At 45.3% G+C, this 40,571-nt stretch carries 35 protein-coding genes and 1 tRNA gene; 19 read left to right on the top strand and 17 right to left on the bottom strand.

Going from position 1 to position 40,571, the window contains the following annotated elements; genetic code table 11:
* Window positions 1-158: 158 nt before the first annotated feature.
* A complete protein-coding gene (alr, locus tag V4C51_RS07035; protein WP_330925437.1) occupies window positions 159-1,277 on the bottom strand; it encodes an alanine racemase in 1,119 nt (372 codons plus the stop codon).
* A gap of 306 nt (window positions 1,278-1,583) precedes the next feature.
* On the opposite strand from alr, the gene mutY reads away from it, so the two are divergent.
* From mutY to V4C51_RS07005, 6 genes are all read left to right on the top strand, one after another.
* Window positions 1,584-2,648 (top strand): A/G-specific adenine glycosylase, encoded by a 1,065-nt coding sequence (gene mutY, locus V4C51_RS07030; RefSeq protein WP_330925436.1) that lies wholly within the window; start codon window positions 1,584-1,586, stop codon window positions 2,646-2,648.
* Between the two features lie 137 nt (window positions 2,649-2,785).
* Entirely contained in the window at window positions 2,786-3,718 is a 933-nt protein-coding gene (locus tag V4C51_RS07025; protein WP_330925435.1) for an acyltransferase, read from the top strand.
* Window positions 3,719-4,231: 513 nt separating this feature from the next.
* Entirely contained in the window at window positions 4,232-5,491 is a 1,260-nt protein-coding gene (locus tag V4C51_RS07020) for a peptidoglycan DD-metalloendopeptidase family protein (protein WP_330925434.1), read from the top strand.
* A 101-nt stretch (window positions 5,492-5,592) separates the two neighbouring features.
* Window positions 5,593-7,050, top strand: coding sequence for a protein adenylyltransferase SelO (locus tag V4C51_RS07015; protein WP_330925433.1), 1,458 nt, complete (start codon window positions 5,593-5,595; stop codon window positions 7,048-7,050).
* 99 nt (window positions 7,051-7,149) lie between these two features.
* Window positions 7,150-7,422, top strand: a complete 273-nt coding sequence (locus tag V4C51_RS07010) for an oxidative damage protection protein (protein WP_330925432.1) — start codon at window positions 7,150-7,152, stop codon at window positions 7,420-7,422.
* 137 nt (window positions 7,423-7,559) lie between these two features.
* Window positions 7,560-7,635, top strand: a tRNA-Phe gene (locus V4C51_RS07005).
* Window positions 7,636-8,610: 975 nt separating this feature from the next.
* Here V4C51_RS07005 and V4C51_RS07000 read toward each other — a convergent pair.
* Both V4C51_RS07000 and V4C51_RS06995 read right to left on the bottom strand, forming a co-directional pair.
* A complete protein-coding gene (locus tag V4C51_RS07000; protein ID WP_330925431.1) occupies window positions 8,611-9,819 on the bottom strand; it encodes a helix-turn-helix domain-containing protein in 1,209 nt (402 codons plus the stop codon).
* Window positions 9,820-9,836: 17 nt separating this feature from the next.
* A complete protein-coding gene (locus tag V4C51_RS06995; protein ID WP_330925430.1) occupies window positions 9,837-10,466 on the bottom strand; it encodes a hypothetical protein in 630 nt (209 codons plus the stop codon).
* Window positions 10,467-11,256: 790 nt separating this feature from the next.
* On the opposite strand from V4C51_RS06995, the gene V4C51_RS06990 reads away from it, so the two are divergent.
* The 3 genes from V4C51_RS06990 (at window position 11,257) to uhpC (ending at window position 15,701) form a co-directional block, all read left to right on the top strand.
* A complete protein-coding gene (locus tag V4C51_RS06990) occupies window positions 11,257-12,108 on the top strand; it encodes a hypothetical protein (protein ID WP_330925429.1) in 852 nt (283 codons plus the stop codon).
* A gap of 706 nt (window positions 12,109-12,814) precedes the next feature.
* Entirely contained in the window at window positions 12,815-13,459 is a 645-nt protein-coding gene (locus tag V4C51_RS06985) for a hypothetical protein (RefSeq protein ID WP_330925428.1), read from the top strand.
* Between the two features lie 892 nt (window positions 13,460-14,351).
* On the top strand, window positions 14,352-15,701 hold the full coding sequence (uhpC, locus tag V4C51_RS06980) for an MFS transporter family glucose-6-phosphate receptor UhpC (RefSeq protein WP_330925427.1): 1,350 nt from the start codon (window positions 14,352-14,354) through the stop codon (window positions 15,699-15,701).
* 81 nt (window positions 15,702-15,782) lie between these two features.
* Here uhpC and V4C51_RS06975 read toward each other — a convergent pair whose 3' ends face one another.
* Window positions 15,783-15,950, bottom strand: a complete 168-nt coding sequence (locus V4C51_RS06975) for a rubredoxin (protein WP_330925426.1) — start codon at window positions 15,948-15,950, stop codon at window positions 15,783-15,785.
* A 152-nt stretch (window positions 15,951-16,102) separates the two neighbouring features.
* Here V4C51_RS06975 and V4C51_RS06970 point away from each other — a divergent pair, with 152 nt between their 5' ends.
* The 4 genes from V4C51_RS06970 to phoR all read left to right on the top strand — a co-directional run bounded on the left by V4C51_RS06970 (window position 16,103) and on the right by phoR (window position 20,006).
* Window positions 16,103-16,654, top strand: a complete 552-nt coding sequence (locus tag V4C51_RS06970) for a chorismate--pyruvate lyase family protein (protein WP_330925425.1) — start codon at window positions 16,103-16,105, stop codon at window positions 16,652-16,654.
* Between the two features lie 194 nt (window positions 16,655-16,848).
* On the top strand, window positions 16,849-17,700 hold the full coding sequence (gene ubiA / locus V4C51_RS06965; protein WP_420797638.1) for a 4-hydroxybenzoate octaprenyltransferase: 852 nt from the start codon (window positions 16,849-16,851) through the stop codon (window positions 17,698-17,700).
* A 284-nt stretch (window positions 17,701-17,984) separates the two neighbouring features.
* Window positions 17,985-18,674, top strand: a complete 690-nt coding sequence (gene phoB / locus V4C51_RS06960) for a phosphate regulon transcriptional regulator PhoB (RefSeq protein ID WP_330925423.1) — start codon at window positions 17,985-17,987, stop codon at window positions 18,672-18,674.
* A 12-nt stretch (window positions 18,675-18,686) separates the two neighbouring features.
* On the top strand, window positions 18,687-20,006 hold the full coding sequence (gene phoR / locus V4C51_RS06955) for a phosphate regulon sensor histidine kinase PhoR (protein WP_330925422.1): 1,320 nt from the start codon (window positions 18,687-18,689) through the stop codon (window positions 20,004-20,006).
* Between the two features lie 69 nt (window positions 20,007-20,075).
* Here the strand turns inward: phoR and V4C51_RS06950 are convergent, their stop codons facing one another.
* Both V4C51_RS06950 and V4C51_RS06945 read right to left on the bottom strand, forming a co-directional pair.
* Window positions 20,076-20,591: a GNAT family N-acetyltransferase gene (locus V4C51_RS06950; RefSeq protein WP_330925421.1), complete on the bottom strand. Its 516-nt coding sequence runs from the start codon at window positions 20,589-20,591 to the stop codon at window positions 20,076-20,078.
* A gap of 113 nt (window positions 20,592-20,704) precedes the next feature.
* A complete protein-coding gene (locus V4C51_RS06945) occupies window positions 20,705-22,228 on the bottom strand; it encodes a PhoPQ-activated protein PqaA family protein (protein ID WP_330925420.1) in 1,524 nt (507 codons plus the stop codon).
* Between the two features lie 699 nt (window positions 22,229-22,927).
* On the opposite strand from V4C51_RS06945, the gene V4C51_RS06940 reads away from it, so the two are divergent.
* The 3 genes from V4C51_RS06940 to V4C51_RS06930 all read left to right on the top strand — a co-directional run bounded on the left by V4C51_RS06940 (window position 22,928) and on the right by V4C51_RS06930 (window position 24,857).
* A complete protein-coding gene (locus V4C51_RS06940; protein WP_330925419.1) occupies window positions 22,928-23,545 on the top strand; it encodes a hypothetical protein in 618 nt (205 codons plus the stop codon).
* Window positions 23,546-23,684: 139 nt separating this feature from the next.
* The gene (locus V4C51_RS06935; RefSeq protein ID WP_330925418.1) at window positions 23,685-24,419 is read left to right on the top strand and encodes a hypothetical protein; all 735 of its coding nucleotides are present in this window, start codon (window positions 23,685-23,687) and stop codon (window positions 24,417-24,419) included.
* Between the two features lie 276 nt (window positions 24,420-24,695).
* Window positions 24,696-24,857, top strand: coding sequence for a hypothetical protein (locus V4C51_RS06930; protein WP_330925417.1), 162 nt, complete (start codon window positions 24,696-24,698; stop codon window positions 24,855-24,857).
* Between the two features lie 342 nt (window positions 24,858-25,199).
* On the opposite strand, the gene pntB is transcribed toward V4C51_RS06930, so the two are convergent.
* The 4 genes from pntB to V4C51_RS06910 all read right to left on the bottom strand — a co-directional run bounded on the left by pntB (window position 25,200) and on the right by V4C51_RS06910 (window position 31,650).
* Window positions 25,200-26,600, bottom strand: a complete 1,401-nt coding sequence (gene pntB / locus V4C51_RS06925) for a Re/Si-specific NAD(P)(+) transhydrogenase subunit beta (RefSeq protein ID WP_330925416.1) — start codon at window positions 26,598-26,600, stop codon at window positions 25,200-25,202.
* A gap of 12 nt (window positions 26,601-26,612) precedes the next feature.
* Window positions 26,613-28,148: a Re/Si-specific NAD(P)(+) transhydrogenase subunit alpha gene (locus V4C51_RS06920; protein WP_330925415.1), complete on the bottom strand. Its 1,536-nt coding sequence runs from the start codon at window positions 28,146-28,148 to the stop codon at window positions 26,613-26,615.
* A 593-nt stretch (window positions 28,149-28,741) separates the two neighbouring features.
* Window positions 28,742-30,016, bottom strand: coding sequence for a threonine/serine exporter family protein (locus V4C51_RS06915; RefSeq protein WP_330925414.1), 1,275 nt, complete (start codon window positions 30,014-30,016; stop codon window positions 28,742-28,744).
* Between the two features lie 467 nt (window positions 30,017-30,483).
* Window positions 30,484-31,650 (bottom strand): phosphoglycerate kinase, encoded by a 1,167-nt coding sequence (locus V4C51_RS06910; RefSeq protein WP_330925413.1) that lies wholly within the window; start codon window positions 31,648-31,650, stop codon window positions 30,484-30,486.
* 352 nt (window positions 31,651-32,002) lie between these two features.
* Here V4C51_RS06910 and ushA point away from each other — a divergent pair, with 352 nt between their 5' ends.
* A complete protein-coding gene (ushA, locus tag V4C51_RS06905; protein WP_330925412.1) occupies window positions 32,003-33,577 on the top strand; it encodes a bifunctional UDP-sugar hydrolase/5'-nucleotidase UshA in 1,575 nt (524 codons plus the stop codon).
* Window positions 33,578-33,776: 199 nt separating this feature from the next.
* Here ushA and V4C51_RS06900 read toward each other — a convergent pair whose 3' ends face one another.
* Window positions 33,777-33,998, bottom strand: a complete 222-nt coding sequence (locus V4C51_RS06900) for a hypothetical protein (RefSeq protein WP_330925411.1) — start codon at window positions 33,996-33,998, stop codon at window positions 33,777-33,779.
* Window positions 33,999-34,012: 14 nt separating this feature from the next.
* On the opposite strand from V4C51_RS06900, the gene V4C51_RS06895 reads away from it, so the two are divergent.
* A complete protein-coding gene (locus V4C51_RS06895) occupies window positions 34,013-34,441 on the top strand; it encodes a hypothetical protein (protein WP_330925410.1) in 429 nt (142 codons plus the stop codon).
* Window positions 34,442-34,631: 190 nt separating this feature from the next.
* Window positions 34,632-34,796, top strand: a complete 165-nt coding sequence (locus tag V4C51_RS06890; protein WP_330925409.1) for a hypothetical protein — start codon at window positions 34,632-34,634, stop codon at window positions 34,794-34,796.
* A 91-nt stretch (window positions 34,797-34,887) separates the two neighbouring features.
* On the opposite strand, the gene V4C51_RS06885 is transcribed toward V4C51_RS06890, so the two are convergent.
* The 6 genes from V4C51_RS06885 to V4C51_RS06860 form a co-directional block, all read right to left on the bottom strand.
* Window positions 34,888-35,340 carry a hypothetical protein gene (locus V4C51_RS06885; RefSeq protein WP_330925408.1) on the bottom strand — a complete coding sequence of 151 codons (453 nt, stop codon included), beginning with the start codon at window positions 35,338-35,340 and terminating at the stop codon, window positions 34,888-34,890.
* Between the two features lie 543 nt (window positions 35,341-35,883).
* On the bottom strand, window positions 35,884-36,348 hold the full coding sequence (locus V4C51_RS06880; protein ID WP_330925407.1) for a hypothetical protein: 465 nt from the start codon (window positions 36,346-36,348) through the stop codon (window positions 35,884-35,886).
* A gap of 223 nt (window positions 36,349-36,571) precedes the next feature.
* Window positions 36,572-37,033, bottom strand: a complete 462-nt coding sequence (locus tag V4C51_RS06875; protein WP_330925406.1) for a hypothetical protein — start codon at window positions 37,031-37,033, stop codon at window positions 36,572-36,574.
* Between the two features lie 609 nt (window positions 37,034-37,642).
* Window positions 37,643-38,107, bottom strand: a complete 465-nt coding sequence (locus V4C51_RS06870; RefSeq protein WP_330925405.1) for a hypothetical protein — start codon at window positions 38,105-38,107, stop codon at window positions 37,643-37,645.
* 652 nt (window positions 38,108-38,759) lie between these two features.
* Complete coding sequence (locus V4C51_RS06865; protein ID WP_330925404.1) at window positions 38,760-39,248, bottom strand: hypothetical protein; 489 nt, start codon at window positions 39,246-39,248, stop codon at window positions 38,760-38,762.
* 497 nt (window positions 39,249-39,745) lie between these two features.
* Window positions 39,746-40,201, bottom strand: a complete 456-nt coding sequence (locus tag V4C51_RS06860; protein ID WP_330925403.1) for a hypothetical protein — start codon at window positions 40,199-40,201, stop codon at window positions 39,746-39,748.
* Between the last annotated feature and the right edge of the window lie 370 nt (window positions 40,202-40,571).

The raw sequence follows: 40,571 nt of genomic DNA, 5'->3' as shown, positions 1-40,571 counted from the left end.
AGCGCCCGTAGCGAGGATGGCAGAAAATTGAGGATAAAAAGTCGGAAATTTTTAGTGAATAGTGGTTCTATTTGCTAAAAATTTCCGGCTTTTTAGACCAATTTGCTGCCACCGCAGTAGGGTAGTCTATTCTCGGACAGGCTCCTAGCCCCGGTTTATCAGGCTGACTCTGACACCGGGTCTTCTGTTCCCTGTATATGCGCCACACTGGAATACGCGACAGGTACACGGTTGAGGTTGCATAACAGTTGGTGGGGAATCGTATCGGCACAGCGTGCAATTTCTTCGATGGGTAATGGTTCTCCCCATAACACGACACCGTCTCCGACACAGGGGTTATCCAGGTCAGTCAGGTCGACAGTGATCATATCCATGGAAACGCGCCCGACAAGGGGAACCCGCTGACCATTGATCCACACTGGCGTATTGTTTTTCGCATGCCTTGGGTAGCCGTCGCCATAGCCAATAGCAACAATACCCAGGCGAGTAGCTCGACTGGCAACCCAGTTACTGCCGTACCCCACTGAACTGCCCACTGCAATATCTTTAATACTGATAATCCTGGAGCGTAATTCCATCACGGGTTTTAAACGCTGCTCAATGGCGTGGCTGTTCGGAAAAGGGGATACACCGTATAACATCAATCCGGGTCGATTCCACTGGCTATGAGCTCTTGGGAAAGCAACTATCCCTGCTGAATTGGCAATACTTCGTTCGCCGGGTAGCCCCAATGTTGCCTTTTCAAAGACTTCCAACTGCTCAACCGTGTGTCTGATACCCACTTCATCGGCGCAAGCCAAGTGAGTCATCAAGACAATGTCTTTTACTTTTTCGATGGCATTAAGCCGTTGCCACACCTGCCTGTATTCATGGGGCATAAACCCTACCCGTCCCATGCCCGAGTCCATTTTCAGCCAGGCGCGAATGGGGTGAGTGAGACGGCTACGCTCCAGTATAGCCAGCTGTTCATGGCAGTGAATAACACTATCGAGCTGATAGTATTGAATTTGATCAACTTCGGCGGGTTCGAAAAAACCTTCTAATATGACAATGGGGTGGTTAATCCCATTTTTACGTAGCTCCAGAGCCTCCTCAATACAGGCTACAGCAAACGCGTCTGCCTGTCTGGAAAGGGCTTGAGCGCATTGTATTGCTCCGTGGCTGTAAGCATCTGCTTTGACAACCGCCACAACCTGACCTTGGGTAAGGTCTTTAGCCAGCTGGTAGTTAGCTCTCAAGGCGTCCAGTTTTATAATTGCTTTTGCAGGCCGACTCATTAGTGTCAGGCTCCCCCTGTATCGAAGTTTACGATGTCCATGCTATCATTAAATACCCGAGCGCTCTTTATGTGATTATATTAATTACATTACTGAATATATGATACCGGGTATAAGTGAAAGTCCATATCTTGATAGTAATAACTGAATCATTTAGAAAAATATACGTTGACTGCCTTCCTTATGGAAGCTTGCGTCAGACCCCCACCAAAGAAAGCGGGAATAGACGCGAACGGCCCTAAGAAACATTGAGAATGCCCGCACCTCTGGTATGCTTCTTCTTTATTTATGCATAGCTAGTGATTTATGTCTCTGGAGACTTCATTTAGTACAACTGTGCTCAACTGGTTTGATCAACACGGTCGCAAACAGCTACCCTGGCAGGAAACGATTACGCCTTATCGTGTTTGGGTCAGTGAAATTATGTTGCAACAAACACAGGTTGCGACGGTCATTCCCTACTTCCAGCGTTTTATGCGGCGCTTCTGTGATGTGGCTACTCTGGCAAGCGCTGAAGAAGACGATGTGCTCCATTATTGGAGTGGTCTGGGGTATTACAGTCGTGCCCGTAATCTCCATAAGGCGGCTAAACAAATTGTCAGTGAATTTAATGGACAATTCCCCCCATCAGTGCAGGCACTGGTTACTCTTCCCGGTATTGGTTTATCCACAGCAGGTGCCATTGCGTCCATTTCAATGGGTATCCGGGCGCCGATTCTTGATGGCAACGTCAAGCGGGTGCTTTCTCGCGTTAAAGCTATTCCCGGCTGGCCGGGAAAATCGTCTGTCACCAAAAAATTATGGGCAATTGCTGATGAATTGACCCCTGATACGCGGACAGGCGATTATACACAAGCCATGATGGACCTTGGCGCCATGGTTTGTACCCGCACCAACCCCCTCTGTTCTGCCTGTCCTCTGGTGGAGGATTGTCTGGCTAACCAGGCTGGAAACCAAGCCCAATACCCCGGCCGTAAACCTAAAAAAACACTGCCTGAAAAATCTGTCAGCATGCTGATGATCATAAACGAACAGGGTGAAACATTGCTCCAAAAGCGCCCTTCCACAGGTGTTTGGGGTGGCTTATGGAGTTTTCCTGAAACCTCGGCCCCAGATAAAGGCGCAATGACTATAGATACTGCTGTAACGATAAAGCTGCCCTTGCGGCAACTGGAGCATTGGCGCCCCTTTCGCCACACTTTTAGTCACTATCATCTTGATATTACGCCTATCAAAGCCTTTTCCAGCAAAGCTCACGTGCGCCTGGATGATGCCCGGAAGTGGCGTTGGTACCAACTGGAGAACCCTTTGGAATTGGGGCTGGCAGCACCTGTAACTCGTCTGATGAAAAAGCTCAAAGCCAGTCTATAATGATAAATCTTCAGCAGGCAGTAGCCGACAAAAAACAAGTAAAGTTTCTTAATAGTAATGCTGTCTATAGAGTTAGCCAGGACAGCAAGGTAAACTTGGCTGCTGATTTATAGATATTCGTCAGGTACCCATAAAATATGCTGTCATTCCTGCCCTCTACCCTCAAAGGACTTATTGCTGCCAGTTTGCTCATCCTCAATACACTGCTGTTGAGTATCCCTTTGCTTGTCTGTGCATTACTCAAGCTGATTGTGCCTGTTCCCTCATTCCGGCTGGCCATGGGCAAAGCAGCAAATCAAATCGCGGAACTATGGATAACGATTAATTCAGGCTGGATGAAACTGACACAAGCCATGAACTTACGTGTGGAAGGTCTGGAAGTACTGAACCCAAAGGGCTGGTATCTGATCACTGCCAATCATCGGAGCTGGGCCGACATCACTATTATGCAACACGTGTTGAATAAGAAAGCGCCGTTTATGAAATTTTTCATTAAACAAGAGTTGATCTGGCTGCCCGTGGCTGGTTTGTGCTGGTGGGCTATGGACTTCCCATTTATGAAGCGTTACAGCAAAGCCTATCTGGCGAAGCACCCCGAAAAAAAGGGTAAGGATCTTGAAACCACCCGCCAGGCTTGCGCAAAGTTCAAAGATATTCCCATTTCCATTGTTAATTTTCTGGAGGGAACCCGCTTTACCGATGGCAAGCATCAAAAACAATGCTCCCCCTACCGCACCTTGTTAAAGCCAAAAGCCGGCGGCATAGGCCATGTTCTCAGTGCCATGGGGGATCAGCTCAACAGCATGCTTAACCTGACCCTGTACTACGACCACAATGCATTGAGTTTTTGGGACTTTCTGTGTGGTCGCATCTCTTCGGTTCATATCCACATTGAAAAGAAAAAAATACCTGCTGAGTTTATTGGCAAGGACTACCAGGGTGACGCTGACTTTCGGCAAGCATTTCAACAGTGGGTCAATCAACTGTGGGAAGAAAAAGACAAGCGGTTGCTGATGATGGAAAAACAAGCGCAGGCAGAAAAAGCAAGTAAGGTAGGGCTCTATCAATAAGCACTCACCTGGAGTCATTCAGGCTTGAAGTACGACGCGCCCAATGCCTCTGCCGGGCCCGTCAGCCATGCTAACCCACCGGCTCTAGCCAGTGTGGCTTACTCGCCTCTCAACATCGATTTTTATCCTGAATTCAGCCGTTGAATGCCGCTTCAGGGGAATTTGCCGAGCGTGACGTTCAATCAATGACGGTGATCCCTGGAGCCTGTCGGACTTAAGACAATTTCGGCCTGAAATCCAGAAAGTACGAGAAAGTGCGAGAAAGTGCGAGAAAGTGCGGCCAGAATTTCCGATCAATTTGCTTAACTTAAATTAGGTCAACTATTCGCGCAAATTGATCGAAAATTCTGACTCGCCCTACTGAATTTTATGCTCGAAAGCATAAGTCCGACAGGCTCCTTGGCAAAAGCCCCACTCTTTCTTGCTGATTTCTTACTGGAAAACTGGCAACTGGCATCTATAGTAAAGGATCATTCTTTTTTTAATTACCAGCATAACTGTTAAATACCCATTATGAAAAAGTGTATTCTATTACAGCTCCTGCTGGTGATACCTGTCTCTGTGAGCACCGCCTTTTTCCAGGTGAAAAAACCTGTATCGTCTACACATGTCATGTCCTCAGATATCGTCAAACATCGTGTTAACGGCAGTACACTGTCTTATAAGGCAAGCAGTGTACCTGCCAGGTCTCAGTGGAATACCTACACGATCAAATCAGGTGATAATTTCAGCGCGCTGGGTATAAAACAGTTAGGCATTACCCCAACAGAGATAATAACCATCACCAAACTGGTCAAAAAATATATTAACCTGAATCAACTGTCGCCGGGCGAAACCTTGCAATATTTGAAAGGCAACCATGGCCACCTGCAGTGGTTAGCAATCCCTTTAAACCGCAATCGCAAACTGTTAATTAAACGACAAAATGATTTTTTTTCCGCTAGGTCAATCACGCGTGTCTATCAGATCTATAAGGGCAAAGTAATCGGCAGCCTGATCAGAACCATAATGAGTGAGGGGGTTCCAGCCAATTTAGCGAACAAAGCCGGCCTATTACTGGGAAAATACCACAATCTCAGAAAAGAATTACGCCACGGTGATGAGGTCGATGTGCTGATTGCCTCGGATGAAGTTGACGGCAAACTCTACTCCCCCACAATTGAAGCGCTGAGAGTTAATGGTCAACGTATTAAAACCGCTTTATACCTGTATTCAGACGGTTACTATTATGATGCAAAAGGAAAAGGGGTTGAGCCTGGCTTTGTTCGCGAGCCTCTGAAAGGCCGTTTCCGAGTCAGCTCTCCCTTTAATCTTCATAGAGTCAATCCGGTAACTGGCCTGGTAAGCCCTCATTACGGCACCGACTTCGCTACACCTATTGATACGCCGGTCTTCGCTCCGGCCAACGGCATCGTCAAGGGTAAAGGCATCCAGAAATACGCGGGGCATTATCTGATCATTGAGCATTACAATGGCTATGTCACCCGTTACTACCACTTATCAAAAGTGCTGGTTAAACCGGGTGATGCCGTCAGGCTCGGTGAAAGAATTGCCCTGACCGGGAATTCAGGGCGAAGCACAGGTCCGCACCTGCACTATGAACTGCGCATCAATGGTCATCCTGTGAATGCCATGCTGGCAGCGATCCCTTTACATCGAAGTCTGACAGGTAAAACATTGGCCTTATTTCAAGCCACGATTTCTCAGAGGGTGGCAGCAATGGATAAGAACGATCATACACTACTAGCCATACAGGACATCCCGCACCGTTAAATGATCATCAGCAGCCACAGTAGCGTGTAAAAAGCCCGTAAAAAGTCCGTAAAAAGTCCGTTAGAATAGGTGCCTTTCTACTCACTCAAGGAGGTAGATTTGTGCTCGATGCCCATCACTTTGATAATACGTTTGCCCGGCTACCTGATGTTTTTTATACCCACCAATCACCACTGCCCCTGGTGAATCCTGAGCTGGTCAGCTATAGCCCTGAGGCTGCTGCCTTAATTGATATGCCTTCCCTGGAAGGCATAAAGTCCGAGTTAATCGCAGTTTGCTCAGGCAACGCCCTCTGCCCGGGCACTGAACCTTTGGCAATGGTCTATGCCGGCCACCAGTTTGGTGGCTACTCCCCTCAGCTTGGTGATGGCCGGGCACTCCTGCTGGGAGAGGTCAGAAATAAAGCGGGTGAGAAATGGGACTTGCACCTCAAAGGTGCCGGGCCAACCCCCTACTCTCGCTTTGGTGATGGGCGTGCGGTACTGCGATCGTGTATTCGGGAATATCTGTGCTCTGAAGCCATGTACCATCTGGGGATTCCTTCAACACGGGCATTGTGCGTCGTTACCAGTGATACGCCAGTGTACCGTGAGCGGCAAGAGCGTGGGTCAACCCTCCTCAGGCTCGCCAGGACGCATGTCCGATTTGGGCACTTTGAGTATTTCAATTACACTGGGCAGCACAAGGCCCTCAAAACACTGGCAGATTACATCATTGATCACCTGTTCCCCTATTTAAAGGGGCAGAAAAACGCCTATCAATTATGGTTTGCTGAAGTACTGAACAAAACCGCAAAGCTAATCGCGCAATGGCAGGCCGCCGGTTTCGCTCACGGCGTGATGAATACCGACAATATGAGCATTACTGGCGACACGCTTGACTACGGCCCCTTTGGTTTTCTGGACAGCTTCGACTGGCAGTTTGTTTGTAATCATTCCGATCATCAGGGCCGCTATGCCTTTGGTGAGCAGCCCGACGTCAGCTACTGGAACTGTGGCCGCCTTGGCTCTGCCCTGATGCCACTGTTTAACAATCAGCCTGATACGCTTCAGGAAGCACTTAACACGTACCCGGAACGCTATTCATACTATTACACGCTTTTTATGCGACAAAAGCTGGGACTGGTGTTACCCCAAAATAGCGATGACCAGCTGATAAAACAGCTACTGAGCGCCCTGCAACATAGCCAGTGTGACTATACGCGTTTTTTTCGGGCACTGTGTGATTTTGTACCAGGGGCTGTTAACCATGCGCTCACCTCTGTTGTGGACACCCGCCCTATGGCACAGTGGTTAAAGACTTATGCGCAGCGCTTGCAAAAAGAAACCGTGTCAGACACGGCGCGTGGCTATCAGATGAAACAGGTAAATCCAAAATACATTTTAAGGAATCATCTGGCACAGCAGGCCATTGAGCTGGCGGAAGGCGGTGATTTTTCAGAGGTTGAACGGCTGATGCTGATGTTAAAAAAACCGTTTGACGAACAGCCTGACAATGCACATTATGCCAATAGTCCACCAGCAGGGGTCTTGCAGGTGCAGGTATCCTGCTCATCCTGATGCCTGTGGAAAATGATCTTATTGTTGCAAATCGTTGCAAGTTGTTGCCAACAAAGAGTGTGGGCAGAACATACACCATTAATCGGATGAGAGAATACCATGGTTCGTACCGTTCATTGTGTCAAACTGAAAAAAGAAGCAGAAGGACTTCTCACGCCCCCGCTACCTGGTCCTAAAGGACAATGGGTCTATGAAAATATCTCTCAGGAAGCCTGGACAGCCTGGCAGGTACACCAAACCCGCCTGATCAACGAAAAACACCTGAACCTGCTGGATAGGGAAACCCGCGACTACTTAATGGCGCAAATGGACAAATACTTCGCGGATGAAGCTGTAGACCAGGCCGATGGCTATGTTCCCGAGCGCGAGTAATCCTTTATCAACAGGCGCAGTCATTCATCATGCTGCTGTAGAAAAGAAATTCTGTTTTTTTTCATAATGATGCTTGACTCAGGGCGAGGAAATCCGTTTAATACGCTTCGTTCTTAGCGAGAAGCCATCGCAGAGACGCCCGGATAGCTCAGTCGGTAGAGCAGAGGACTGAAAATCCTCGTGTCGGTGGTTCGATTCCGCCTCCGGGCACCATGTTTGCGTTATAAATAAGGCACCTACGGTAGTACCAAGGTGCTTTTTTTGTGCCTGAAATTTTGCATCTCCTGCTTCAGGGACACCTCTGGAACACCTTTGGCCTCTGTTTAGTTGTCTTCCAATACTTCCTCAAGCCCCCTCAATGCGCATATATGGTCATTACACTGTTGGTTTAGCCCTTCTAGGAGCCTGACCGAGAATAGCGCCCGTAGCGAGGATTACGAGAAATTGAGGATAAAAATTTCTGCTTCTGAGGATAATAGTGGGGCTATTTGATGAAGAAGCAGGAATTTTCAGACCAATTTATCGCAACCGCAGTAGGGTAGTCTATTCTCGGACAGGCTCCTAGTTGAGGCAACTCCTGCAAGGTTTCCAAAAATAGTAGAAATGTCGTATTTATTGACCACTTCATTCATTAATTGCAGCAGATCAGGATAGCAGGTACCCAAGCCTGGCTTGTGACTTTTTTTCAAATATGGGCACGGTCTTAATTATTGGCTTCACCCGGTCGGGAAAGATAACCGGGCAAGGCACAAAGGGTGCGGGGCTCGGGTTGAACCAGCTAACTTCAGCTTATGAGACTGAGGCGATACCGTTTCTCTACTCTGCTGTTATTCATTCTTTTGATATCCTCCCCCAGCCAGGACGCTGAAGGATTCCCATTACTGGGGCGTTACTTTCTTGCGAGTTTACGCAGGTTTCTGCTTCCACGTTACAGCCACGAGGGACTTACATTAACTCCACAGACTTTACTTCCCCTCTGCCCGAGGGCAGGTCTTCAACGACGCAGTGGATATTAGCAGAATGTTAGACGAAATTCACCGCCCGCCTGGCTCAGCGGGAGTACTCTTTCGGAAACGGATAAAGCTGATATTGCCTTTCGAAAAGCAATAAAAAACCCACATCTTTTTCCAGAGTGAGGTTTTAGGTAATAAACACCTGCGGCTTTAATCAGTGTTTTTTACAAGTCTTTTATTTGCTCTGTCTGTTGTTTCTTTCAAAAGCAATAACTTGAGATTGTCCCGAGGTAGGCTTGCGATACCTAGGCTTGAAATTGATTAGCTCAACATTACCTGTATCATTAATGTCCATAAAGTAGCCAGGAACCAATCCGCAAAGCCTTTCCAGATTGTGAGCATCAAAAGATAACTCGTTCAATAAGGCATCCTTGGTGTAAAGACCGTGAGTAACAATCATATGAACTGCACGACCAAGTAATTTTGGCTCCTCTGGCTGAATAACATTATCCAACGGTTCCTTTTTCCTCCATCCCCTGGCAGAAAGGCTTTTAAATAGGCGAACTTTATCATTTTCATCAATGAGATTCAGTTGATAGCAACGGGTGATCATTGCAGCTACAGAAACCTTCCATCTGGCTTTCAAAGCTAATAGATCGTCAAGTGTTACTCTTCTGACTTCACGAATGAATGATTTTTCAGGCATCAAAAATGCGGCAGCAAATCGATGAGCTTGTTCTTCAATAAGGGCATAATTTTTTTCGTAAGACTCTTTATCTATATGTCTGTGCATAAGTAAATGTCCTAGCTCATGTGCGGCGTCAAACCTATTACGAATGCCATTAGCCTTATCTGCAACAATAAACACATAGGGCCTACCTTCAAGTTCATGCCAGGTAGATACGCCATCCATTTTGAGGTGCCCAATAGAATCACGAGCACAGACCACTCCAGCGCTTTCCATCGCTTGAATGACATTACCTATTGGCCCTTGCCCCAACCCCCAATGCGCCCGACAAGACTCTGCCAGATCATCAATTTGTTCGTCTGAAATTTGAAATAAATCCGTTTCCTTTAACGGGTTCAACTTCAACTGAGGCCAATTCATCCACTTTTGAAAGGTCAAAGACAGCTCTTGCAACCATTGCAAACGAACTTCTGCGACCTTTCTGGCAGATATTGTCGTACTGGTATTACTTCTAAAAAAGTGAGTACCATCACGACAGCTTTGAACGGGTTGTGTAAACCAGTGCATAGGCAACTGAAAAATTTTCGACAACGATGCCAGTGCCAATGCTTCAGGGGATTGCTGCCCACTCTCCCATTTGGACACAGTGCTAACACTGCGTCCAATCTTGTCTGCTAGAACAGTTTTATTCATGCCCACCACCTGCCGAGCCTGTTTCAACCGCTCCGGCTGGAACCCTGCAATACCAGTACGCATATCAAAGCCTCATATAATCAGTCTTCCTGATCATCTTTTTCAGTTTCAAGTATTTCTTTACGAAAGGTAGGCCAAGGGTCAACAGGCTCAGCCACATCATCTTTATAGGATTCCAGCCAGTCTCTCAACCTTACCTGTAAATGGAATCCCTTGCGATTAGTATAGGGTACTACCAATAGTATATCCCTTGGATGCCTCGGGTCTCCTTCTCCGCACTTGGGATTGATAACCATCAAACACGTATGGAGCGAAGATCTCACTAGTTCTGAATCAGGGTCAAACAAGTCTGGAATTGCCGGCTCTAATACCCTGTTCATTTCTGCCAGTTCTTTCTTATAGTTGGCTGGCCGCTCTGGGCGCGTGGGATCAACACAGAAAGCAAGCATATTTACATCGTTGAATTGAAGTAATCCGTATTTTTCCCCCTTCGGATTAGTATGCCTGGCTTCCCCCAACTGAGCTAACACATCATTAACAAAGTCTCTTCGCATGTAACCACGCATTCTTTCATGACCCAGCGCTTTGATTTCTTCCTTTGACAGCACTTGAGCTCTGGCGTATGCAGCATAGATTTCATCAGATAATTTTTGTGCGACATCTTCTGAGATTTGCCGTCTGATAAAGGCTAGAAACTTATTCCTATTCATGATATCGACCTTATTCATGACATGTTAACACGAATTATGCCCTAATTTTTTTCGTTTTGAAATTATAAGGCAGCTTTTTTGTTGTTTTTTCTACCACTATGCTAACTAACTCTTCCCGATCAAGGTCATTACAAACCTCCATTGTCCATTTGACCCACTTCATGTAACTGTAATCAAAACTCGCCTAGCACCCCAGGTAGCTCACAGATCCCCTTACTACCCACCAGCGGCTTTGTCTGACCGGTGTTGATGCGGTAGCGGTAGTTGTACAAAGTAGTACGTCATACGTCGTTCATATGCAGGATGGTTTTCTTGGATATTTTCTCCGGGACACGGTCGGCGATTTGCTCATCCAGCCAGTTCCAAAGGGCAGCAAACAGATCCGGCTGGCTCTAAACCTGAATTGAGGCTTAAGGGTTATAGCCTCCGGTAGAGCCAGAGTGATTCGCTGTCATGTGCTATACATATCTTAAGATAATTCTTTGCTCATCGCTGACAAGGGCTTGAGAGGCTCTTGAGTGGCTGCAATGATGTTAAGATCGCTCTGATTGTCAAAGTCAATACTGCGGACAGTTTTTGATGCTTAAAGCCCACGGCTGCCAAAGGCCCGAAGGTGTATCGTTATTTTATGGTAACTCACGCCTACCGTTGAGTTACTATAAAATCATCCCCTTGAGTTGTAGACCTTGTAGCATCAGACACCAGACTGTCTAAAACTGTCCGCAGTATTGAAAGTTCAATCAGATTAAACATTATTTTCAGGGAAAGAATCTTGTTTAAGGGGTTTTTTATGCCGTCAACACCTTTACAACGCATAGAGATTTGGAATACTGGGAGGAGTATTCTTCAACAAGTAAGGAGTTTTTTTTATGATGGCTTCAAAACACCAGATAAAATGTATGGTCCATATCCTGAAGATAGTGAAGAATGGGGTGCTGATAATTTGGAGCACCGGCAACAGTTTTTGATCAAAAAGGAAAAGAGAAATACCAACGCCCATTTTGCTAGTGTAATAACAACAAAATCAGTTGAAAAATTTCATAATCATACGTCATTTTATGATTTAGGCTGTCAAATAATTAGTAAAAAAATAGCTTATTTAAGAGAAGACCTCGGTGGAGCTACTGCTACAGACAGTAGGATTTATTCTGCGCTGGCCGTTTATTTTTCGTATATACATGGAATGAGAAATATCTTTATTGGTATAGCTTCTAATAAACAAAATCCAAACAGCTCTGCCCTTGCTTCTGCTCATACATTTGTTCTATTAATCTCAGAGGTTGATTTAGACAATTACAGGGAAAAAAATATATTACATATTAGTGGTGATTTACGAGCCAAAGGCATCTTTGACGAACCTATAGTTATTGACCCCTGGTTCAATATTTGTGCACCTTTAGCCTTATATCATTTTAGAATGATTGAAAAATCCAATAAATGGACAAATAAAATAAAAGAAATCAAAAGGGAAAAACTGGACGCCAAGTCACCAAAAGATTTTTGTGAGGAAATAGCTTTACAATCCAAGATATTTTTTTTTAAACAAGCATTACCTGATTTTCAAGATTATTACAAAGGGCTTGAAGAGATTGATGACATTGATAAACCTTTCGTAAATGAAGGAGAGGATGATTTTTTATAAGAAATAGCCAGTGGAGCCGTGAAGTCCCCCTCCAACCATTAAACAGCTCAAATGGTAAGAAGCAGTCTTAAAAGTCTGCCCGTAGCGAGGACTGCGAGAAATGGAGGATAAAAAGTCGCTTTTGTGAGGAGAATAGCGGGACTATTTGACGAACAAAAGCGATTTTTCAGACGCATTTATCGTAGCCGCAGTAGGGGCATGACTTTTAAGACTGCTTCTAAGTTAAGGGTAGCTGCATTTCAGAAAATACTAGGCGCCTGTCGGACTTAAGACAATTTCGGCCTAAAATCCGGGAAGTGCGAGAAAGTGCGAGAAAGTGCGAGAGAAAGTGCGGCCAGAATTTCTGATCAATTTACTTAAATAGGTCAACTATTCGCGCAAAGGCTCTTAATGGATTCCAGGGAGCCGCTATTTTAGAAGCGCTTTTCTTGACTAATGGTGCTGGCAGCCCAGTAAAAACGGGAGAAGGAAGTGGTTAATTTTCTCAAGTTTTAGCGAACTCCCTGGAACCCATTAAAAGCCTTGCTGAATTCAGGTTCAACTGAGCATAGCCGAAAGCTTTCAGGTAAACCCATGTTATGGGTCATTCACTACTGTCTGTTTTTTCAGCCCCATTTCACTTTAACGCTGTACTTGTGTTCCTACCCACAATATGCTTCATTATGTCGCGGAGTAAGACAAGTCCATAATAATAAGGGGTATTCCGATGGATCTTAAGGCAATAAACGACTTGATTCGTCTTGCAAAACATCAGGAGTCCATAGACAATAAACTGTTTAAACTCACCCTGGCAAGGTTGGAAGATTTGCATCAAAGCATTGAGGTATCGGGTGAAAATCCAGAAGAAGCGCTATTCCAGTTTGCCATGGATTATATTGAACATATCCCCGAATTCCTCAATATTTTATTTCAGACACAAAAAACATGTGGCATAAAGGACTTCATTGCGCCTTTTTTGGTCATTGCAGAAGAAAACCTGCTGTCGTCTTCCACAGAAGCCCAGTTGGAAGCTCTGTTGGGTAAAGCTTACTTTATCTATCGGTTAATGGAAGAGGTCAACGATGCTTACCAGGTAAAGTCTGGCATAGCATTGATTCCCCTCAACATGACTTGGGACAATCTTATTGCTCATACCATCCTCGGTGAAGCTGAAGCCAATACCATTGATGACGTTGTGCAAAGTACCGTGAAAAGTATGCTGACCTCTGCGCATGTATACGACAAAAAACGTTTTAATGAAAATGTTTGTTATAAAGATCCACAACAGTTGTTAGCGCTATGGTCTCGCTGGCCTGACCTCTCCATCGACTCGAAAGCTGATGTGAAATTTAGCCTCCGTACGATCTGCTGATCAGGGGGTACAGTGTTCATGGGGCCGACACAGCGAAACCTTATTGGCTCTTAATGGGGTCCAGGGAGTTCGCTAAAACTTGAGAAAATTAACCACTTCCTTCTCCCGATTTTACTGGTCTGCGGAGCACCATTAGTCAAGAAAAGCGCTTCTAAGTCGCTCTGCCAGCGTTTCAGTAAATTCATCAGGAGCCTGATTCTATTCTTTTGATTTGAATCAGTTTTTATTCGTTATATACCATCATTCTAATGGCACTAATCCACAATTAAAAAGCACCACGCATAATCGGAACCAACATTTTTTAACAAAAGTGGCAATTGTTTTCTACACTGATTCACAATTGTGAACAAAGGTGTTCACTCTCAATGTGCAGGAATCATTATACCGATGGTCTTTTTCTGACCAGGAGCCTGTCGGACTTATGCTTTCGAGCATAAAATTCAGTAGGGCGAGTCAGAATTTTCGATCAATTTACGCGAATAGTTGACCTATTTAAGCAAATTGATCGGAAATTCTGGCCGCGCTTTCTGGATTTCAGGCCGAAATTGTCTTAAGTCCGACAGGCTCCTAGGAGCCTGACCGAGAATAGCGCCCGTAGCGAGGATTACGAGAAATTGAGGATAAAAATTTCTGCTTCTGAGGATAATAGTGGGGCTATTTGACGAAGAAGCAGGAATTTTTAGACCAATTTATCGCAACCGCAGTAGGGTAGTCTATTCTCGGACAGGCTCCTAGCACAATGATCAGGGCAGGCTGGGCAAAAGGACAAAGCAAAATGCCTCGTAATAGCATGGGCAATTCCGGGGAATTTTAACACACGATTTCTGTACAGTTTACCAGCGCAATAGCCTGGTTAGAACAGAACATTGGTATTATAAATAACGGTCATTTTATGTTTGGAATCTTTAAATCATTACCTGTACAACAAGAAATCATTGATTCTGATACGATAGACCAAAATTATAGATACTGGCGTGTGCACATCATGATAACAATGTTTGTGGGATATGCCGCTTTTTACTTTACCCGCAAAAGTTTCACCTTTGCCATGCCTGCCATGATTATTGATCTGGGCATGGATAAAACCAATATTGGTATTTTGGCGACACTCTTTTATGTGATTTACGGGTGTTCAAAATTTCTTTCCGGCATTATCAGTGATCACTCCAATCCACGGTATTTTATGGGTGTCGGCCTCATTGCCACCGGAGTCACCAACATCCTTTTTGGCTTTTCATCTTCTCTGGTCGCATTCAGTATTTTGTGGGGGTTAAATGCTTTTTTTCAGGGTTGGGGCTGGCCTGCTTGTTCAAAGCTGCTTAATTTCTGGTATTCACGTTCCGAACGTGGTTTCTGGTGGGCTATCTGGAATACCGCACATAACGTCGGCGGCGCCTTGATTCCCCTGCTTGTCGGCATATGCACTCTCTATTACGGCTGGCGCTATGGGCTGATCATCCCTGGTATTATTGCCATCATTCTCGGTCTTTTTGTTTGCTGGCGATTGCGCGACAAGCCGAGCACCCTCGGACTCCCTACCATTGGTCAGTGGAAAAATGATCTGCTAGAGATAAAGCATGCCAATAACAGCCGACCACTTCCTGTCAGGGAGATACTGAAAAGTCATATATTGCAAAGCAAACCATTATGGCTACTGGCTGCTGCCTCTGTCCTCGTTTATATCGTGCGTACCGCGATGAATGACTGGGGCAACCTGTACCTTATCGAAGTGGGTGGCTATGACCTCGTGACGGCTAATGCTGCGGTCACTGGCTTTGAGATTGGGGGGTTCCTGGGTTCCATTGTCGCGGGATGGGGTTCTGACAGGTTTTTCCAGGGAGAGCGTGTCCCCATGCTGATTATTTTCTCCATAGGCGTACTGGTGTCCTCCATTAGTTTATGCTTTAGCGCTCATGCCCCTTATAGTTTGCAGGCTGCTTCGTTTTTCTTTATAGGCTTTTTTATTTTTGGCCCTCAAATGCTGTTAGGCATGACGGCACTTGAAACCTCTCACAAAGAAGCAGCCGGTGCCGCAACAGGGTTTATTGGTTTATTTTCATACATTGGCGCAGCGCTGGCAGGTTATCCTGTGGCCAAAATCATTGAGCTTTTTCAATGGTCAGGATTTTTCACCCTTATTACTGTTGCCGCTACCATTACAGCTATTATTTTACTGCCATTTTGCAGGGTAAAACGCTTGGCATCTTATGAAAAAACAGTCATGACCCCTGCTGAAGACTGAAGGCGACAGGCAGAAAAAGATTCACGGGGTCTAATGACTCTGGAGAGCAGTTTGTATAGCGTAAGTTTCTGAAACGCGGCTTTACTGTACTTCGCGCATTTCGAAATCTTGTTTGCCAGCACCACAGTCAGGGCAGCACCAGTCGTCCGGGACATCCTCCCAGCGCGTGCCCGCGGGTATCCCCTCTTCAGGGCAACCCTTCGCTTCATCGTAAATAAAGCCACAAACGACGCATTGCCATAGCTTCATGGTACGCTCCCCAAAATCAGCTTGTTGTCAGAAAAACTGCGCATGCGGGTAGTACACAGATTTTCTGATAAAATCGCAGTGTACTGCAGTTAACTGGAATGGTGCCAACTTCCCTTTTAGCTGCACCACTTTTTTATGGAATGTCCGTCTGAATGCCTATCAATTATTATGAAAGTATGCCCTGGTTGCCTGCGCACAGTATAGCTGCTGATATCTCCAGCCCACTGAAAGAATGGTTACTGGATGAAGGATCACTCACAGAGCGCCTGAAGCAAGCGCACCGCAATGACTTTGCCGTACACGTATTGCATCAGGACAAGGGTGTGCCCACTAAAGATGAGCGTCATTTTTTAGGTGCGGCGGGTAACGATGCGAGTATCCGGGAAGTATTACTGGTGTGTGAAGGCAAGCCCCGTGTCTTTGCCCGCAGCATTCTGCCTATGACAACGGTGGAGAATGGCAACCAGCGGTTATTGACACTCGGGGAAAAGCCCTTGGGTGCTTTTCTCTTCGCTAATAAAGAACTCCGCCGGGGTGCCATTGAACTGTGCTGCATGCCTGCCAGTCAGTTTGCTGAGTTCATGGCAGAAGATAACCTCTCAGAGAGTGTGTGGGGGCGACGCTCTCTTTTCTTTCTCAATGGCGCGCCCCTGTGTGTGTGTGAGGTTTTTCTAACTGAGCCGGTAAAATCCTTCACCCCTTAACATAGGAGCCTGTCGGACTTCAGACAATTTCGGCCTGAAATCCAGAAAGCGCGGCCAGAATTTCCGATCAATTTGCTTAAATAGGTCAACTATTCGCGCAAATTGATCGAAAATTCTGACTCGCCCTACTGAATTTTATGCTCGAAAGCATAAGTCCGACAGGCTCCATAGTGCTTATAACCAGGATGAGTCGATTGAATACAACTGTTCTCAAGGATTTTATAGCCCTGACCCGCTTGGACAGGCCCATTGGCATTTACCTGCTATTGTGGCCTACCTTATGGTCTCTGTGGCTTTCTGCCGGGGGCGTGCCCCACCTTCACAACCTTGTGGTATTTGTTTCAGGCGTGATTTTAATGCGCTGTGCAGGATGTGTCATTAATGATTATGCTGACCGTCATGTGGATGGCTTTGTGAAACGAACCGCGGACAGGCCACTGGCAACCGGGCGTATTTCTGAAAAACAGGCACTGGCGTACTTTGCCGCTCTGGTGTTTCCGGCTTTTTTGCTGGTACTGACCACCAATCCGCTCACTATTGGCTTATCATTGATCGGCCTGTTGTTAGCGACTATCTACCCTTTTGCAAAGCGTTATACTCATTTACCGCAGGTGGTGCTTGGCGCGGCGTTTGGTTGGTCCGTTCCCATGGCCTACGCCGCTGAAAGTGGTTCTTTAGTTATGGAAACCTGGCTCCTGTTTGTGGCCAACCTGTTATGGACAGTGGCCTATGATACGCAGTACGCAATGGTCGATCGTGATGATGACGTCAGCATTGGCATTAAATCGACAGCGATTTTACTGGGCAAATGGGATACTCGTGTCATTGCTCTATTGCAGGGAATGTTTTTACTGGTACTGATTGTACTGGGGGTTAAACTGACGTTAGGGCTATTCTATTATCTGGCACTGGTTGCAGCCTCCGCCCTTTTTTTTTACCAACAAAGCATCACGGCCCGGCGCGAACGGGACGCCTGTTTCAAGGCGTTTTTAAATAATCATTGGATTGGGGCTATTATCTTTCTTGGAATAGTCCTGGGCGTATGATGTTAAATAGAATTATAGTTTAATCTTTTTGTAACATTTCAAGGCTGTAATAATATCGCAGGCTCTCGACGGACTCAGTAACTCAGAAGCAGTCTTAAAAGTCATGCTACTATTGCGGTCTGCATTAGATGGGTCTGAAAAGCGACCAGGCAAAAGACAAAACAGCTCATGAGGCCGCACCGTAACCTGAATAAAATAATGGGAGATGCGGTAGCAGAGGGCAAACAATAAGACCGCTTATGACACACCCTCTAACTTAAACCAATGGCTAACAGGCAAACGATATGTCAGCAAAAACCATCCTCGTTGTTGATGACGAATCAGCTATCCGTGAAATGGTGTGTCTCACCCTGAAGATGGCTGGCTTTGAGTGCATTGAAGCCGCTGATGCGAGTGAAGCCCATGCTAAAGTGGTTGACCAGAAACCTGATTTGATTTTACTGGATTGGATGATGCCTAATATCTCAGGTATCGAGTTTGCGCGACGCTTAAAGCGGGATGAAATGACGGCGGAAATTCCCATTGTCATGTTGACCGCCAAGGGAGAGGAGGATCATAAAATCAGGGGGCTTGAAACCGGGGCTGATGATTATATTACCAAACCCTTTTCACCCCGTGAGTTGGTTGCGCGCTTAAAAGCCGTACTGCGCAGGGCACTGAGTAATAGTGACCAGTCAGCAATTGTTATCCAGGGACTGGAACTTGACCCTGTCAGCCATCGTGTTTCTGTTAATGGCGCGCCTGCCGAGATAGGCCCTACTGAATACCGCCTGCTGCAATTTTTCCTGACTCACCAGGAAAGAGCCTATTCAAGAAGTCAGTTGCTTGACCAGGTATGGGGGGGCAACGTGTATGTTGAGGAACGCACTGTTGACGTTCATATCCGCCGTCTCAGAAAAGCCCTGGGAAAAGACTACGAAGGCTTTGTTCAAACGGTCAGAGGAACAGGGTACCGGTTTTCAACGAAAGTCTAAGAGTTGTCTGACGTGTCAATCTACCCTGCATCAACGTTATTTATTCGTGTTTTCATGGGGCTGATCGCTGGTTTTAGCCTGGGTTATTGTTTTGGTCAGGGTTTGCTTGGCGTCACAGGCGCGCTGGCATTGATGTTGGTCTGGTCCCTGGCGCGCATAGTCCATCTGCTAAGGTGGCTTGAACAAGCGGCCATAAAAGAGCTTGACCCTCCTGAAAGTCATGGCCTTTGGGGGGCTATTTTTGATGGTATTTACCGCGTACAAAAATACCGCAGAAGCTCCCGGGATCGGTTAAAGGAAGTGGTTGAACGCATCCAGGAATCCACTGCCGCACTGGATGACGGGATCGTCATGCTGGATCGTTTTGGCAACCTGGAGTGGTGGAATCGGGCCGCTGAAGATTTTTTAGCGCTGAAATCACCGGATGATCAAGGACAGCTTATCACTAACCTGGTGCGCGACCCCTTGTTTACTGAGCACATTAATAAACACGCTCATAAAGAAGCGATTGAAATCACCTCTCCGGGAAAAGGCGACAGGGATCTTCAGGTTAATACCACCCTGTACGGTGCTGGTAACCGGCTGTTGCTTATTCGGGATATCACCCGATTAAACCAACTGGAAATTATGAGAAAGGACTTTGTCGCCAATGTTTCTCATGAGTTGCGTACACCACTGACAGTCATTGCAGGTTACCTGGAAACATTGATTGATGCGTCAGAAGAGCAAGCCGATGTCCCTCCCATGTGGAGAAAAGCGCTCCTTCGCATGGACGAACAGTCACAACGTATGCAAAACCTGGTTGCTGACCTTTTATTGTTATCACGGCTTGAATCCGTTGCTAATGACCATCCAGAGCCTGTTGACTTGAAATCACTACTGGAAAAAATAGTCACTGACACGCAGTCATTAAGTGGTGAGCATCAGCACCAGATCTCATTAGATTGTGAGTCCGGTGTATGTATAGAAGGTAATAAAAACGAGCTACGAAGCGCTTTATCCAATCTGGCCTTTAATGCTGTGAGGTATACCCCGGCAGGTGGGCGTATTCAAATCAGGTTCAAGAAGACCAAGCAGGGAGGAAAAGTGGTTGTTGAAGATGACGGTGTGGGTATTGAGCCTGTCCATATCCCCCGCTTGACTGAGCGTTTTTATCGCATTGATAAAGGGCGAAGTCTGTGTACCGGGGGGACCGGGCTTGGCCTGGCTATTGTTAAGCATGTATTGCTAAGGCATGACGCAACGCTGAGTATTAAAAGTTTTCCAGGTAAAGGGAGCCGGTTTACCTGCCACTTTCCCAGCAGCAGAATAAAGTTGCTAAGCACCTTGTGAACGACTATCGTCCAATATTATGAGTCTTAAATACTACTGTGAGATTGGTAATAGGGTGAAACCGGGCGGCTACCTGAGTGTTCCCGGTGACGAATCTTTGGAAAGGCTGTATCTGGCAATAGTAAAGCTGCTCCAGCCTTCAATACGGTCTAATGTCATGCCCACCTGTTTCATAATACCTTGGGTAACCAGGTTATCGGGGCTGGTAAAAGAAATGATCTTATCAAATCCCAGGGTTTCAAAACCCACTTTAGCCAACGCTTCAATGGCTTCAATGACCAGCCCTTTGCCTCGAAAATCCGGCAGAAAGCGCCAACTGATTTCCACATCGTGGTGATAGGGAGCAAAACCACAATAGCCAATAAATTCATTGGTTTCTTTATAAACCACAGCCCACCTTGACCACCCATGAGCATCCTGCTCCAGCTGATATCGCCATAAATCTGTTTCAGCACGACTATCAGGCCCCTGCTCACTGTAACGTGTTGACTCAATCGAATCCCCCAAAAGTTCTGCGTAATCAGGGAGGTCAGATTCCTGCCAGGTGCGTATGATTAAGTGAGGCGTTTCCGCCACAATTCGCATAATATTGACTCGTTAATTACTGTTATCAACACTTGTTCGACATTTACGCTATCAAATAGTTCGCCGCAATACCAATAAAAGCCGTTCCTGCATATCGCGCTGTTCAATAAAAGCTATTTTTTTTCCTGTTTGGTTTTTGGTGACGGATGATTCGGATAGGCATCAGGCGTTACAAACACTCGCGTAGTGAAGACTAAATCATCATAAGGTGGATTATTGAATGTCATTTCCACAAAGGATGCCTGCCACCCCTTTTTAGGCGTGGACAGCGTTACATTAGCAGTCCAGGTTGTCTTGCCAGTGAATAACACCGAACTGGCCCTGAAAGGAGAAACGCCCACATTATCATCGACTTTTCTGAAGTCCCTTGATACAGGGTTTACCGCCTGCCAAAGCTGAGCTGCTTTAGGCTTTATGGAGCTTTCAACAACCAGCTTGCCCTTGGCGTATTGCCATTGGATGTCAGGTAAAGGATTCCCGTCAATAAAGGCACCATAAAAGGACTCTACTATGCTATTGGTCTGTGGGCCGTTATTCCAGAAAATGTAATGGTTCTGGTTAGGTAGTGCCCGCATCCACTTTCTGCCAGGCAAATCCGAAAAGAAAAACTGTGTGGTATCAGATGGCACAAAGTTATCGCCCGATGCTGTGACAGAGAATGTCGGCAGCGTAAGTGACTTTCTGTACTGATAAGGGTCAACCTCCTTAAAGAGCTTGTTCATAGCCGGTTGACCTATCATGGGTCTCAGGGGCATATAGGCTGCGATAGCGGGGTTACCTTGTTGGTAGACGTTAAAGAGATGATCAACCATCGCTGGCAGGTTCATAAAATCCGCGACCAGGGGAATAGCGGCTGAGACGCGATTATCCAGCGCCGCAACAATCCAGGTTGTCCATCCACGCTTGGACGCACCACTGACTACAAAGTGTTCAAGTTTGAAAGGATGCTTCAGTTGTTGTGTAAAACTCTCGGTGGCATTCATGGCGCTGATAACAGATTTTACCATGGGGAACCGCAGTGGCCATTCACCATTTTTATCGGGGTCCAGCATAAACCGGGCCCATGTATAAGCAATCAACGCATCTTCTTTCAAGGGTTTGCTATCGCTAAATGTCAGGTACTGATTGGGAATATCCTTAAGGTCAATGGCAACGGATTGGGTTTTTGCCGCAATACGCGCGAAAGACAACCCATCTGACCTGGCCCCTTCAGCAACCTTTGGCGGCGTATAAAGCGTACCGTTGTCAATAAAAAACAAGGCGGTATCTTTCGTGACCTTTTCCGGCACATATAAGGTCAGCCGGTGCTTCCAGACGGGGTGATCGACGGTCACTTTTTTATCATGGGGCCAACGCAAAGAGGTAAGCTCGAGGCTGTAGCGGGTGATGGTGTGTGATTTTTTATCAATAACCACCTGTTCAGTTGTGGTATTTTTTAATGTCCACTGATAATCAGGCTCAGGCTTTTTTATATAACAGGCAAGGGCATCACTCGCCGCATCAGACGCCTTGGCAGCATTACAAGCCGGCTGCTCCCTTAAATAGCTCGGTTGTTGCGCAATAGCTTTGCCACTGTCTGCTAGCGCGTGGCTCCAAAGTGGTAACACGATCAATAAAAACAACAAGGGATGGCGCATGAGAAACACCTGTATTTCAACTGTTTTTTCTATTACATTTATACGGTCTTCATTGAAAGTAGCCGAATTTTGCGGCAACAGCACGCGTGTTTATCACCAGGGCGCGTGCTGGCATAACCCTGTGGGATTAACGGGAGTGATAAATAGCAGAAAAAGGCCGACTCAAGGCCGGACCAACGAGGAGCCTGACCGAGAATAGCGCCCGTAGCGAGGATTACGAGAAATTGAGGATAAAAATTTCTGCTTATGAGGATAATAGTGGGGCTATTTGACGAAGAAGCAGGAATTTTTAGACCAATTTATCGCAACCGCAGTAGGGTAGTCTATTCTCGGACAGGCTCCTAGGAGCCTGTCGGGCTTAAGCTTTCGAGCATGAAATTCAGTAGGGCGAGTCAGATTTTTCGATGGATTTGTGCGAATAGTTGACCTATTTAAGCAAATTGATCGGAAATTCTGGCCGCATTTTCTCGCGCTTTCTCGCGCTTTCTCGCGCTTTCTCGCACTTTCTGGATTTCAGGCCGAAATTGCCTTAAGTCCAACAGGCTCGTAGAACCGTCCGCAGTATTGGTACTGAGTTTTTTTGATTTAACTCAGAGGAAAAATGCCATGAATAAACCCCCTGCCTGCAAAAGAATCTTCAGTCTGTCTTATAGGAGGCACAATAATACAACAAAGGTTGAAGGAGGCATCTTTAGATATGTGGGGGCAATTGAAGATGGGGAACGTCTATTTTCAGGTTTTGTTTTTCGAGGCGATAAAAGAAGGCCTGAGCTTATCTTCCGTGAAGGGTTTATTCCTACTGGCGTATTTGAGCATTCCACTTCCCTTGATGATCGCATGGATCGATTAACAGGGAGAAAGCGCGACGGCTTTACATTTAATCATGGCGTTTCCACATCGGTTTCTAGCAGAATTGCACAATTTTACGTGCAATTTGATAATCCCACTGCAGGTTATGATACCATGCCCTCTGGGCTTGGGAGTGTCACCTCTTGGTGGGCTTTTGATGGCTATATTTATTTAATTGATGCAAGGGATATGGCTGGCTATGCTATCGGCGTACCAGAAACTTATCAAAATGAGCCGTTGCTGAAGGGGAGGCAGCAGCAGTTTTTGAAAGAGACTTATGAGGTAAATTTCATCCATGCCATCCCCAATACCTCCATTGTCGGTGCCGTCTGGTCCGATAACTTTGTTATGGATAGACACTGCCGTCGTTCACGGGAGTGGATGGGTAAATCCGGTTTTGAGCTTATGCTTGGTGAAAATCCTCAATATAATGGGGACACGGAAAGTGTGGCTAAACTCTTCAAATAGCCAGAGGCAGGCAGTTTCCACTGTTTGCCCCGGGGAATACCGTCAATAGTCACAACAAACGATGACCCAGGAGCCTGTATTGCAACTTTTCTGAACAGCGGTGTTGTCCTGTACCCTGTTCAATGCCAGAGAAAATACCATGGATAACCTGGAGATTTTTCCACGATTATTTCTATTGTCAAATTACGCAAAGCACAATAATACAAACCTGATCAGGGGTTCGTGCTGTAAAAGACTGCTTCAAGGTGAAGACGGGGAGCGTATTTTTTCAGGTTTTGTTTTTCGTGGTGATAGCAGGCGTCCTGAAATTATCTTTGAGCAAGGATTTATTCCCAGAGGAAGATTTTATGATGATATTTCTATTGATCATCGCATGGATCGAATGACAGGGGCTCTCAACGGTGGGTTTACCTTCGCTGCCGGGGTTTCCACAAGCCTGTCTACCCGAATCGCACAATATTACGTAAAACTTAATACGCTTAATACTGACAATATCAAATATTTCAATCCTCTCTCTGGCTCTGGCCCAGGCTGGTGTGCATTTGCTGGTTATATCTATTTAATTGACGCAAGGGACATGGCTGGCTACGCTATCGGCGTGCCAGAAGCCTATCGAAACCACCCGTTGCTCCTTGGGCAGGAGCAGGCGTTTTTACACGAGATTTATGAGGTTAATTTCATCCATGCCATCCCCAATACATCCATTGTCGGTATTGTCTGGTCGGATAAACATGTAGGTGATGACTACCGTTGGTCAGAAGAATGGATGGGTCAATCCGGTATCGAACTTATCCTCGGTGAAAACCCTGAATATAATGGGAACGCAGCCAAAGTGGCTAAACTCTTTAACGAGCGAAACGTGGACAGTTATTAGGATTAATTTCTAAGGCAACGGCAATAATCAGTGATGCTTTTTAGCGTACTTGTAAGAAGGACTGCTCTGGGGCATAAATAATGGCTAATCCTAAATTAATCAGTTGAAATCAGCACCTTTGTTAAAGTCCATACGAGCGTAGGTTTATAACCATTTTGCACACTCACCCAAAAGGGGTGTTATAAAAATGCGCAAGCCCAACTGTCACAAGGAATAGAAGGAGTTTACAAAATTCAACTACGGAATTTAGGCTAATAGATAATGAGGATTCATCTCATGCAATCTGCAATGAGCAAAATCTCAACGGTTATGTTCTTGGGGTTCGTGTTGTCGTTAGGCGCTGATTTATTGCTCGTAGCCGGAGAATTGATTTTTCTCAATGAACAACCCGTTAGCACATTCATGGTAACTGATCATGGTTTCAATGAGTTCTGGTAAACTGCCATCAGCGCGGTTTCTCAGACGACACATAGAACTTTTTTACATCGAAAAGCTTCCCTGTAAAGTTTTATGATCACCTTATTGACAGCCTCCTCGTCGTTTAGAGGGTGTCGCGAAACGCTTAATTTTCTCCGTCGTCATCCCGTACAGGGATTGTAAGGGCTCTATGCCACAAGGACGTGAATCACTAAACCCGCATGATACGTGCGGTTAGAGTGCCTTCCATAGAGCGTGGTTCCTGTACATTCCCTGTACAGGATGACGGTGCGGAGTGTATTTCAGCGTTTCGCGACACCTTCTTTAAGGCGAGGAGGCTGTCAACCCTTCAACAAGTAATGGCTACAGTTGTTTTACAATACTTTCAACGCTGTCCCTTGCATCACCAAACAACATAGACGTATTCTCTTTGAAAAATAACGGATTTTGTACGCCAGCATAACCTGTGGCCATTGAGCGTTTGAAAACAATAACATTTTTGGCATTCCAGACTTTTAACACAGGCATGCCAGAAATAGGACTCGAAGGATCTTCTGCCGCCGCAGGATTCACTGTGTCATTAGCACCAATGACCAGTACTGCATCGGTATCAGAAAAGTCGTCATTGATGTCCTCCATCTCTTCCACGATATCGTAGGGCACTTTTGCTTCAGCCAATAGCACATTCATATGCCCCGGTAAACGACCGGCTACCGGATGAATGCCAAAACGTACCTTGATCTTGCGTTGACTGAGTTCCGTCATCAGGCTGTGAACCGCGTGTTGTGCCTGCGCGACGGCCATACCATACCCTGGTGTAATAATAACACTTGAGGCTTGCTTCAAAAGTTGGGCCACCGCTTCTCCACTGGATTCAGTGTACTCGCCTTCAACATCGGCGCCGCTGTGGGTGCTGCCCTCATTCCCAAAACCACCTAGAATGACGGAAACGAAAGACCGATTCATGGCTTTGCACATCAGGTACGATAAAATGGCACCTGAAGAGCCGACCATGGCACCTGTGATAATGAGCAGGTTATTGTCCAGCGTAAACCCTGTCGCGGCAGCAGCCAGGCCGGAATAAGCATTTAGCATTGATACGACAACGGGCATATCAGCGCCGCCAATGCCCAGCACCAGGAATGTACCAAAGCCCAAGGCAAACAAGGTGACCAGTACCAGTGCAAAAAGACTGTGTTGCTGGACGTAGACAACCCCTGGCAATACAGCGAGCACCAACAATGCCAGATTTGCCCAGTGACGTCCTTTCATGGACAGCGCCTGGCTGGGAATCAGGGCATGCAATTTACCCGCCGCCACGGCTGAGCCACTAAACGTCACAGCCCCGATAATAACGCCAAGAACCACCTCAACACTGTGAATGGTTTGATCCACCGCAGGCACAAACTCGCTAAGTTTTGTGGCAAGGGCATTTTCTTCAGTAATCGCGCTGGAAAACCCAATAAACACCGCGGCAAGACCACCAAGACCATTCAGTACCGCTACCATTTGCGGCATCTCGGTCATTTCTACTTTCATGGCGAGGTATAGCCCAATACCTGTACCAAGCATCATGGTCAGTGTTATCAGGGTAAAGCCTTCCAGCTGAGCATGGATGAGCGTGGCTATAACCGCAATCACCATACCCACAATACCATACAGGTTACCGCCTTTTGCCGTTTCAGGTTTACTGAGTCCGGCAAGCCCCTGGATAAACATTATCGTAGCCACCAGATAGGCAGCCATTAATAATCCTTGTGACATAGCGCAACTCCCCTACTTGCCCAGATGAAACATTTTCAGCATTCGCTGTGTCACAGCAAACCCACCGACGATATTGATCATCGCCACCACCACCGCAATACCGGACAGAGTCAGCACCCACGCATTGTCAGTGCCGATTTGCATTAATGCGCCGACAACGACGATACCACTGATCGCATTGGTGACACTCATCAAGGGGGTGTGCAGCGCGGAGGTGACATTCCATATCACGTAGTAACCAACAATAGAGGCCAGCATAAAGACGGTAAGGTGCTCAAGCAGACTGCCTGGCGCGGCATTTGCCACCCAGCCGAACAGGCAGGCACCGACTGTTATCAATGCAGGTTTAACCCAGGGTTTACGGGGTGTTGGCGCTTGTTTAGTTTCAGCCGGTTTTTCCGGTTTACTCACGGGGGGGGCACTTACTTTTACGGGGGGAGGTGGCCAGGTAATGCTGCCTTCACGCATCACTGTCAGTCCGCGAATCACCTCATCGTCAAAATCAATGGTCAGCGTACCGTCTTTTTCCGGGCACATCAGCTTTACCATATTCAGCAGGTTGGTGCCGTATAACTGACTGGACTGTGCTGGCAGGCGACTGGGCAAATCACTGTACCCGATGATTTTCACGCCATGGTGTGTCACCACCTTTCCTTCTTCGGTGAGGACACAGTTTCCGCCGGTTTGTGCTGCCAGATCCACGATCACACTGCCAGATTTCATGGCTTTAACCATGTCTTCGGTAATCAGCCTGGGGGCCGGTTTTCCGGGTATCAGCGCGGTGGTAATAATGATATCCACTTCTTTGGCCTGTTGGAGGAACAGCGCCATTTCAGCATCAATAAATGCCTGGCTCATCTCCTTGGCATAGCCGTCACTGGCGCTGCCATCCTCTTCAAAGTCCAGCTCGAGAAACGTTGCCCCCATACTTTCCACTTGCTCTTTTACCTCAGGGCGCGTATCAAAAGCGCGAACAATCGCGCCCAGACTGCCTGCGGCACCCACCGCCGCAAGACCGGCAACACCTGCGCCGATAACCATCACCTTAGCGGGTGGAATTTTACCGGCAGCGGTAATCTGTCCATTGAAAAAACGACCAAACTCATGGGAGGCTTCAACAACCGCACGATAACCACTAATGTTTGCCATTGAACTCAACGCGTCCAATGGCTGAGCCCGTGACAGTCTCGGCACGCAATCCATGGAGAGAACATTGACATTTTTCCGGGAGAGCTTTTCCAGCAATGCTTCATTTTGTGCCGGCCAGATAAAACCAGCCAGGGTAGCCCCTTCTTTTAACTCAGCAATCTCAGCATCAGTGGGCGGGTTTACTTTGAGAACAATATCAGCACGCAATGCGTCTTTGTGATTAGCAATGATTTGAGCCCCGGCGGCTTCATACTGAACGTCTTCAAAGCTGGCGCTGGTTCCGGCGCCACTTTCAATAGTGACATCAAAACCGAGTTTTATCAGCCTGCCCACTGTGTCAGGAGTTGCTGCCACTCGGTTTTCATTCGCCTGGATTTCTCCAGGAATTCCTATACGCATACTCAATTACCCGGTTACTGAACACACTGAGGCGTCTTCCAGAAGCCTGTGATTACAAAGCTGCAAACAAAGGTCATCCGATCCTTTCACCCTGATAAGGGGTTTGGTTGTTTTCTGTTTTTATACGATAAACGAACATTACTTATCGAAAAGCGTTCTAACATGACTGTCAAGCCAATAAATACCTATAAGAAATAGCCCATAGCACCTGTCTGGTCAGCCTGTAGGAGACAAAAACACGAAAACGCCAGCCACGGATATAGTATGGTATTTTCAGTAAAAGTTGTAATTAAGCGAGACTATTGGCCTGATTAAGGCTTTCGACACACTCTTAATTAATAGGAGCCTGACCGAGAATAGACCACCCTACCGCGATTGCGATAAATTGGTCTAAAAATTCCTGCTTCTTCGTCAAATAGCCCCGCTATTCTCCTCAGAAGCAGAAATTTTTATCCTCAATTTCTCGTAATCCTCGCTACGGGCGCTATTCTCGGTCAGGCTCCTAGCACCTCTTTCCTGATCCTCCCAACGCGCAGGTTTTTCAGGGAACGTCTCACGCTTATTGACAACGCTGCGCGGAAAATACCAAAGCGTCACAACTCTTGTTTTGTGGGCAACATGATATTGGCAAAGATCAGCCCTGCCACCAATGACATAAATACCAGAAATGTATTGGTGCCCAGATTAGGGTCACTGACGATGGAGTAACCTGTAATTAAACCGTTGAGCCCCATGTAGGTTTTGCTGCCAGGCACAAGCACGACAATACCTTGCAGCAATACAACGGTAGCGGGTGATTTTTTCCAGATGGCATACAGATTCCCGTACAAGCCAACAGCCAGCGCACCAATAAAATAGCCAAGCGCATCGCCCAGTAACATAATGCCAGCGATTCCCGTGGCGTAAGCCAGAAAGCCAGAACCAACGCCCCAGACAACATCTTTATAACGGACGTTAAACACGGCTCCCAAAGAGGTAGACAATATCAGTACAGCGACCCAGGCAGACCAGCCAGGCAGGACGTTAGCATCAGGTATGTCGGCTTCCCCCCACAGTTTGCTACCCAGGGCAATCCCGAGCATGGCGCCAAAGTACAGTTTGAACAGCAACATGACAGCATCCATCAACCGGGCAGTACCAGAAATCAACTCCCTGGCGGCCAGTTCATTCAAGCCTAATGTAATGGAAAGCCCGGGGATAAAAATAATAATACTGGACAGTACGGCGAGGGGGACATGAATGGCGGGTTCAATAGCGTGAGCGCCAATGGCAATAAGACCATTAACACAAGCCACCAGAGGTTCAAGGCCAAGGGTCATCCGTGGATAGAATTGTGAGCAGTACACAAACAAATAACAAACAATCCCCAGACCTGTGGCAAACACAATATTCAACCAGTCCGTCCCAATCAGCATGGCAAATGCGCCACTGCTCACCCCGAAGGCACCCAGAGATAATACACTGGAATACAACGGTGGGCTGGCTTCTATTTCATTCAGCCGGATATGGGCCTGAACTACCGTTATTTCTTCAGCAATGAGTTGTTCGATGACATCATTCACATCAGCCAGTTTGCCAAGGTCAATATCCCCTGGTTTTACCCGGGAAACGTGGGTATGTTCCAGCTGTTTATCCAATGAGGAAAATACAAAGGTCAGGGTAGTCGGTGTGACCAGAAAGGAACCTGTTATGCCCTGACTATGGGATATTCTGTTTAAGTGGGCTTCCAGCCGATAAGCCTCGATACCAAAAGCATGGAGTGCTGTGCCGAGTTTTATAATAAACTGGTATTTGGCCTTAAAGCCTGCCAGGGTGATAGTTGTATGCTCTTCCCGATCAGCCATTGATAACATCCCATAGCTCGACATTTCGCATATATCCTGTTAACTCGACAAATAAAAAGCGCATACTATGTGGGATGCTAGGAGCCTGACCGAGAATAGACTACCCTACTGCGGTTGCGATAAATTGGTCTAAAAATTCCTGCTTCTTCGTCAAATAGCCCCGCTATTCTCCTCAGAAGCAGAAATTTTTATCCTCAATTTCTCGTAATCCTCGCTACGGGCGCTATTCTCGGTCAGGCTCCTAGCGTGGAAGAAAAACGTCAGTTGCCCGGTTAGCGTCAGTAATAAACAAATGTAAAATTTTTTAAATAAAACCGCTGCCCTGTCTTTGCGCTGCCAGCATTCTATTTATTGAAATTTAAAAAAGCACAGCCTCTGAGAGAAAACAATCACTCACCTGCTTTCTGTGCCCAGCTTGAGCAACGTCTGCCACACTGGCAAACCCGAAAGCTCAAGCTGAAAACACTGCACCACTGTTTATAAACATAAATTTAACGGGAAGCCGCTTGCTCTAGCATGGCCACTGCCGGCAGTTTTTTTCCCTCTACAAACTCCAGGAAAGCCCCACCACCGGTTGAGATGTAAGACACTTTGCCTTTAATGCCGTACTTATCAATAGCAGCCAGCGTATCACCGCCGCCAGCAATAGAAAATGCGGATGACTCGGCAATGGCTTTTGACAGGGAGCGAGTACCTTCACCAAACTGGTCAAATTCAAACACGCCAACCGGGCCATTCCAAAGAATAGTTTTTGCGCTTTTAAGCAGTTGAGCAAACTGTTTTTGTGTCTCTGGCCCAATGTCAAAAATCATGTCATCATCGGCAACATCATCAACAGATTTAATCATTGCCGGTTCGTTTTCATCGAACCGCTTACCACAGACAACGTCTATCGGAAGTGGAACATGGGTTTTTTCCATCAAGGCTTTGGCTTGTGGGATCAGGTCTTGTTCATAAAGGGAATTACCGACGTTTTTGCCGGCAGCCGCCAAAAACGTATTGGCAATCCCTCCACCAACAATCAGTTGGTCACAGATAGCAGAAAGTGACTCCAGAACCGTCAGCTTTGTAGAAACTTTTGAGCCACCGACAATGGCTGTCATTGGCTTTTGGGGATTATCCAGCGCCTTGCCCAGCGCCTCCAGCTCGCCCCAAAGCAAAGGACCAGCGCAGGCAACAGGCGCGTATTTTCCTACCCCGTGCGTTGAGGCTTGTGCCCGGTGGGCCGTGCCAAAGGCATCCATAACATAAACGTCACACAAAGCGGCCATTTTTTGCGCAAGGGTGGCATCATCTTTTTTTTCGCCCGCGTTAAAGCGGACATTTTCAAGAATAATGACTTCACCCGCATCAACATCAAAGCCTTCGTCAACCCAGTTCTGGATAAGCCGGACAGGTTGACCGAGCTTATCACTGATATAGGCCGCAACGGGTTTCAGGGAAAATTGTGGATCGTACTGGCCTTCCGTTGGCCGCCCCAGATGAGATGTAACCATAACCCTGGCACCAGCGGCGATGGCCTGTTTAATGGTGGGCAATGCGGCAACGACGCGGGCATCACTGGCGACATTGCCGTCTTTTATGGGAACATTGAGGTCTTCACGAATAAGAACACGCTTGCCGGAAAGATCCAGCCCGTTCATCTTCAGTACGTTCATGAGAACTCCTTTTAAGGGCCTAGGCTAATACGTTGCTTACATAGCCCGCAAGTAAATGTGGCAGGACGATAGCATAAACCCGTAGAAACTGAAATCAGCAAATGCTTTCGGCCATTGTCTTGCCGGTTCATTCTGGCAAGCACCAGGTCTGTCCAAAAGGTATTTATTCCTTGAATTTTAATGTCTAATGTAGTAAAAAAGCACGCTGACGGAGAATGGAACAGGCTATTTTTTATAGCGTCTATTATTAATATTTTAAAATTGCTCCTGAGATTATAATGATATTTTTCATGATGCTTTTCATGATGGCTTTCATTATATTCGCATATTATTTTCATGGAATTAACTAACCATGCCAATGCTTCGCTCGGTCTTTCTGGTCCAGGCTATCATCGTTATTGCTGTCAGTACATTAATAACCGGTTGTGCCAACATCTCACAGCCAGCACCCCAGTATGACCCTGATAAAACTCACCGGTTTACCATTGTTCATACCAATGACCACCACGGTCGCTTTTGGCGCAATAACAAAAACGAGTGGGGTATGGCCGCGCGTAAAACTCTGGTAGATGCTATCCGTGACGAGGTTCAATCAAAAGGCGGTCATGTGCTTTTATTATCAGGTGGGGATATCAATACTGGTGTACCTGAGTCCGATATACAAAAAGCCGTTCCTGATTTTAAGGGCATGAACCTGTTAGGTTACGATGCCATGGCTGTGGGCAACCATGAATTTGATAATCCGCTTAAAACGATTCGTATGCAGCAAAGCGTCGCTAACTTTCCTTTCCTTTCTGCCAATATTTACGCGCAAGACAGTGGCAAACGATTGTTTGATGCTTTTAAGCTCTTTAATTTCGAGGGTGTCCGTGTTGCCGTCATGGGCTTAACCACAGAGGATACGGTTAAATTCGTCAGTGCGGAAAATAGAAATAACGTGGATTTTCGCTCCCCCATTGAGGAAGCAAAAAAGCTGGTGCCTGAATTAAAAGCACAATCGGATATTCTTATCGCCACGACTCATATGGGTCACTATGCCAACGGTCTTCATAAAATCAATGCGCCGGGGGATGTGACACTGGCCCGCAAGGTCAGTGGCATTGATCTGATTGTCGGTGGGCACTCACAGAGTTTGTTGTCTAAACCTGATCGCCAAAATGGCACCTGGATTGTACAAGCACAAGACTGGGGACGTTATGTTGGGCGTGCTGATTTTGAATTCAAAGGAGGCGAGTTAACGCTGGTTGATTATCGATTGATTCCTGTAAACCATGCAGGCAGTAAGGTCACTTTGGCTGAAAACCGGGAAATGCTGGCATTGCTGTCGCCTTTTCGGGAGAAAGGCAAGAAATTGCTTGGGCAAAAAATTGGCCATGTGGATCAGCATTTACAAGGTGAACGTTCAGTCGTTCGTTTTGGCTATACTAATCTCGGCGTTTTGATGGCTAAAGCCCAGCAGGAGCGAGTGAGTGCTGATTTTGGTGTCATCAATTCCGGTGGTATTCGAGCCAGTATTGCGCCAGGTGACATTACCTACCGTGATGTGCTGATGGTGCAGCCATTTGGAAACAATGTGGGTTATATCGATTTAACGGGTAAAGAAGTGATAAATTATTTGAAGACTGTCGCTTTAATGCCCACAAACACTGGCGCGTTTGCCCATTTTTCAGACATTACCATGACCATCACAGGTGACAGCATTTCCCGTATCGCTATTAACGGCGAGCCCTTGGAGTCATCGAAAACCTATCGTATGGCTATTAATAATTTTTCAGCGGCAGGGGGTGACGGCTACCCGAATCTGGTGGAAACCGGTAATTATGTCAACACGGGGTTAGTGGATGCGGAGGTACTGAAAGCTTACATCAAGCAGCATTCGCCAATTAAGGCCAACGATTACAAGCCTGAAACAGTCACCCGATTGTAGCGTTTCATTACCACTGCGTAGAAACTGTTCATACGCTTTTATCATAACCGCGAAGAGTCCTGCACTTTGAGTGGGTGTCGCAAAAAAGTTAACTACACTTTTTTGCGCCTTTTCTGTCATTTCTGCGAAGACAGGAATCCATTCCCAGTTGTGGCATCACGACTTTGCCGGGATGACGAAAGTAGAGGTGATTGCCCATTTAAACCACTTTCGCGACACCTTTTACCATCCCCTTGCTGGCGGCGCGAAACTGCTTGAAATCTTTTAAATATAGGCGTAAAAACTGTTCACAATCCTTTATGAGTCCCAATCGCTGATAAAAGCCGCCTGTCTTGAACGCTTCTTCGTTACGCAGAACCACTACACTCTCAGAAAACTGAAAAACAGGCAGCCTTTCCCATGGGGTTCGCTTTTCGATCACCAACAACAGCTTCCATGAATCTCCGTTGTTCAGACGGGGGTGATGATAACCAGGCTGGAGATAGTGTTATGATCAAGCCTTTCGTTGTAGTTGCTATTTCATCGGTTTTATGCCCTTTGGTGAGTGCGTCTGCCACCGCTTCAATCAGGGTTACTGACGGTCATAATAAGTCAGGGTACTACGTGCAATTCAATCACGAGGCGCAAATGGCTGCGTCGATTTTCCCAACCAGGGAGAACGCTAAAATGAAAAAAGCGATATGCAGTGACCGTGTTTATGGGAAATACCTTTGCAGCCAAGCGGATTCGATTATTTATACGGTAGCAAATGCCCTCGATCAGGGAAGGTTCCCCCTGGGTTGCACGAGTGGGTTTTATGATAAACAAATGGAGGATATGCGCGTTTTTCCAGCAACGTCAAAATGGGTATGTGGTCCTTTTTAATGACGCGTTTCATACTGGCTACGACATCCGTTGAGCAGATCTTACTATAATGGAGCAGATAGTACTCTGAGTTCGTTGCCACTTGGCAGGTCGCCTGTTTTCTTCGTTACATCGCATTACCAGCGTTTCAGACAATCGAAAACAGGCCACCTTTCTTAAGGGTTTCGCTTTTCGATCATGAACAGTTTCTATGAAGCTCCGTCGTTCAGACGGGGGTGATGATAACCAGGCTGGAGATAGTGTTATGATCAAGCCTTTTGGTATTTTCACGATGTCAGTCGTTTACTATGATTACGTTGCCCGACAGCAAATAAAAAATATTCCCTCTTTTTGTCCGCGTTTCGCAATAATCTGATTTGTAGACGTGGTAACAACTTCCATCATTTACCCTTCCATAGCTTTAAGACTGTTTCCAACTAAAGCCATTTTTTTCAAACTCAAGGTGACTATTTCAATGAAACATCAACTTGTGCAACGCCTGGTCTACGTAATTTTTTATTGGCATGCTGAATCTCATTACCGGTAACACTTAGGTGTTTATCTATATCATAAATACGATTATGTTGATCCCCAGCTTCTAACAAACAAAAATTTTGTTGAGTTTCCACGCTAAAAGAATAACCATTACACTTATATGTTACAGCCATATCAGGATCATACAAATGACTCTCACAAGCCGTCCAATAACCTTTTTTGTGTGGGTGTAACTCTTCAGGAGGTTTTTGTGCCCCTCTCCATTCACCATGCTTAAGAGTAAAGTTTGTTCGTTTGCATGTATAATTGGTTTTGTTTACAAGGTATACTAGCAAACAATTCTCTGATAACGCCCCAGCGAAACTAGTGTTTGTAAGAAATATCGTGGAAATAAAAGTTGCGAAGGTCAGTAACACTCTGTTCATTTTGTTGCCCCATGACGCAATAAAATGTAACGGTTAAGACACCTGCTCTCGCAGCAGAAAACAGCGACTCATTAATGCTTTTCTCATGCAGAACGGAGGAGCTTGGCTGGATTCAAGCAATAAGGCATAAGAGAGTAAAGGGATAAGCAAACGTGATTTTGACGAAAAAAAGATAAGGAGTCTCTGGGCGGCATAGCTATGTTTTTGATAATCATACCTGACCATAGAAATCTAATCCTACGCTTTATCGCTGTGCCTACTATACAATGTGATATTAATGATTTCTACGTGGTTTTAAAAATCAAAATAGCATAAGAAAATTATTTTTAATCGAAATAAAGTGCTATGTGCAAAAATGTTACCGGGCAGACATCTAACCATCGTCATCTACTTTCATCCAGACGCCTTTCAGGTTTCAAACATTATTACTTCATCCTCATTATTGGAACCAATCAGGCTGTTCCTTAACGGGCCTCTTAAGGGAAGAAATACTCGTTTGGATTTTACATTTAATGCCGCCACTTATTTCTCATTTATTCAAGCTCAAGGCGACTTCTTCAATGAAATAACAATTTGCGCGACGCCGAATTCGTGTGCAGATTTGTCGGCATGCCGAGCCTGTTTATTGGTAACATTTAGATGTTTATCAACATTAAAAGCACTGTAGTGTTGATTTCCAGCTGCCAATAAACAAAAATTTTGCTGATTTCTCACGGAAAAAGAGTGACCATTACAGCTGAATGTCGCAGTCATATCAGGACCATACAAAGTATCCTGACACGCCTTCCAAACACGGTCTGTATAGGGACGTATCATTGCAGGAGGTTCCAGTCCATCAACCCATTGACCATGCTTAAGAGAAAAATCTGTTCGTTTACATGTATAGTTGGTTTTGTTTAGAATCTCTACTCGCAAACATCCCTCCTCTTTTGATTTATCAGCATAACTGGAACTTGTAAGAAATACCGTGGAAATAAACATTGCAATGGTCAGTAATAAGCCGTTCATTTTGGTTACCTCATGACGCAACAAAATTTTAACCGTTAAGCCCCCCTCTCTGGCCGCAGATAACAGCGACTCATTACTGATCATCTGACGGATTGTACAGAATAACGTTTGTATTACACTGACAGTGGCGCCCGAACTCAAAGCATAAGGGAGTTAACAAAGCAATGCTCAGTACACTGGATTTTATAGTTAATGCCATCAATCAGTTCCTATTTATTCAAGCTCAAGGTGACTTCTTCAATGAAATAATAACTTGTGCAATTCCGATTTTATGTGAAACCTCGTTAGCATGTTGGGTTTGTTTATTAGTAACGTTTAGATGTTTATCGATATTATAAACACGGCAGTGTTGATTCCCAGCTTTTACGAAAAGAAGGTTTTGTTGATTTTTTACGCTAAAAAAATAGCCATTACACTCATAGGTTGCCGTCACATTAGGACCATAAAATTCAGTCTGGCACGCCGTCCAATACTCTCCTCTTTGTGGGTGTATCGCTATTGGCGGTGTTTTTCCGTCAGTCCAGCTACCATGCTTAAGAGCAAAGTCTTTTCGATTGCATGTATAATTGGTTTTGTTTAGAACGTTTACTTGTAAGCATTCCTCTGGTGCTGAACCAGCAAAACTAGCGCTTATAAGAAATGTCGTGGAAATAAAAGTTGCAAGGGTCAGTAATACTCTATTCATTTTGGTTACCTCATGACGCAATAAAATTGTAACCGTTAAGATGCCAGGAGCCTGTCGGGCTTAAGCTTTCGAGTATGAAATTCTGGCCGCGCTTTCTGGATTTCAGGCCGAAATTGCCTTAAGTCCGACAGGCTCCTAGCACCAGAAAAAAGCAGCTCGTTAGTGACAGTCTAACAGATTATATAGAATAACGCTTATACCACGCTGAGAGTGGTGATCGAACTCAAGGTATAAGGGAGTTAACAAAGCAATACTCGTTACATCGGGTTTTATAGTTAATGCCATCAACTAGTGCGAACAAGCGTTAATATACATACAAGCATCACTTTGGTCACTCCTGCGAAGGTAGGAGTCCATTTTCTGGTAGATTCAGATTCCCGCCTTTGCGGGAATGACGACTGTATGGGTATTAGCGCTTAACAGTACCAGGAGCCTGTCCGAGAATAGACTGCCCTGCTGCGGTTGCGATAAATTGGTCTAAAAATTCCTGCTTCTTCGTCAAGTCGCCCCGCTATTCTCCTCAGAAGCAGAAATTTTTATCCTCAATTTCTCGCAATCCTCGCTACGGGGGCTGTTCTCGGATAGGCTCCTAGTTCCCATTTATTCAGCTCAAGGTGACTTTTTCAATGAAATAGTAATTTCTGCAATACCAGGTTTTTGGTTATGAAAAGCGGCATGTTGAGTCTGTTTATTGGTAACATTTAGATGTTTATCGACATCATAAGCGCTGTAACGTTGATTTCCAGTTTTCAAAAAACAAAAATTTTGTTGATTTCTCACGCTAAAAGAATAGCCATTACACTCATATGTTGCCCTCATATCAGGGCCATAAAAATCATCCTGGCATCCCATCCAATAATCTCTTCCATATGGACGTAATGATATTGGAGGTTCTCTCCAAATAACCCAGTCACCATGTTTGAGAGTATGGTCTGTTCTGTTGCATGTATAACTGGTTTTGTTCAGAATATTTACTTTCAAACAGTTCTCTGGTGGTTGATCAGTAGCAAAACTCAAGCTTGTAAGAAATACCGTGGAAATAAAAATTGCAATAGTTAGTAATACGCTGTTCATTTTGGTTACCTCATGATGCAACAAAATTGTAACCGGTAAGATGCTGGCTTTGGCAGCAAAATAGCCATTTATTAATTAACATCGACTGTATTGTGTAAGGTTTACCTGTATACTGTCGTTCAATATTAACTCAATTCAAGTGATAAGGTCGCGAGTCAGCCTGATTTTATCGACAAAAAACCACCAGAAAACCTTGCTGTTTTCCCAATACTTGACCATAGGCATCTAACCGAAGGCTTTATAATTATGACTACTGTACGTTGTTGTCTTAATAATTTCTACCTGATTTTAAAACCAGAATAACATAATAAAATTATCCTTAATTCCTATAAAATTCTGGTTAATAAAAACTGTCGTTTATTTAAAGCATGATCATAGTCAGCTACTTTCATCCAAGTGCTTTACGGTATTTTAAAGATTATTGCCTGGCGCAAGTCAAATGGCTTCTGTAATCTGGTCTCTTATAAACTTCAACGAAAAAAAATGCTCAGATAACCAGCGCATAATAGGGGGTAGAGAGTCAATAGGTATTAAAAAGCGATTAGCACCGTAACCGATTTGTCGAAAGAATGAAACAGATACTCATTCTATTTGGGCATCAGACATATTTAACGAGCAATACCCGTTATATCGGTTTTTATAGTTAATGTAGTCACTTGTTTACGGTTTTATTTACGTTTAAGGTGACTTCTTCCTTCAATGAAGCAGTGACTGCCGCAATACCGGTTTTTCCACCCCATACCGCCGCATGCTGAACCTGTTTGTTTGTAACATCCAGATGTTTATCAACATTAAAAGTATTGGTATATTGATCCCCACCCTCCATATAACAATAATTTTGTTGATTTCTCACGCTAAAAGAGTAACCTCCACAGCTAAGTGTTATAGTCATATCAGGGCCATGGAAGTCACTTTGCTCCGCCGACCAAGAAATTATATTACCTGTTTTTATAGTTAAAGACTTTTTTGGCTTTCTATACCACGAACCATACTTGAGTTCATTATCTGTTATTTTGCATGTATAACCGGTCTTGTTATAGAAGTCTACTCTCAAATAATTTTGGTTGGCATGAACAAAGCCAGCATTCGTAATAAATACCATGAAAATGAAGGTTGCAAAAGCTGCTAACATATTGTTCATTCTGGTTACCCCATGCAATAAAATTCTAACCGTTAACACACCTGACCAAAGGATTTATGATAATAACCACTATACTTTTTGTTGTTAGCGTTTTCCACTTTATTTTAAAATCAAAATAGCATAAAAAAATATTATTAATTTCAATAAGCTGCTTTGTAAAAACTGTCGCGCATTAAGAAACAAGACTATTATCATCTATTTTCAAAAAGCAGGTTTATGGATCACAAGCTGTAGCACCTCAACCCCATACCCGATAGGCGCCAGATTGTTTCTCTAATCTGTAATCTGGTCTCTTATAAACTTCAACGCAAAAAAATGCTCAGATAACCAGCGCGCAATACGGGGGTTAGTTGAAAAGCGATTAGCACCGTAACTGATTTGTCGAACGAATGAAACGGATATCCATTCTATTTGGGCAGACATATTTAACGAGCAATACCCGTTACATCGGGTTTTATAGTTAATACCGTCACTTGTTTCTGGTTTCATTTAAAAGTTTAAGGTGACTTCTTCAATGAAACAATGACTGCTGCAATACCGGGTTTTCCACCCCATACCGCGGCATGCTGGGTCTGTTTGTTTGTAACATCCAGATGTTTATCGACATTAAAAGTATTGGTATATTGATCCCCACCCTTCATATAAGAATAATTTTGTTGATTTCTCACGCTAAAAGAGTAACCTCCACAGCTAAGTGTTACAGTCATATCAGGGCCATATGAACTTTGCCTCGCCGACCAAGAATAAATATAACCTGTTTTTATAGCTAAAGACTTTTTTGGCTCTCCATACCAATAACCATGCTTGAGCTTATAATCTGTTATCTTGCATGTATAACCGCTCTTGTTATAGAAGTCTACTACCAAATATTTTTCGTCGGCATGAACAAAGCCAGCATTCGTAATAAATACCATGAAAATGAAGGTTGCAAAAGCTGCTAACATATTGTTCATTCTGGTTACCCCATGCAATAAAATTCTAACCGTTAACACACCTGACCAAAGGATTTATGATAATAACCACTATACTTTTTGTTGTTAGCGTTTTCCACTTTATTTTAAAATCAAAATAGCATAAAAAAATATTATTAATTTCAATAAGCTGCTTTGTAAAAACTGTCGCGCATTAAGAAACAAGACCATTGTCATCTATTTTCAAAAAGCAGGTTTATGGATCACAAGCTGTAGTACCTCAACCCCATACCCGATAGGCGCCAGATTGTTTCTCTAATCTGTAATCTGGTCTCTTATAAACTTCAACGCAAAAAAATGCTCAGATAACCAGCGCGCAATACGGGGGTTAGTTGAAAAGCGATTAGCACCG

It is taken from the genome of Candidatus Sororendozoicomonas aggregata, assembly GCF_031528575.1.
GTDB classification, from domain to species: Bacteria; Pseudomonadota; Gammaproteobacteria; order Pseudomonadales; family Endozoicomonadaceae; genus Endonucleibacter; species Endonucleibacter aggregata.
The sequence above is the reverse complement of the archived record's forward strand: the minus strand, read 5'-3'. Positions and strand labels throughout refer to the sequence as shown.

What these genes read in the sequence shown, in the direction of transcription:
- alr (WP_330925437.1), bottom strand. Translation starts at nt 1,277, where the DNA reads ATGAGTCGGCCTGCAAAAGCAATTATAAAACTGGACGCCTTGAGAGCT.
- mutY (WP_330925436.1), top strand. Translation starts at nt 1,584, where the DNA reads ATGTCTCTGGAGACTTCATTTAGTACAACTGTGCTCAACTGGTTTGAT.
- V4C51_RS07025 (WP_330925435.1), top strand. Translation starts at nt 2,786, where the DNA reads ATGCTGTCATTCCTGCCCTCTACCCTCAAAGGACTTATTGCTGCCAGT.
- V4C51_RS07020 (WP_330925434.1), top strand. Translation starts at nt 4,232, where the DNA reads ATGAAAAAGTGTATTCTATTACAGCTCCTGCTGGTGATACCTGTCTCT.
- V4C51_RS07010 (WP_330925432.1), top strand. Translation starts at nt 7,150, where the DNA reads ATGGTTCGTACCGTTCATTGTGTCAAACTGAAAAAAGAAGCAGAAGGA.
- V4C51_RS07000 (WP_330925431.1), bottom strand. Translation starts at nt 9,819, where the DNA reads ATGCGTACTGGTATTGCAGGGTTCCAGCCGGAGCGGTTGAAACAGGCT.
- V4C51_RS06995 (WP_330925430.1), bottom strand. Translation starts at nt 10,466, where the DNA reads ATGAATAGGAATAAGTTTCTAGCCTTTATCAGACGGCAAATCTCAGAA.
- V4C51_RS06990 (WP_330925429.1), top strand. Translation starts at nt 11,257, where the DNA reads ATGCCGTCAACACCTTTACAACGCATAGAGATTTGGAATACTGGGAGG.
- V4C51_RS06985 (WP_330925428.1), top strand. Translation starts at nt 12,815, where the DNA reads ATGGATCTTAAGGCAATAAACGACTTGATTCGTCTTGCAAAACATCAG.
- uhpC (WP_330925427.1), top strand. Translation starts at nt 14,352, where the DNA reads ATGTTTGGAATCTTTAAATCATTACCTGTACAACAAGAAATCATTGAT.
- V4C51_RS06975 (WP_330925426.1), bottom strand. Translation starts at nt 15,950, where the DNA reads ATGAAGCTATGGCAATGCGTCGTTTGTGGCTTTATTTACGATGAAGCG.
- V4C51_RS06970 (WP_330925425.1), top strand. Translation starts at nt 16,103, where the DNA reads ATGCCTATCAATTATTATGAAAGTATGCCCTGGTTGCCTGCGCACAGT.
- phoB (WP_330925423.1), top strand. Translation starts at nt 17,985, where the DNA reads ATGTCAGCAAAAACCATCCTCGTTGTTGATGACGAATCAGCTATCCGT.
- V4C51_RS06950 (WP_330925421.1), bottom strand. Translation starts at nt 20,591, where the DNA reads ATGCGAATTGTGGCGGAAACGCCTCACTTAATCATACGCACCTGGCAG.
- V4C51_RS06945 (WP_330925420.1), bottom strand. Translation starts at nt 22,228, where the DNA reads ATGCGCCATCCCTTGTTGTTTTTATTGATCGTGTTACCACTTTGGAGC.
- V4C51_RS06935 (WP_330925418.1), top strand. Translation starts at nt 23,685, where the DNA reads ATGGATAACCTGGAGATTTTTCCACGATTATTTCTATTGTCAAATTAC.
- V4C51_RS06930 (WP_330925417.1), top strand. Translation starts at nt 24,696, where the DNA reads ATGCAATCTGCAATGAGCAAAATCTCAACGGTTATGTTCTTGGGGTTC.
- pntB (WP_330925416.1), bottom strand. Translation starts at nt 26,600, where the DNA reads ATGTCACAAGGATTATTAATGGCTGCCTATCTGGTGGCTACGATAATG.
- V4C51_RS06920 (WP_330925415.1), bottom strand. Translation starts at nt 28,148, where the DNA reads ATGCGTATAGGAATTCCTGGAGAAATCCAGGCGAATGAAAACCGAGTG.
- V4C51_RS06915 (WP_330925414.1), bottom strand. Translation starts at nt 30,016, where the DNA reads ATGTCGAGCTATGGGATGTTATCAATGGCTGATCGGGAAGAGCATACA.
- V4C51_RS06910 (WP_330925413.1), bottom strand. Translation starts at nt 31,650, where the DNA reads ATGAACGTACTGAAGATGAACGGGCTGGATCTTTCCGGCAAGCGTGTT.
- ushA (WP_330925412.1), top strand. Translation starts at nt 32,003, where the DNA reads ATGCCAATGCTTCGCTCGGTCTTTCTGGTCCAGGCTATCATCGTTATT.
- V4C51_RS06895 (WP_330925410.1), top strand. Translation starts at nt 34,013, where the DNA reads ATGAATCTCCGTTGTTCAGACGGGGGTGATGATAACCAGGCTGGAGAT.
- V4C51_RS06890 (WP_330925409.1), top strand. Translation starts at nt 34,632, where the DNA reads ATGAAGCTCCGTCGTTCAGACGGGGGTGATGATAACCAGGCTGGAGAT.
- V4C51_RS06885 (WP_330925408.1), bottom strand. Translation starts at nt 35,340, where the DNA reads ATGAACAGAGTGTTACTGACCTTCGCAACTTTTATTTCCACGATATTT.
- V4C51_RS06880 (WP_330925407.1), bottom strand. Translation starts at nt 36,348, where the DNA reads ATGAACGGCTTATTACTGACCATTGCAATGTTTATTTCCACGGTATTT.
- V4C51_RS06875 (WP_330925406.1), bottom strand. Translation starts at nt 37,033, where the DNA reads ATGAATAGAGTATTACTGACCCTTGCAACTTTTATTTCCACGACATTT.
- V4C51_RS06870 (WP_330925405.1), bottom strand. Translation starts at nt 38,107, where the DNA reads ATGAACAGCGTATTACTAACTATTGCAATTTTTATTTCCACGGTATTT.
- V4C51_RS06865 (WP_330925404.1), bottom strand. Translation starts at nt 39,248, where the DNA reads ATGAACAATATGTTAGCAGCTTTTGCAACCTTCATTTTCATGGTATTT.
- V4C51_RS06860 (WP_330925403.1), bottom strand. Translation starts at nt 40,201, where the DNA reads ATGAACAATATGTTAGCAGCTTTTGCAACCTTCATTTTCATGGTATTT.